Source organism: Paraburkholderia caffeinitolerans (assembly GCF_902859945.1).
Lineage (GTDB): Bacteria > Pseudomonadota > Gammaproteobacteria > Burkholderiales > Burkholderiaceae > Paraburkholderia > Paraburkholderia caffeinitolerans.
Genome location: NZ_CADIKL010000035.1, coordinates 1 through 57,377, shown reverse-complemented (window position 1 = coordinate 57,377; position 57,377 = coordinate 1). Strand labels below are relative to the sequence as shown.

Below are 57,377 nucleotides of genomic sequence, written 5' to 3'. Positions count from 1 at the left end.
GAATGCGCGCGGCATCGACCCACAGGAGCCGGGCCGCTGGCACGATATCGCGTGGTTTCGCCCGCCTCCCGGGCTGGGCTTTGCTCCGGAGCTCGTGCTGGGTGCGGCAACGGTTATCAAGGATGGCAAGCCTTATGCGCTCGTCATGACGAGCGTCGATCTGACCAAGCTATCGCAGGCCCCCAATACGTCGGGCATCGCGCCAACCCTGTTCGACGGCGACGGTACGATGCTGTCCGGCACGCTGTCCCCGCCCGTCGCGCAGTATGTCGACCGCATTGTCTCGACCTTGTCTGTCGAGCGTTTTCATCTGCTCACGCGCTTCGGCTGGGCGCTGCGAGAGCAGCCGCTCGAATACCAGTTCGGCCATTACACGCTCGCGCTGTCCTGGGGCGACGCGTTCGCGCTGATCCGCACGCCGCTCATCATCATCCTGCTGATGACGGCGGCGCTGGTCGCGCTGCTGGTGGCGCTCTCGCGCTACTGGAACCGGCACGTGCTCGAGCGCACCTATGGCGAGGCCACGCGCGCCCTCGAAGGCGAGCTGCTCAACCACCTGCTCGTGCATGCCACGCCGGTCGGCCTGTGCATCGTGCGGCAGCGCGACTTCGAAATCGTGATCGCGAACCAGATCGTGCGCAACGTGCTCGGTCTCGACGAGCACGCCACCCGGCTGCCCGCCGCGCTGTGCGTCGAGTTCGAGAAGCACATGCCGTATGCGCCATCGACGCCCCGCGACACGCCCATCTACGTCCTGCCGTTCTCGCTCGCGCGCGAAGACGGCGGCAGCGTGCATCTGGAGATCACCTACGCGCCCGCTTCCATGAACCGCGAAGAAGTCATGTTCTGCGCCTTCGCCGACATGTCGGAGCACCACGAGGCCGAGCGCCTGCTGCGCGAAGCCAAGCGCACGAGCGATGACGCTGCGCGCAGCAAGGTGAGCTTCTTCGCGGCGATGAGCCACGAAATCCGCACGCCGCTCGCCTCGCTCGTCGGCAACATCGAACTGGTGGCGCGCGGGCCGCTCGCGCCCGAGCAGGAAGCGCGCGTGCAGGCCATGCAGGTCTCCTCCTCGGAGCTGCTGCAAATCGTGAGCGATGTGCTCGACTTCTCGAAGATCGATGTCGGCGCGATGACGCTTTCTGAGGAACCCGAATCGATTGCCGCGCTGCTCGTGCGCATCGCGCTCACCCATGCGCCGCTCGCCGTGCACTCGCAGCTACCGTTCTACCTCGTGGTGGACCGCGCGATTCCCGCGCGGCTGTATTTCGACTCCGTGCGGCTCGCGCAGATCGTCAATAACCTCTTGAGCAATGCGTTCAAGTTCACGCATTCGGGCAAGATCGTGCTGCGAGCGAACTGGCTCGGCGACGCGCTCGAACTCAGCGTGGCCGACTCGGGCGTGGGCATGCCCGACTCCCTCAAGGCCCGCCTGTTCCAGCCGTTCACGCAAGGCGACGAGCACCGCCTCACCGAGGCGCGCGGCACCGGCCTCGGCCTGTCGATTTGCGGACGCCTCGCGAAGCTCATGCGCGGGCGCTGCGAAGTGGAAAGCACGCTCGGCGTGGGCACGCGCGTCATCGTCACGTTGCCGTTGCGCGTGAGCGGCGAGACTACCGCGGGCGAGGAATGGACCTTGCCTGAAGTGCATCCGGCCATGCTGTGCCGTGCGCCCGAGAACCACGAATGGCTCACGAATCTGTTCGACCCCAAGGTCAGCGCGCCGACCTGGCTGAGCACGAACGAGCCGCCGCCGCGCGAAGGCGCATGGGACTATCTGCTGGTGACGAGCGAGTATTCGGCCGACGATGTGAAACGCCTGTGGGGCAGCATGGCCAACGTCATTTGGCTGAGCCAGGACGGGCCGCTCGTGCCGCTTGCCCGTGAAGACGGCGGGGTGGAAGTGAGCCTGTACAGTCTCGCGGGCATTCGCACCGCCACGCAAATGCTGCGCGTGCGGCCCGAGGCGGCGGCGCATGGAGGGACTCAGGCGGCGCCCGCTGCCGGATCCGCTGGAACTGCCGTGGCACGGGTGCCGCAAGCACCGCAAGCGCCACAAAACAGCGAATTCCGGCGGCTGAACGTGCTGATCGCGGAAGACAACCTGCTCAACCGCAGTCTCCTGCGCGATCAGTTGCGCACGCTGGGGGCGAACGTGACCGAAGCCAAGGACGGCGAAGAAGCACTCGCGCGGCTCGATGACGTGCGCGTCGACGTCATGCTCACCGATCTCAACATGCCGAAGATGAACGGCTATGAACTGCTGCAGGCCGCGCGTGCGAAGCACGCGGCGCTGCCCATCTACGCGGTGAGCGGCAACGCGCTGCCCGAACAGATCGCCCAAGGCCGCTTGTCCGGCTTCAGCGATTACCTGAGCAAGCCGGTGCCGCTCGCGGCGCTCGCGCGCGTGCTCGCCGACGTGGCGGAGCATCGGCCGGACACAGCGCAAGACGCCATCGCTCAGCCGGCACCGGCACAGCCCGAGAACAACAACCCGAACGCCGTAAGCGACATGAGCGACATGAGCCATCTGAGTGACGAGATCGACGATGACGCCGACTTGCCGCGCTTTCCCGCCTTGTCGCCCGCGCTTGCGCCGCTCTTCGTCGAGCAGGCCGACCACGATATTGCCGACTATGCGCGGATTGCGTCCACGCACGATTTCCAGCGTCTGCGCGACTGGGCGCATCGCGTCTCGGGCGGCCTTGCCGTGCTAGGGCCATCGATGCTGAACGAAGCCTGCCTGGAGTTGCGCGCAACGCTGCGCGAAGCCGGCCAGTGGACCGACGAGGTGAGCGCTTTCTCTGAAGAGGTGGTGGCCGAACTGGAGGTGCTGCGCGAGCAGGCCGCGATGCGCGATTCAGCGTGAACCCGCGTGCATCCGCGCAAATTGGCCTGAATTGGGTCAGGCGCGCCGGGCGGCGGACTCAAACATGCTTCTGAAGATACGCGGGGGGCGTGGGCTGCGCCTGCTCGGGGCAATCGCCTTGCAGATTGAGCACGCACCACTGGCGCAGCACGCTTGCCTCCAGCGGGCAGCCGGCGTGGCTGTGCGGCGTCGCATGGGTACGCGCTTCGAGCCGCAGCGCGTAGCCGTCCGGCAAGTCGATGCCGCAACGCGGCGCACGCAAGCCAATCTCGCGTGGGTGCTGTGCGGGGTTCAGCGCCGCGGCGTCCTCGGGGCGCGGGGCGCGCGCACCGCAAGGCTCGGCGGTGCGGGCCATCCATCTCAGACTGGGCGCCTGGCGCATTGAAAAGACGGGCATGATCGTTCGCCGCGCAAAAGGCGGCACCATAAGCGTTGCAGACAGGACCCATGGTCGCTCACCGCACCGATGCGAACCATAGAACGCCTTCGAAAACGTCGCAGCCGCTCTAGTCCCACGCGCTGCTTCGCGTCCCGGTTCGCGTCCCGGTTCGCGTCCCGATTCGCATCCTGCCTCACCCCCTCATTTCGCACTCGATACACCACGGCTTATGACCGTCTTTAGCATGCCGACAGGCTCTCGCAAGACACGCGCATCATGGTAGACTCCGTCGCGCAATTCTTTCACTCCGTTATGAATCCACGCAAGCACAGACTATTGACCACATGGCTTGGCCTCGTCGCCATGTGGCTCGTCGTGCTCGCGCCGCTCGTGAGTCAACTGGTTGCCGCGCACTACGCGCACGTGCCCGACGCCGCGCTCTGCTCGGCGATCCAGCCGGCTTCCAGCGAGCCGCATCTTTCGCATGCCGATGCATTCGGCGCGTGCGGATACTGCGATCTGCTCGAACACCATGTCGCGATGCCGGGCGTTCCCGTGCCCGAACCCTCGCGCGCACTCGTGGCCACGCTCGATCGCGTCGCGCCGCTCTCTACCCGCCACACGCCATTCGGCGCCTTCCCTTCGGGCAGGCCGCGCGATCCTCCGTTCGTTTCCTGAGCCTAGCCGTCACCGGCCACCGGTTCGCGTTTTCCCCGCATTCACGCCCGCGCTTCGCGGCCGCCCGCGTCTATCCATGATCGGGCGCCCGCGCCTGCGTTGCCGCTCGCAACGGCCACGCCTGCCGCCGTGTGTGCGTTGAAACGCGCGCTTTGATACGCGCCGCACGTGCAATCCCGCTAACGAGGATTGCGCAGCGCGCTCGTGGCCGCACGTTCATCGCTTTCGGGAAACTTCGTTATGTTCACGCCCGCTGCGCGCGGCGCGCGCATTCGCACGCACCTGCATGCGTGCCCTGGCACGCCCCTAAAACCCTGCTTCAAGCTTTATTTCAAGCCTTATTTCAAGCCGTATTTCGGCTTCGTGCCGCTCTCCCTGCTCGCGCCGCTTGCATCGATCGCATCGCTCACCCCCGCTGCATCGTTCGCGGCCACGGCCGAAGCCACGCTGCCCACCGTCACCGTGAGCGCCGCGAGCAGCGGCACGAGCGCTGCCGCCACGCCCGCCGTCGATCCGAACCTGCCGGCCACCGTGGAGACCGTCACGCCGCAGCAGTTCGACAACTGGAACGTCGTCAACACCGAGGACGTGCTCAAGTACATGCCGAACCTCGCGGTGCGCAAGCGCTTTATCGGCGACCTCAATTCGATCATCGCCGTGCGCGGCACGAGCAACACGCAAAGCGCGCGCGGCCTCGTCTATGCCGATGGCCTGCTGGTCTCGAACCTGCTCGGCAACAGCTACGCATTTCCGCCGCGCTGGTCGATGGTGTTTCCCGACCAGATCCAGCAGGTGGATGTGATCTACGGGCCGTACTCGGCGCTCTATGCAGGCAATTCGCTCGGCGCCACGGTGCTGATCACGACGCGCATGCCCAAAAAATTCGAAGCCACCGCCGACGTCAAGGCGTTCACGCAGCACTTCAGCCTCTACGGCGTGAACCAGAATTTCAACGGCAGCGAGATGAGCGCCTCGGTGGGCGACTCGATCGGCAAGTTCTCGTACCTGCTCGGCGTCAATCACCTCGAGAACACGAGCCAGCCGCTGCAATTCGCCACGCTCGCGCAGTCGAAAACGCCCGCGAAGCCCGGCGACATTCCCGTGCACGGCGCCTACTTCTACAACAACCAGACCAACGCGCCCACGGCCGTGCTGGGCGTGAACGGAGAAGGCATCGAGCACACGGTGCAGGACCAGTTCAAGCTGCGCATGCAATACGACTTCACGCCCACCGTGCAAGGCGGCGTGACGCTCGGCTACTGGCATCGCACTTACGATAGCCAGACCTCGACCTTCCTCTACGACGCCAACGGCAACCCGGTGTACAGCGGCAAAGTGTCGATTGACGGCTACGAGTACAACATCCCGGCGGCAGCGCTCGCGCCCAGCCGCGGCTCGAGCGAAAACTGGCTCTATGGCGTCTCGCTGCGCACGCATCAGGCGAGCGGCTGGAACGCCGAGGCCATTGCTTCGTACTACGACGTGAGTAACAGCGTGGCGCGCAACGCCAATGCCGGCGGCCCCGGCAACGGCCCCGGCACGATGACGCTCGGCGACGGCACGGGCTGGAAGACCCTGGACCTCAAGGCGACGTGGACACCCGAACGGCCCGATGCGGGGCTCGCCGCGCACTGGCTCAGCTTCGGCTACCACTACGACAACTATTTCACCAACAACCAGACCTGGAACACGCTCGCCTGGCGCGATGGCGGCGCGGACAGCTTCGCCAACGCGTTCGCGGGCAAGACCGAAACGCAGGCGTTCTACGCGCAGGACGCGTGGCGTTTCCTGCCGCGCTGGAAGCTCGTCTACGGCGTGCGCTACGAAGACTGGCGCGCCTACGACGGCTATCAGGCGCTCGGCGCAGCGCGCGTGCCCTATGCGGATGCGGGCGACCATCACTTCTCGCCGAAGGCCTCGCTCTCGTTCGACGTCACCGACGACCTCACGCTGCGCGCCTCGGTCGCGCGCGCGTATCGCTTTCCCACCGTGAGCGAATTGTTCCAGGGGCAGGTGAACGGCTCGTCCATTGTCAATAACAACCCGAACCTGCGCCCCGAAGACGATCTATCGAAGGAACTCAGCGTCGAATGGGCGCACTGGAACGGACTGTGGCGCTTCACGCTGTTTCAGGACGACGTAAAGAACACGATCTTCAGCCAGACCGACACCACGGTGATTCCGAACGTGACGAGCTTCCAGAACATCGGCAAGGTGCGCTCGCGCGGCGTGGAAACGAGCTACCAGGGACAGGACGTGATCTGGCACGGCCTCGATCTCGCGGCGAACGTGGCTTACACGCAGTCGAAGATCCTCGAGAACGCACAGAACCCGGCGAGCGTGGGCAAGTACTTCTACCGGATTCCGCTGTGGCGCGCGAATCTCGTCGCGACTTACCGCTTCGATGCACGCAGCGCGATCACGCTCGCGGCCCGCTATTCGGGGCGCCAGTACAACACGCTCACCAACGTCGACACCAACCCGAATGTGTTCGGCGGCACCAGCACGTACACGGTCGCCGACATCAAATACACGTTCCGGCCCACGAAGACGAGCGAGATCGGCGTGGGCATCGACAACCTGTTCGACACGCGCTACTTCGTCTATCACCCGTATCCGGGCCGCACGTACTACGTCGAAGCGAAGCTCGGCTTGTGAGCGAACGCCTGCCTGTAATCGTCATTAACCGCCTTTAATCGCCGCTGCCGTTATCGCGGCCTCAACCAATATCACTGCTGGTTCGGTGCGCCCCCATAGGGACGCGCCGGGCCACGAGGAGCATCCGATGTCCGCCACGCTGCCCGCCTCCGCCACGCGCGCCGCCCGCGCTGCCGGCGCCGTTCATCCAGGCTATCGCACGCTATGGCGCTGGCACTTCTATGCCGGCCTGTTCGTCATGCCGTTTCTGATCGTGCTCGCGATCACCGGCACGATCTATTGCTTCCAGCCACAGATCGAGCCGCTGCTGTATCCGCACCGACTCGTGGTCGCGCCCGTCGCGATGCCGCGCTTGCCCGCCGACGCCCTGCTCACGCGTGCGCGCGAAGCGCTGCCGCCGGGTGCGCGCCTGTTGCGGGCCCACGTCGAAGCGAATCCCGCGCGCAGCGCGGAGTTTGTTTTCGCACTCGATGGCGGCGCCAAGGAGAGTGTCTATGTGAACCCGTACAGCGGCGAAGTGCTCGGCACGCTCGACGTGGAGAGCCGCTTCATGCAGGTGGACCGCATGCTGCACCGCAAACTGCTGCTCGGCAAAACCGGCGAGTTGCTGATGGAGCTGGCCGCTTGCTGGACGCTCGTGATGATCGTCACCGGCGTTGCATTATGGTGGCCGCGGCAGTCGGGTGCGCGAGGTTCCGCTGGCGGCGCGGCCAAGGGCGCGTCTGGGTTGGCCGCCGGTTTGGCGACAATACGCGCCGCGCTGTGGCCGCGCTTCGGCGCAACCGGCCGACCTTTCTGGAAGAGCCTGCACAGCGCCATCGGCATCTGGCTTGCGGTGGGCGCGCTCTTATTCGTCGTGAGCGGCCTGCCGTGGACGGGTTCGTGGGGCAAACAGTTCAAGGCGCTTGCCACGCGCGTGAGTCTCGGCGCGCCGCGCGGCGCATGGGGCGGCGGCCTGCCGTTGCAATCGACGCTGCCGAGTGGACAAAATGCGGCGCAAAACACGGCGCATGCGGCGCCCGGAAACCATGCCGATCACGCGGAACATACGGAACATACGGAACATACGGAACATGCAGAACACGCGGGCCACGACATGGCGTCGATGCCCGGCATGGTAATGGACGACCTGCCGCTGCCCAACGTGCCCTGGGCCGTGGGCGCGGTGCCGGTCCCGCAATCTCCCGAGGCGCGCACTTCGCCCGGTTCGCGCTGGACGCTCGAGCAGGTGATCGCCCAAATGCGCACGCTCGGCGTGCAAAGCGGCTACGACATTGCGCTGCCCGCCACGGCAACGGGCGTCTACGTCGTTTCGTACTTTCCCGCCGACCCGAAAGAGGAGCGCACCGTCTATATCGACCAGTACAGCGGCAAGGTGCTCAAAGACATTCGCTATGGCGATTACGGCGCGGTCTCGCAGGCTATTGCGTATGGCACGTCGCTGCATATGGGCCGCTACTTCGGCCTCGCGAACCAGTTGATATGCGCGGCGATCTCGCTCGGGCTCGCGGCGCTTGCTGTCACCGGCTTCGTCATGTGGTGGCTGCGCCGCCCCGCCCGCTCGTCACGCACTACAGGCGGACTCGGCGCGCCCTCGCGCGAGCGTGCCGCGCCGCCCATGCGTGCCTGGAAGGCGGGGCTCGCCGTGCTCGGCGTGATCTTCCCGCTGATGGGCGCGACCATCGTGGCCGTGTGGCTGCTCGACCGGCTCGCATTCGGCCGCACGAACAATCTTTCGTCTTCCTGACGATATGACGATATGACGATAGGGTGACCACGCCATCGACTGGCGGTCAAAATCCCGCTTGAGCGGTCTCAAGCGCGCTGCGGTAATCTGAAGACACAATTGCTTTTGATCCCCACCCGCAATCCGGTGTCAAAGCAATATCGAGGCCTTAAATGGACTCAGGGCGAAGAGCCTTGCTCCCGCCCCGGTCGTCAGGAGACCACTGTGTTCCGGCTCATTTGCGCATTGGCGATGGCGGCGGCGCTTGCAGGCTGCATCGCTTACCCCGGGTATCCCGGCTACTACGACCCCGCGTATGGCTACGGCTACCCTTATCCCTACGCTTACGGTTACCCGTATGGGGGCTACCCCGCTTACTACTACGGGCCGAGCTTCGGCTTCGCCTACTGGGGCGGCGGCGGATGCTGCTACCACGGGCACGGGGGCTGGCATGGCGGCGGTTGGCACGGGGGCGGCTGGCATGGTGGCGGTGGTGGCGGCTGGCACGGTGGTGGCGGAGGCGGCGGCACCTGGGAAGGCGGCGGTGGTGCACACGGCGGCCGGCACTAGCCCTGCGTCGCCCGCGGCTACGCCTCACACCCGCCCATTCACTGCAATCTCCGCGCCCGTCACCGCGCTGGCGCCCGAGGAAATCAGAAACGCAATCACCGCCGCAATTTCATCGGGCTGCACCCAGCGCGTGAAATCGGCGTCCGGCATATCGGCGCGGTTTTGTGGCGTGTCGATGATGCTCGGCAAAATCGCGTTGACGGTCACGCGCTGGTCCTTGAGTTCCTCGGCCAGCGCCTCGGTAAGCCGCGCCACCCCCGCCTTCGAAGCCGCATAGGCGCCCATGCCGAGCCCGGCCTTGCGCCCCGCTCCGGCGCCGATGTTCACGATGCGCCCAGCGCCCCGCGCAAGCAGATGCGGCAGCGCCGCCTTCGACGCATTGAGCGCCGTCTTCACGTTCAGGTCGAACATCAGGTCCCACGTGTGCGCATCGCCGTCGGCGATCGTTTCCCAGCGGAACGCGCCCGCGATGTTGACGAGCGCATCGAGGCCGCGGAGCGCCTGGCTTGCCGTCTCCAGCGCCTGGTTCGCCGCGCCCGCATCGACGAGGTCGATGCCGCCGATGCGCACCGCCTGGGCCAACGCTGCGGGCCAGGCGTCGTCGCCGGGCGCCGCGCCCCGGCCGATCAACGCCACGCGCGCGCCGCGCGCCGCGAGATACTGCGCGCTCGCCATGCCGAGGCTGCCGAATCCGCCGGTGATCGCCACCGCCTTGCCATTCACTGAATCATCCATCTTGAGTTCCTGCGAGTCGTGGGTTCGGCTCCTGCCGAACCCTGGGTTGGAAATTCCTGCGGCAGCGCATCAGACTCGCGACTCGGGCTGCGCTGCTGCCAGGCTGCGCTCGCGCAGCGCCTCCGTGGTTTCGCCCGCGCCGTCCGCGCGCCAGCCCGGCGGCAGGATAACGTGGCGCACGGCGGTCCACCAGTCGGGCGCGGCGGCGATGTCACGCGCAAGGCTCGTCCAGTGCTCGAACTCGACCACGAACGGATTGCGCGAACGCGTGGGCGTGACGAGCCCGTAGCGGCACGGCTCGGCCTCGCGCTCCGGCACATAGGTGCCGAACAGGCGGTCGAACACGATCAGCACGCCGCCGTAGTTCGCGTCGAGGTAATCGACGTTGGACGCATGATGCACGCGATGCGCCGAAGGCGTATTGAACACGTATTCGAGCCAGCCGAGCTTCGGCATCCAGGTGTTGTGCAGCCAGAACTGATAGAGCAGATTGAACGAGAGCATCGCAACCGCAATTTCGGGGCGCACGCCGAGCCAGACGAGCGGCGCGAAGAACACAACCGGACCGGCGAGCTTGCTGGTCCACCCGAGGCGATACGCGGAAGACAGCGTGAGCTGATTGGGCGAATGATGCACCGCGTGCGACGCCCAGAAAACGCGCATCCGGTGCGAGGCGCGGTGATAGCAGTAGTAGCAGAATTCCTGGCCGACGAAGATGAGCAGCACGAGCAGGACGTTATCGATCGTGAGCGTGAAAAGCCGGTGCGTCCATGCGAAATGAAACACCGGCGTGGCGAGCGAAACGGGCAAAAGCGCGAACAATTTTCGTCCGGCGAGATCAGCCAGCGAGAGCCAGACTTCGGACCAGTCGAATGGGACCTGGCCGTTACAGCGTTTGCGGAACGTAAGCACGACAGCCTCGATCAACGAGGCCGCGACGATGAAGAGCGTTACGTACGACGAAAGTTTTCCAGTGGAGAGCATGGTAAGCAGTGTGCGAATTGAAGCGCCTGGCGCGGTGTTGAAAAGGACGCGTCGTTCGCTGCTGCCTTGTTTGTCGCGTCGGATGAACCGCACTTTAAAAGCGCCCGACGCGGAGAACCACTCACAAAGTATGTCGCCGCATGTCGTGCGCGCACGGTGTAACACCGCGACATGGTTTTGCACGAGACTCGCAGCAGGGACCGCCCTATAGTTCGTTCCGCTGACACGCCGATGCGTGCACTGAACCGAACCGCAAGGATCCCAAATGAAATTGCTGACCCGCTCCCTCCTCGCCGCCACCGTCTTCACCCTCGCCAGCGCGCCGGCCTTCGCGGGCTGGGCGGGTCACGGCACCGCCTACACGCCGCGCGGCACCTATAACGGCGCACACTATGCCTCGTGCGGCGGCGGCAGCTGCTCGCATGCGGGCGGCGTGGCCGGCCCATGGGGCGGCGTCGCCACCAACACCGGCACCGTCACGCGTACCGCGCCCGGGCAGTTCTCGAACAGCGGCACGGCAGTCGGCCCGAACGGTCGTTCGGTCGAGCATGCGGGCGACACGAGCTGCGCGGGCGGCACCTGCTCGCACACCGGCACGATGACGGGCGAGGATGGCCGCAGCGCATCGACTTCGGGCAGCGTGACGCGCACGGCGCCCGGCCAGTATTCGTCGAATGGCACGGTCACGGCTGCGAACGGTAATAGCGTGAGCCACAGCGCTTCGACGAATTGCGCAGGCTCGACCTGCTATCGCTCGGGTACGGACACCGGCGCGGCGGGCGGGACGGTTACGCATTCGGGCAGCGCCACGCGTGTCGCGCCGGGTGTGGTGACGACGTCGGGCGGGTCAACCGTCGTTCGCGAAGGTACGGTCAGCACGGGCGGCACGACGGTCGTCCAGGGCGGTGCCACGGTTGCAGTGGCGCCGGCTCCGGTGGTCGTCGCTCCCGCGCCCGCAACCAGCACGGTCTACGTGGCCCCGCCGCCCGCACCGAACACTGTCGTCGTCGCTCAGGCGCCCAAGACCGTGTATGTTGCGCCCCCGCCGCCGAAGCCCGTTTATGTCGCGCCGCCCGCGCCGAAGGTCGTGTACGTCGCGCCGCCTGCACCGAAGGTCGTGTACGTCGCGCCGCCCGCGCCCAAGGTCGTCTACGCAGCCCGCCCGCTGCCGCGCGCCGTCTACGTCGCGCCCGCGCCGCGCGCCGCGGTCTGGGTCCCGGCTCACTGGGTAGGCCGCGTATGGGTGCCGGCGCACTGGGCGTGACTAATGGACTGAACGCCCGCCGCGCCTCGCGCTAGCGCGCAACGCCCGTTTGCGCCGACGTGCGCGGTGCGGCCCGCCGCGGCTTGAGCGCAAGCCCCGCGAATCCGAGCGCCACAGCCACGAGCGCGCTGCCCGCCCACGGCGTCGCGAGCAGCGCGCCGCGCTCGACGAGCATGCCGCCGAACCCGGAGCCAAGCGCCACGCCCACATGCATCGCGGACACATTGAAGCCCACGCTCGTATCCGCAAGTTCCGGCGCGGTTCGAATCAGGTAGTTCTGCACGATCGGCGAAATCGACCAGCTGATGCTGGCCCACAACATCATCGCGGGCACGAACAGCAACGCGGCTGTGCCGGGCGTCGATCCGCCTGCCATGGGCAGCACCGCCATCGAGACCAGAAAAGCCGCCGGGCAGCACCACAGCGCGCGCGCCGCGCCCAGCCGGTCCGATGCCATCCCGCCGAGCCACGCGCCGGCCACGCCCGCCACCCCGAAGGCCACGAACAAGGCGGCGAGCGTCGCGGCGTCAGGCGCGCGCAACGCTTGCAGATACGGAGCCAAGTAGGCAAACAGCGTGAAATGCCCGCCGATCATCGCAATCGACACGCACTGTGCGGCCATCAATGGGCGCTGGCCGAGCACCGCACGCCAGGCGCGCCTTGCCTCGGGATCTGCGCTTTCGGACGCGTCCTCGCGCGGTACCTGCCGGCCCAGCCAGAGCGCCAGCGGCAGAACCGGCACGGCAATCGCGACGAACACCGCGCGCCAGCCCCACGCATGCGCGATTTGCATGCCGATCGGCACGCCGAGCACGAGCGAAGCGCTGATCCCCATGAAGACGATGCCGATCGCACGGCCGCGCCGTTCGGGCACGGTGAGCGCGGCCGCGAGCCGCGTCGCCACCAGCACGAGCGTTGCGCAGCTTGCCGCCATCAACATGCGCGCGCCAAAGAGGCTCGCGTAATTGGGGCTCGCAGCGGCGATCAGGTTCGCGGCTGCGAATGTCGCGAGCGAAGCGGACAGCGCGAAGCGCCGTCCGGCGCGCGCCACGAGCGGCACCGCCACCAGCGCGGCAAGTGCAAAAACAGCGGAAAAAATAGTGGTGAGCTGACCTGCGGCGGCCGTGGAAACGCGCAGCCCCACGGCAATTTCGGGCAGGATGCCCACGCAGATGTTTTCAGCGATGCCGGCCAGAAAAACGGTGGCGGCGAGAAGATAGACACGCAAGTCCACGAAGCACCCTCCTGTGCGTACGAAGCGCCCGCAGGCACGCACAACAGGGGCCAGGGCGCATCGAGTTCGACGGATGGGTTTCGAGGCGGAGCTTCGGTTATCCCGGCAGGATGTGAAGGTACAGGAACGCCGCACTGCGCGCAAGCGCGTGGACCACGCTTGAACGTTCGCGAAGCGACGTTCGAGCCACGCCAACTCGCCTAATATCGTAGAAGCCGGCGCAATCCAGTAGCACCCCTGACCAATGCCATTCGAGTTCGGCCGCGCGCCGGATGCTTCGAAACATCGACACACTGCAACCACCGCGGGAGGCGGCCCATGGAGCAGGCAAACCGGATTCTCGTACTCGACGACGAAGCCGAGCTGCGCAACATGCTGCAGCGCTTCCTGAGCGGGCACGGCTTCGAAGTGCGCGCCGTCGCCGACGGCAAGCGCCTCGACCGCATGCTGCAGCGCGAGCCCTACGACCTGCTGGTGCTCGATCTCATGATGGAGCCCGAAGACGGCCTGAGCGTCTGCCGCCGCCTGCGCGCGGAAGGCCACACGCTGCCGATCCTGATGCTCACGGCCAAGGGCGATGCCGCCGACAAGGTGATCGGTCTCGAAACCGGCGCCGACGACTACCTTGCCAAGCCCTTCTTGCCCGACGAACTCGTCGCGCGCGTGAAGGCGCTGCTGCGCCGCCAGAAGATGGCCGCGGGCGACCCCACCGTGACGTCGCAGCGGCTGCGCTTCGGCAACTTCGTCTTCGATGTCGGCCAGCAAACGCTGCTGCGCGATGGCGTGCCCATCGAGATTCACTCGGCGCAGATGCTGCTGCTGCACGCGCTCGGCTCTTCGCCGAACCGCGCCGTGAGCCGCGAGAACCTGCTCGCGCGCGCCCGCGGGCGCGACCACGCCGCGCTCGACCGCAGCGTCGACGTGCAGATCCTGCGGCTGCGCCAGATCGTCGAGGAAGATCCCGCCAAGCCGCGCTTCATCAAGACCGTCTGGGGCCTCGGCTACATGCTGGTGGCCGGCGTCGAGTCCTGAGCCTTGCGACGCCCATCGCTCATGCGCACGCTCTCGCGCTGGCTGCCGCGCTCGCTCCTCTCGCGCAACATCGCGCTGCTGGTGGCGCTCGTCGCCCTCACCCAGCTGTGCTCGTTCGGCGCGCTGCTGCATTTCGTGCAGCGCCCGCGCATCGAGCGCGCCTCGATCATCTTCGCCGACTACGTGAAGCTGCTCGACAGCACGCTCGCCGCATTGCCCCCCGCCGAAAGCCGCGCGAGCGCCGCGCGCTTGAACGACAATCGCACGGCCCCTGCCGCGCACGTGGCGAACATCGATCCACCGGGCGCGAATCCGCTCCATGTTTTCCAGACCTGGCAGCGCGACGTCTTCATCGCGGCGCTCCAGCGCCATCTGCCCGCCGACATGCCGGTGCGCTGGGAATCATCAGACGAAGAGCGCCTCTGGATCCGCATGCACGCGGCGGGCGAACCCATCTGGGTGGCCCTGCCGATGAGCGCCGACGCGCGCGCAAGCGGCATCGCCACGGCCATCGTGCTGTCGATCGGTCTCGCACTGCTCGCGGCGTTCACGGGCTGGCTGATCCAGTTGCATCTGAACCGCCCGCTCGGCGAGCTTGCGCACGCGGCGCGCCGCGTGAGTGCCGGTGAAGCGCCCGCGCCACTGCCAACCGACGGCCCGACCGAGATCGCTCAGGTAAGCCAGGCCTTCAATCAGATGACCGCTGCGCTGCAACAAGCCGAAGCGACGCGTGCGCTGATGCTCGCGGGCGTGTCCCACGACATCCGCACGCCGCTCACGAAACTGCGCCTCGCCCTTGCAATGGCGCTGCCGCGTGGCACCAACGACAAGCTCGTCGATTCGGCGGAGGGCTATCTCGACCGCATCGACACGATCCTCCAGCAGTTCATGGACTACGCGGGCAGCGGCGAGCGCGAAGCCCCGCAGCCTGGCGACCTCAACGCGCTCGCGGGCCAGCTCGTGGCCGACTTCGCGGGGCTCGGTCACGAATTCGACTTCGAGGAAGGCGCACTGCCCCCCTTCGCGTTCCGGCCCGTGGCCGTCATGCGTCTCTTGATGAACCTGATGCAGAACGCCGTCGTCTACGGGCGCACGGGCCTGTGCGTGCGCACCTGGCAGGTGGACGGCCACGCTTGCGTGGCCATTTGCGACCGAGGCAGCGGCATCCGCGCCGAGGAACTGGAGCGGCTCAAAGCGCCCTTCAGCCGGGGCACCAACGCGCGCACCCATGCGGGCGGCACGGGCCTCGGACTCGCAATCGTCGAACGAATCGCGAGGCAGCACGGCGGCTCGCTCACCTTCTCCGACCGCGCGGGCGGCGGACTCGAAGCCGTAGTGAGACTGCCGATTCAAGACGCCGCCGCGCGCCGGTGACATCGAGCGACATAATTCGCGCGTGGCGCAGCCACGCGCTCCCCCGCATACTTGCACCTGTGCCGAGTGACACACGCCGGAACCTGAAACAACAGGTAAATGCAGGCAAGCCGCTCAGCCAGCTCTCATGAACCCATCACGGTATTTCGGCATCCTGATTAAATGTCGATATCGAGATCAGCTTCCAGGCGACCCGACATGAATACGTTTCTCCGCTCCCTCCTCAACAAAACCCGCCGCTTCGCTGGCGCTGCGCTGTTCGCGGGCTCACTCTTCGCGTCGGGCTGCGCCTCGGCTGCGAGCCCATTGCAGGCCGCCGGGCCGCTGCCGCAAGTGCACGCCGAAGTCATCTACGTCTCCGCGTTCGAGATCTCGCCCGAACTCGTGAAACTCGACAGCGGCATGGCGCAGCGGCTCAAGACGATGGCGAGCGGCGAGACGTCGGCGCAACAACAGCAGCAAGTGGCGCTCGCGGCGCGCGAGAAGCTGGCCGACAACATCGTCGCGCAGTTGCAGAAGATGGGTCTGCCCGCAGTGCGCGTGGACGGCCCCGTGCCGGCGGGACGCGACGCCATCGTGGTCGAAGGCCGCATCGATACCGTCGATGCGGGCAGCCGCCGACGCCGCGTCCTGATCGGGCTCGGTGCGGGCAAGAGCGAAGTTGAGGCCACCATCGCCGTGTCCTACCTGCCGGCCCATGGCGCGCCCCAATCGCTCGCCACCTTCGAGACCAGCGCGAACAGCGGCTATATGCCCGGCATGGCGGAAACGGCGGGTGCGGGCGCGGCGGCGGGCCATGTCGCGGCATCGGCGGCAGCGGGCGCGGGACTGCACGGCGCATCCGAATCGAAGCGCGACACGATTGCCGCCGACGCCGGCAAGCTCGCGAACTCGATCGCCAAGCAGATCGCTCAGGCGGCCGCGCAATACGGCTGGGTGCCGGTCAACAAGGCGGCTTGATTCAGCCCAGCCCCATGCGGGTCTCGTCGACGAACTTCTCGGTAGCGTCGTCGATCTTGCGGCCGCGCCGCCCAATTGGCCCGTGAATGTAGACCGTCTTCATGTCGACCCCGCGCTCGCCCGTTGTGGCAGGCGGCGGGGTCATCTCGTAGTGCACCTCGCGCGCATGATCGGCAAGTTGCAGGCGCGGATCGAACACCGAGTTGAACTTCCACAGCATGCGCACGAAATTGGTCTGGCCGCGCAGCAGCAGATGCATCGCCTGCCCCGCCGCGCCGCGAAACGCGGTCCAGCCCATGTGCTTGCGATTCAATACTTGTTGCGTGCGCACCAATTCTGCATAGAACTCGGGCAGCGGCAGCTTTGTCGGCACCACGGCGTGCTGGATGTCGTAAAGCCGGTAGTCGAGACTCGTCAAACGCCGCGTCTCGTGCTGCCAGTTCTCGGTGCCCGGATACGGCGTATTCACGCTGATGTTCACGATCTCCGGTATCTCCATGCACCACTGGCGGATGGTCTCGAAGCGCGCATGATCCCAGTCCGGGTCGGCAATCAGATTGATCGCGACCGTGATGCCGAGCGAACGCGCGAACTCCAGCGCCTCGAAATTGCGGTCCAGACTAATGCGCTTGCGAAACGCCTTGAGGCCTTCGTCGTCGATCGCTTCGAGCCCGAGGAACATGTATTTCAGGCCGATCGTCTGCCACGCGCGGAACACCTCCTTGTTGCGCAAGAGCACATCGCCACGCGTCTCCAGGTAGTAGCGTTTCCGGATGCCGCGTCGGCGGATCGCGTCGGCAATTGCCATGCCGTGCTCGGCGTGCACGAAGGCCACATCGTCGACGATAAAGACGCCCGGCTCGCGCAGCGCCGCCAGTTCCTCCACCACGACCTCGGGGCTGCGCGTGCGGTAGCTGCGCCCGTAGAAGGTCCACGCGCTGCAGAACGTGCAGTCCCACGGGCAGCCGCGCGCGAACTCGATCGAGGCGCACGGATCGAGCGTGCCGATGAAATATTTGCGCCGGTGCCGCAACAGATCGCGCGCGGGTCGCACGGGGTCGAGGTGCTCGACGAAAAGCGGCGGCGGCCCCGACCCTTCGCGCGTCACGACACCCGGCACCGCGTGCAGATCGCCGCCTTGCGCAACCGCTTCGAGCAGCACGTTGATCGACGCTTCGCCCTCGCCGCGCAGGATGCAGTCGATCGCGCCCGCGCCGTGACGCAGCAAGTCGGGCGCCGTGAACGACACGCTATGGCCGCCCACGAACACGAAGCACGTGGGCAGCGCGGCCTTCACGGCCTTGGAAAGATCGATGATCTCGGGAATGTTCGCCAGATAGTTGCCCGAGAAACAGAGCGCCTCGGGCCGCCAGTCGCGCACCATGCGCATCAGGTCGCGATGAGTTTCCACCTGCAGGTCGATGAGGCGCACCTCGTGCCCCGCGTCGCGCGCCGTGCCGGCAACCGATTCGAGACCCAGCGGCTCGAGCCGCAGAAACACGCGCGTGTACATCAGCCCGCTCGGGTGGACGGCCAGCAATCTCATGAAGCCTCCTTGCGAGGCGCGTGCCCGAAGCGATGCACGGATCGTGCGATTCGTTTGACTCGTGCGATTCGTGCAAACCGGCGGCGGGGCGCTCGCGGTGTCGTTCACGGTTGTCGTCGCGCCGGTGCGGCTCAAAAGGCCAGCGCGCGTCTGACACTGCTGCTCCGTGCGAGTCTACGCGCCTTCGCGCAGCGGCGCTCGCGCTATGCGCCGCCATCGCCCGTCATACCCGTCGGGTCGCCCATTCTGACCGGCACGAGGTGACCACGATAAGCAGCGGCTCTTTGATAGACTCGGATTCCCGCACACTCATTCGCCGAAGCGCCGTCCCGTCGTGTCGACTACCCGCTCGCTCCCCCGCCTGCTGACCGAAATCCGCGCTTGCCGCGTCTGCGCCGACACGCTGCCGCTCGGCCCGCGTCCGGTGCTGCAGGCGAGCGCGAGCGCGCGGATCCTGATCGTGGGCCAGGCGCCCGGCGCGAAGGTTCATGCCTCGGGTATCCCATGGGACGACGCAAGCGGCGAGCGCCTGCGTGAATGGATGGGCATCGACGCCCACACGTTCTACGACGCCGCGCGCATCGCCATCGTGCCGATGGGCTTTTGCTATCCGGGGCGCTCATCTGGCAAAGGCGGCGGCGATAACCCGCCGCGCCCCGAATGCGCGCCGCTCTGGCACTCGCGCCTGCTCGCGCTGATGCCCGACGTGCGCCTCACGCTGCTGGTCGGCCAGTATGCGCAGCGTTATTTTCTCGGCAATCGCCGCAAGGGCTCGCTCACAGAAACCGTGGAAGCCTGGCGCGACTACGCACCCGGCTACGTGCCGCTGCCGCACCCCTCCCCGCGCAATACGCCATGGTTCCAGCGGCATCCGTGGTTCGCGCGCGACGTGCTGCCCGCGCTGCGCGAGCGCGTCGCGGATGCGCTCGCGTTGCCGCCCGATGCCGATGTGCCTCACAAGGAGAAGCGCAACATGACCCTACCGGCAATCACCCTCCAGCGTGTCTACGAACCGCTGCCCGAGGACAGACAAGCGTGCTTTCTGGTCGACCGGCTATGGCCGCGCGGCATGAGCAAGGAAAAGCTCGCGGGCGTGATCTGGGCGAAGGACGTTGCGCCGAGCACGGAATTGCGCGAGTGGTTCCATAAAGACCCGGAGCAGTGGGACGAATTCACGCGCCGCTACGTCGCCGAACTCGACGCGAACCGTACCGCATGGGAACCGCTTGTGGAGGCGAGCAAGGCGCACCCGTTGGTGCTGCTCTACAGTTCGCACAACACCGAAAACAATAACGCCACCGTGCTGCGCGACTATTTGATGAAGAAGCGGCGCAAATAACAGCGCGCGCAATCGGGATTCCAGAAAGCGAGCCGGTTAGCGTGCGTCGAAATCGAAATAATGCCCGCTGCCTTGCATCAGCCGCTGCAACAATTCCTTGCCACGCATCGTGAGGCGTGGCGCGCAGCCGTCCCCGCTTTCATTGATTTCCACGAGATGGTAGCGCTCGAGCGCCAGAAAATCGGAATCGAACCTTTGAAGCGGCGCATTAGCGTCGCGAATCAGTAGCAGCGCCGCCAATTCGTGATGACTGAGCATTGACTTTCTCCTGTTTGGAATTCCCCCGTGGAAACCAGCATAGCGAGCAAAACATACAGTTTCGCTACGGCCTTGTTTCTTTTTGTTACCCACGCAATCGACGTGCCGAAGCGGGAAGTCCTCTGCGCCTTGCATGAAGTTTACAGTGAGTTATATGTTCGCCGAACAATTAAATCGGATTACTGATTACATGCTGAATTTGAATTTCAGCGCATATGGATGAATCAGGTAATTACGCAGCCGATTTCAAATGATAAAAGGATGCTCGGCGCCGCGTGACTTACACGCGTGCAAGATTTGATCGAAGTCGTATTTCAAAATATTTGCACCTCAGGTGAACACATTGAACCCCAGGTGCGTGTCATTTTTTTGATGCGAATGCGATAACGGGCACGCGGGCGTCGCTGCACCCGCGTGCCGCCGGCGAAGGCCGGTATCAAGCCGGTATCAGGCCGCCTTCGGTTCTTCGTCGCGCACTAGCATGACCGGGCGATCGGCCATGCGCAGGAACGACTCCGCCACGCTGCCAAGCAGCAGGCGCTTCACACCCGACAAACCCCGCGTGCCCATCACGACGAGGTCTGCATCCTCTTCCGCTGCGATGCGGTAGATCACTACCGCAATGTCCTCGCCCATCGCGTCGGCGGCGCGCGCCGTGCCCGGCACGCCGGCCTGCGCGAACACCGTTTTCGCCTCTTCGAGCGCGGCAGTGGCGACATCGGCTTCGGCCGACTGGCGCTTGGGCTCCTCGGCGAATCCCGCGCCGACATCGACGAGGCGCGCCGGATGCTGGACCACGCAAAGCGCCTGCACCGTGGCGCCCGTGGCCTTGGCGATTTTCACGGCCTCGTCGAGCGCGCGGCGTCCGCTGCGGCTGCCGTCGACGGCCACCAGAATTTGTTTGTACATCATTACCTCCAGGATAAGGCACATGGTGCGGCATCCGGCAGGCGCGGCGGGGACCGCGCGCGATGCACGGGGGACGCATCATCCATGTTACGCGGTCGGCGCACGCGCCGCGACCCGCGCGTGCAGACACGTGGAGGAAGCGTTCCCAGAGATCGTGGCACCATGATCGCGGCACCGTAACTTCCTGGGTTCGACAGGAGCATCGAATGAGTGCAATCAGCCCTTCCTCCCGTCCGCCGGTTTCCGACGAACTGTTGCAGCGCATGGACGCCTGGTGGCGCGCCGCCAACTATCTCTCGGTAGGCCAGATCTATCTGCTCGCCAATCCGCTGCTGCGCGAGCCGCTGCAACTCGCTCACGTGAAGCCGCGCCTGCTCGGCCACTGGGGCACCACGCCCGGCCTCAATTTTCTCTACACGCATCTGAACCGCATCATCAACGAGCGCGATCTCGATCTGCTCTTCATCGCGGGACCGGGGCACGGTGGGCCGGCCGTGGTCGCGAACACCTGGCTCGAAGGCACCTATAGCGAGACCTGGCCGAACGTGCCGCAGGACGAAGAAGGTATGGCCGCGCTCTTCAAGCAGTTCAGCTTTCCAGGCGGCATTCCGAGCCACGTTGCACCGCAAACTCCGGGCTCGATTCACGAAGGCGGCGAGCTCGGTTACGCGCTGTCGCATGCCTATGGCGCGGTGTTCGACAATCCCGATCTAATCGCCGCGTGCGTGGTCGGCGACGGCGAAGCCGAAACGGGGCCGCTCGCCACCTCATGGCATTCCAACAAGTTCCTCAATCCGGTGACAGATGGCGCGGTGCTGCCGATCCTGCATCTGAACGGCTTCAAGATTGCCGGGCCGACCGTGCTCGCGCGCATCGGCGACGAAGAGCTCGCCGCGCTCATGAACGGCTACGGCTACGCGCCGATCTTCGTGGAAGCCGAAGACCCCGGCATCGCGCACCGTCTGATGGCTACGGCCTTCGACACCGCGTTCGACGCAATCGCGCGCCTCCAGCAGCACGCGCGCGAGGCGGTTGCAGCCGATCCGCAAGCGCACCTCGAGCGCCCCCGCTGGCCGATGATCGTGCTACGCACGCCCAAGGGCTGGACCGGCCCGAAGAGCGTCGATGGCCTGAAAACCGAAGGCTCATGGCGCTCGCACCAGGTGCCGCTGTCGAACATCGCGAAGCCGGGCCATCTCGCGCTGCTCGAAAACTGGATGCGCAGCTACAAGCCCGAGGAACTATTCGACGCACAGGGCCGGCTCGCACCCGCGATTGCGGCGCTCGCGCCGCACGGCGAGCGCCGCATGAGCGCGAACCCGCGCACCAACGGCGGCGGCCGGGTGCGCGAACTGCGCGTACCCGCGTTCGAGCGCCATGCGGTGGAGGTGCCCGCGCCGGGCCAGGTGGACGCCGAAGCCACCCGCGTAATGGGCGCGTTCCTGCGCGAGGTGATGCGCGTGAATCTGCCCACGCGCAACTTCCGCATTTTCGGCCCCGACGAGACGGCCTCGAACCGCTGGGCCGATGTCTTCGACGTGACGGCGCGGACCTGGCTTGCCGACACCACGCCCGACGACGTCCAGCTCGCGCCGGACGGCCGCGTCATGGAGATCCTGAGCGAACACACCTGCCAGGGCTGGCTCGAAGGCTATCTGCTCACGGGGCGCCACGGCTTCATGTCATGCTACGAGGCGTTCATCCACATCGTCGATTCGATGTTCAATCAGCACGCGAAGTGGCTGAAGGTGATCCGCGAGATTCCGTGGCGGCGGCCCCTGCCCTCGCTCAATTACCTGCTGACCTCGCATGTGTGGCGCCAGGACCATAACGGCTTCAGCCACCAGGACCCGGGCTTCATCGACTACGCGGTCAACAAGAAAGCCGACACCGTGCGCGTGTACCTGCCGCCCGACGCCAACACGCTGCTCGCCGTGACCGATCACGTGCTGCGCACGTGGAACCGCATCAACATCATCGTGGCGGGCAAGCAGCCGCAAGCGCAGTGGCTCGACATGGACGCCGCGATCCGCCATTGCGCGGACGGCATCGGCATCTGGCCATGGGCAAGCAACGACGAAGGCGGCGAGCCCGACGTGGTGATGGCCTGCGCGGGCGACGTGCCCACGCTCGAGACGCTCGCGGCGGTCGACCTGCTGCGCGGCTGGCTGCCCGATCTGAAGATGCGCGTGGTGAACGTGGTGGACCTGATGACGCTCGAGCCGGCGGATCGCCACCCGCACGGTCTCTCCGACGCCGACTTCAATGCGCTCTTTACCACGAGTCGGCCCGTGATCTTTGCGCATCACAGTTACCCGTCGCTGATCCATCGCCTGACTTACCGGCGCGCCAATCACGCGAACATCCACGTGCACGGCTTTATCGAGGAAGGCACGACGACCACGCCGTTCGACATGACGGTGGTGAACAAGCTCGACCGCTACCACCTGTGCGAAGCCGTGATCGACCATGTGGATGGGCTCGCGCAGCGCGCCGCGCATGTGCGGCAGACGCTGCACGACAAGCTCGCAGCGCACCGCCGCTACGTGGACGAGCACGGCGACGACATGCCCGAGATCCGCAACTGGCGCTGGTCGCGCGCGAGCGCGCCAGCGCAGGATGGCGGCGACTGAGGGCGCGCCCTGCGCCCGGAGCGCGGATCAGCGCAGAGACGAACGCCCGAACACGCGCACGAACCCTGTGACGAACAGGTCTAGCCGCGCCGCATCGAGGCTGTCGATACCGGCCGCGCCCACCCGGCCGTTGCCGCCCGGGAACGCACGGCACAACTCGTCTGCGCCGCTGGGACGCACGAGCGGCGCGCGCACGCTCACGGCGTAATTGCCGTCGGGATTGACGCTCAGCACAGCGTGCGCGCAGGTCGGCTCCTCTTGCGCGAGGGCATTGGCGAACACCCCGCGTACGCGGCGCGCCCAAGGCTCGTCGGGGAGCACGCACACGGTGCCGTACTGGACCATGAACAGCGGCGTGACCTGCTGCGCGCGTTCGAGATCTTCCTGACGGCACGCCGAAAGACGCGCCACAACCGGCTCCGCCGCAATGAACTCGAACGGATCGGCGTAGGGTTTGAGCATCCCGTAGAGCGCGGCCGGCGCGATGAACAGATCGTCGGCACTGTCGCCGTAGGCGTTGTAGTTGATCGACTCGCCCAGTTCGCACAACTGCGCGACTTGCGCCTCGTCGAGCCCGGCTTCGCGCGCGAGTTCGTGCGCGGTGGCCTGCAAGTTGTCGCCGAAGGCCGCTGTAATCGCCCACCTGCGGTGCTGCCCGCGCAGGTGACGGTCGACCAGCACGCTCGTGCAAACCTGCGCCGTGGTGTCGATGTGCGCGGCGAGATTGACCTTCATCGGCAATTCGCCCGCGTGGTGATGGTCGAAATACTCGATGTGGACGCCCTGGTCGAGCAGCGCGCAAAGCGCTGCGCGGTTAGCGTCGAACGAGATGTCGAGCACCGTAAGCGAGTCGCCGGGCTGCGCCGGCACGCGCTTGATGAGCGCGATGTCACGCTTCGCTCCGGTGACGAGCGTGGCCTCGCGCGGCCGGGAAAGGCGAAGCTGGTGCAACGCGCAGATGCCGTCCGCGTCGCCGTTGAATACGTCGAAATGCGCCATGTCCTGTGGATTCCGTTGCGTTAAGTCTCACAGTATCGCGCACCAAACGCGGATCCCACAAAGGGCGGATTTGACCGATCACAGTGAAGAACGATTCGTTCACCGCATTACGCGATTTCGCGCCCTTTCATTCACGCGGACGCATACGCAAGCGAGCAGCGGACTCATAATCCGCTGCTCGCTTGCGTAACTGGACCCGCACGCTGGCGCTCAGGTGCGCGCCACCGGCCAGCGCAGCGTGAATGCCACCGGGAAACGCGGCGCCTTGCGCCCCGCCGGTGCGCGCCACGGCTGCATGCGCGCGCTCATGGCCGCGCACATGGATACACCTTCTTCGCCGTAGAGCTGCTCCATGGCCTGTTGCACGAGGCCGGCGTCGAACCACATCTTGAAGCGCCGATGGCAGGTGCGGAAATCGGGGTAGCGCTCGGGCAGCTTCGACCAGACGGAGCCCGTTGACAGCACCCACAGGATGGCTTCGAATACGGCGCGCGAGCAATGCGCCGGACGACCGCGGCGCGGGCCGCTGGTGCGGATTTCACGGAAAAGGGGTTCGACGCTGCGCCACTGCGCGTCGTTCAGTTCCATTGAGGGACGAGGCTGCATCTGATATTCCAAGTGAGGTTGTCTGACACACAGCTAAATTAGCCTCACGCTTCATAGGAAAATATCGGACTATGCCTAAAACGATCTAATAATCACCAATGTGCTACAGGTAGTGCCGCATTGCACATTTATACCGGTGCTTTCGAAACCTTGCTATTGCAACTGCGGCAACTGCGGCAACCGCGCTACACTGCGCCATTCCCGACTCGACGGCGCAATTCCCATGGCTCGCTCCCCCGCTTTACCCGAGAAAACCGGGCGTATTCGCATCGGCATTGGCGGGTGGATTTACCCGCAGTGGCGCGGCACGTTCTATCCCGAAGGGCTCGCGCAGCGCCTCGAACTCGATTATGCGAGCCGTCACCTGAGCTCGCTGGAAATCAACAGCACTTATTACGGCTCGCAGCGCCCCGAAAGCTTCATGCGCTGGCACGACGAAACGCCCGACGACTTCGTGTTCTCGCTGAAGGGGCCGCGCTTCGCGATGAACCGCCGCGTGCTGGCCGAGGCCGGCGCATCGATCGAGCGTTTTCTCACGAGCGGCGTGCTGAATCTGCGCAACAAGCTCGGCCCGATCAACTGGCAACTCATGCCAGGCAAGCAGTTCGATCCAGAGGACTACGGACGATTTCTCGAATTGCTGCCCGCCGAGGTTGACGGGCAACCGCTAAGGCACGCGCTGGAGGTGCGGCACGAGAGTTTCCGCACGCCGGAGTTCGTCGCGCTCGCGCGGCGGCACGGGGCCGCCATCGTGGTGTCCGGCGACTCGGATTACCCACAGATCGCCGACGCATCCGCGCCCTTCGTCTACGCGCGCATCATGGGGACGACCGCTGGCGAGCCGCTCGGCTACTCGCCAGCGGATCTCGACGGCTGGGCCGCGCGCGCGCTCGCATGGGCGCGCGGCGAGAGCCCCGGCGACCTCGCCACCTTCGCCAAGCCGCTCGCGGCCAAAGCGGGGCGCGACGTGTATCTCTACGTGATCAGCGGCTTTAAGGAGCGCAATCCCGTCGCCGCGATGGCGCTGATCGAGCGCCTGCGCGAACGCGGCGCGTAAAGCGTCCGCGTTGCACGAGCGCTATAACTGGCGGCGCATGTCCGCCGCGGGCAACTTCATCATCTGGCGATACTTCGTGACCGTGCGGCGCGCCACGCGCACGCCCTGCCGTTCCAGTTCCTGCGTGAGCACGACATCCGAAAGCGGATCGCGCGGATTCTCCGCATCGATCATCTCCTTGATGAGCGCGCGCACGGCCGCAGCCGAACAGGTGCCGCCCGTGCGCGTCTCCAGTTCGCGCGGGAAAAAACGCTTGAACTCGAAAATACCGCGCGGCGTGGCCATGTACTTGTTGCCGGTCGCGCGCGACACGGTCGATTCGTGCAGGCCGAGTTCGTCGGCGACATCGCGCAGCAGCATCGGACGCAGCGCGATCTCGCCGTACTGGAAAAAGGCCTTCTGCCGCGCGACGATGCATTCGCCCACGCGCAGGATGGTCTCGCAGCGCTTGTGCGCGTTGCGGATCAGCCAGCGCGCTTCCTGCAACTGCTGCGCGAGCGGCGAGCGGCTCGTCTGGTCCGAGCGCGCGAACAATTCCGCGTAGAGCTTGTGGATGCGCGCACGCGGTTCGATGGCCGGATTCACGCTCACCACCCAGCGGCCGCGCACCTGGCGCACGATCACGTCCGGCACCACATAGCCGCCGTCCGCGCGGCCATAGTGATTGCCCGGCTTCGGGTCGAGGCGGCGCACCAGCGCGCTCGCCGCTTGCAGCGACTGTGCGTCGCAGCCTAGCTGGCGTTGCAGTTCGCCATGCTCGCGGCGCGCGAGACGCTCCAGATGTCCGGTCACGATCCGCAGCGCCAGCTCGCGGTGCGGCGTGTCCTCTGGCATCGCTTCGAGCTGCAGCGCGAGGCATTCGGCGAGCGAGCGGGCGCCGATGCCGGGCCTATCGAGCGTCTGCACGACGCGTAGCGCGATGCGCAGGCGGTCTTCGTCGAGCTCGCCTTCCACGCCATCGACGTCGGCGAGTTCAGCCAGTTCCTGACGCAGATAGCCGTCGTCGTCGAGCGCCTCGATCACAACCTGGACCGCCGCGCGATCGAGGTCTTCGAGCGGCGACAGCCGCAGCGCGCCATGCAACTGCTCGCGCAGCGAGATCGGCACGCGCACCCAGTCGGCTGCATCGGATTCGCCGTCTTCCGAGCCGCGATAGCCCGACGATGCACGCATCGCGCCCGGCAACGGCAGATCGGCGGCATACGCCGAGCCTTCGTCGCTGTAGCCGGACGTTTCCTCGCCATAGCCGGAGGCCGGTTCGCCATAACCGGCGGCTTCGTCGCCGTACGTGGCACCGCCATGGCTCGCGGGATCGAGCGCCATGCCGCCGTCCGCGGCGCTTTCCATGCCGCCATCGAGATCGCCCTCGGGCACATCGGCGGCCACCACGGGTGCAGCAGGCGCGGCCTCGCCTATCCCGGCCGCGCCTTCGGCGGCCTCAGCGGCTTCGCCGGTTTCCTGGGCGGGCGGCACATATTCGAGGAACGGATTGGTATCGAGCGCTTCGCGCAGTTCCTGCTGGAATTCGAGCGACGATAGCTGCAACAGGCGCACGGCCTGCTGCAGACGCGGCGTCAGCGCGAGATGCTGGCGCGCGTGTAACGCAATGGAAGCCATGGCTAGGATGTTCTCTTTAAATTGACGTGAATGGACTGACTCACGCAACACCCATGCCAGTTTTTACAAGCACTTGTTTTATAACGGGATCGCGCCTTGCGGCGCGCCATTCCGGCACCCGCCCAAGGCCGCCCGGCGGACGTTTTTACAATCGCAGGAGAAAAATTGCGTGCCGGGTCGAGGTCGGATCGGTGCACGATCGAGCGCTCTCCGGTTACTCGAGCGCCCGATCCTCCGCCCGCCCTCAGCGTTCCTCGCGCTGCGTCTGGCGCAATTGCTCCTGCCGCGCCTCCCCTTGGCGCGCGAGCATCCAGCCAGGATATTCGGCGGGCAAGCGGCTCACATCGTCGAGAATCGCGAGTTCTTGCGCGGAGAGCTTCACCTTGGTGGCCGCGACGTTGTCGTCGAGTTGATCGGTGCGCTTCGCGCCGACGATCACCGTCGTCACCGCGCGCTGATGCAAGAGCCACGCGAGCGCGATCTGCGCCACCGAGACGCCCTTGCTCTCGGCGATGGGGCGCATCGCGTCGATGCAATCCCAGGCGCGCTCGCGCTCCACGGGCGGAAAATCGAAGGTCGTGCGGCGGCTGCCCGCCTCGCCCTGGCGGTCGCGCCCATACTTGCCGCTCAAGAGGCCGCCCGCGAGCGGGCTCCACACCATCAGCCCGAGCCCTTCGCTCGCGAGCATCGGCACGATCTCGCGTTCGAGGTCGCGGCCCGCGATCGTGTAATACGCCTGCAGCGTCTCGAAGCGCGCGAGCCCGTGATGATGCGCGATGCCGAGCGCCTTCACGATCTGCCACGCGGCCCAGTTCGAAACGCCCACATAGCGCACGTAGCCCTGCTGCACGAGCGTGTCGAACGCGCGCACGGTCTCCTCGATGGGGGTGGCCGGGTCGAAGCCGTGGATCTGGTACAGGTCGATGTGATCGAGCTGCAGTCGGCGCAGGCTCGCCTTCACGCCCTCCATGATGTGATAGCGCGTCGCGCCGCGCTGATTCGGCGACGCGCCCATCTCGCCGAGCACCTTGGTCGCCACCACGACCTGGTCGCGCACCACCTTGAGGTTCTTCAGCGCCTGGCCCGTGATCTGCTCGGAAATACCCTGCGAATAGACGTCGGCGGTATCGATGAAGTTGATGCCCGCATCGAGCGCACGGCCGATCAGGCGCTCGGCTTCGGTCTGCTGCAAATCGCCGATCTGGTTCCAGATGCCGGCGCCGCCGCCGAAAGTCATGGTGCCGAGGCAAAGTTCGGAAACAAACAGGCCGGTGCGGCCAAGAGGTTGCATTCGCATAGGAAAACTCCGACGTGAGCCGAGGGAACATCCAACGGGCCAGAGGATACTGCGAAACGCTTGAGGCGTGCCCGCGCTGCGCCGCATGCCCAAAAACGACCGCCGAACTTCACGCCAGCAGCCGCGCGAGAAACCTGCCAGACTGCTTTTTTGCCCCCCGCGCCCATGAGCCTGCTTACGTCCGTCACCGCCCCGCCCGAGTCTGCCCAGTTGCAATCCGCTGCCGGCATCTCCCGCCCCGACGATCCGCTCGCCCTCTTCCATCCGGCTGTGGCCGCGTGGTTCCGGAGCAGCTTCGCCGCGCCCACCCCCGCGCAGCGCGCCGCCTGGCCGTTCATCGCGAGCGGCCGAGCTACGCTGGTGGCCGCGCCCACCGGCTCAGGCAAGACGCTCACCGGCTTTCTCACCGCACTGGACTCGCTCGTGCGCGAAGGCCTCGCGAACGGCGGCGCGCTGCCCGACGCGACGCTGGTGGTCTATGTCTCGCCGCTCAAGGCGCTCTCGAACGACATCCACCTGAACCTCGAACGGCCGCTCGAAGGCATCCGTGCGGAGCTGGCGCGCCGGGACCTGCCGCCCGTCGAGATCCGCACCGCCGTGCGCACCGGCGACACGCCGCAGCCCGAGCGCGCCGCGTTGCGCAAGCGCGCGCCGCATATCCTCGTGACCACGCCCGAATCGCTCTATGTGCTGCTCGGCTCGGAGTCCGGCCGCCGCATGCTCGCGGGCGCGCGCAGCGTGATCGTCGACGAAATTCACGCGCTCGCGGGCAACAAGCGCGGCGTGCATCTCGCGCTGAGTCTCGAGCGCCTCGACGCGCTGTGCGGCCAGCGTCTACTGCGCATCGGCCTCTCGGCGACGCAAAAGCCGATCGAAACGGTGGCGCGCTTTCTGGTCGGCATGGGAGAAAACGCCGACGCACCGCCGCCCTGCGCCATCGTCGATGCGGGCCACGTGCGCGCGCGCGACCTCGCGCTCGAAGTGCCGCCCGTGCCGCTCGAAGCCGTCATGGCCAACGATGTGTGGGAGCGCGTGTACGACCGCATGGCCGAGTTGGTCGCGCAACACCGCACGACGCTCGTGTTCGTGAACACGCGGCGCATGGCCGAGCGCGTGGCGCGCCATCTCACCGACCGCCTTGGCGCGCAAGCGGTGGCCGCGCATCACGGCAGCCTCGCGCGCGAGCAGCGCTTCGACGCCGAGCAGCGCCTGAAGCGCGGCGAACTGCGCGTGCTGGTGGCCACCGCCTCGCTCGAACTCGGCATCGATATCGGCGATGTCGATCTGGTCTGCCAGATCGGCTCGCCGCGCTCGATCGCAGGCTTCCTGCAGCGCGTCGGGCGCTCCGGGCACCAAGTTGGCGGGATGCCGAAGGGGCGGCTTTTTCCGACCTCGCGCGACGACCTCATCGAATGCGCGGCGCTGCTCGATTGCGTGCAACGCGGCGAGCTCGATCGCCTCGCGCTGCCGAGCGCGCCGCTCGACGTGCTGGCGCAGCAGATCGTCGCTGAAGTGGCCTGCGCCGAATGGAACGAAGATGCACTGTTCGCGCTCGTGCGTCGCAGCACGCCGTTCGCGCAGCTGGAGCGCGCACGTTTCGACGCGGTGCTGCGCATGCTCGCCGAGGGCTACACGAGCCGCCACGGCCCGCGCGCCGCCTGGCTGCACCGCGACGTGGTGAACCACGCGCTGCGCGCGCGGCGCGGCGCACGCCTCGTCGCGCTGACCTCGGGCGGCACGATCCCCGACAACGCCGACTATGCCGTGCTGCTCGAACCGCAAGGCGTGCAGATCGGCACCGTGAACGAGGACTTCGCAGTCGAAAGCCTCGCGGGCGACGTGTTCCAGCTCGGCAACGCCTCGTACCGGATCCTGCGCATCGAGGCGGGACGCGTGCGCGTGGAAGACGCGCAAGGCCAGCCGCCCAACATCCCGTTCTGGCTCGGCGAGGCGCCGGGCCGCAGCGATGAACTGTCGTTCGCGATCTCGCGCTTGCGTAGCCAGATCGACGCGGCACTCGGCGCGCATGCCGTTGACGACGCAACTAATTCCGCCGCCATCGAGCGCGCGACGGCATGGCTCGCCGACACGCTGATCCTCGGCGATGCTCCCGCGCGGCAGATCGTCGAATACCTCGCGCGCGCCCGCGCCGCGCTCACCGTCCTGCCGACCCAGGACACGCTCGTGATGGAGCGCTTCTTCGACGAAGCGGGCGGCACGCAACTGGTGATCCACGCGCCGTTCGGCAGCCGCGTGAACCGCGCGTGGGGCCTCACGCTGCGCAAGCGCTTTTGCCGCCAGTTCAACTTCGAATTGCAAGCGGCCGCCACCGAGGACGCCATCATCCTCTCGCTCACGCACGCGCACAGCTTCGCGCTCGACGAGGTGTGGCGCTACCTGCATTCGAACAGCGCCGAGCATTTGCTGGTGCAGGCGCTGCTCGACGCGCCCCTCTTCGGCGTGCGCTGGCGCTGGAACGCCACCACCGCGCTCGCGCTGCCGCGCCAGACCGGCGGACGCAAGACGCCGCCGCAAATCCAGCGCATGCGCAGCGAAGACCTGCTCGCGGCGGTGTTCCCCGACCAGGTCGCATGCGTCGAGAACCTCGCGGGCGAGCGCGAGATTCCGCGCCATCCGCTCGTCGATCAAACGCTCGACGACTGCCTTCACGATGCGATGGACACCGAAGCATGGCTCGCGCTGCTGCACCGCATCGAGTCGCGCGAGGTGCGGCTCGTGACGCGCGAATTGCCCGCGCCCTCGCCGCTCGCAGCGGAGATTCTGAGCGCGCGCCCCTATGCGTTCCTCGACGACGCGCCGCTCGAAGAGCGTCGCACCCAGGCGGTGCTGTCACGCCGCTTCCGCGACCCCGAGTCCGTGGACGACATGGGCGCGCTCGATCCCGAGGCGATCGCGAGCGTGCGCGAGGAGGCCTGGCCCCAGGTGCGCGACGCCGATGAACTGCACGACGCGCTCAACACGCTCGGCGTGCTGGCCGACAGCGAGGCGCACGCGCACGGCTGGAGCGCATGGCTCGCCGGGCTGGCCGGCGCCGGACGCGCGACGCGCATGCCGGTCGCGGACATGCCGGTAGCGGAGCACGACGCGCTGTGGGTGAGCATCGAGCGGCTCGCCTGCGTGCGCGCGATCTATCCGCAGGCGCAGTGCGAACCGCCGCTCGCCCCGCTCGCCAGCGTTGACGCACCGCGCGGCGAACCGTGGAGCGAGGACACCGCGCTCGTCGAGATCGTACGTGCGCGGCTGTCCGGATTCGGCCCCCTGACAGTTGCGCAAATCGCGCGGCCGCTCGCGCTGGAGGCGAGCGTGGCCGCGCTTGCGCTCACGCGGCTCGAAGCCGAAGGCACGGTCATGCGCGGCCGCTTCACGCCGGGCGCACACGAAGAGGAATGGTGCGAACGCCACCTGCTCGCGCGCATCCACCGCTACACGGTGCGCAAGCTGCGACGCGAGATCGAGCCGGTCGAGCGGAGCGATTTCATGCGCTTCCTGTTCGAGTGGCAGCACGTGGCCACGAGTGCGCACGGCTCGGATCGCGACGCGCTCGCGGCCATGCTCGGGCAACTGGAAGGCTGGGAGGCTTCGGCGCTCGCGTGGGAGGACGAGATCCTGCCCGTGCGCATCGACGATTACACGCCGATGCTGCTCGACGAGCTATGCCGCTCGGGACAGCTCGCCTGGGCGAGGCTGCCGGCGCGCGCGGCGACGTCGACGGTGCGCAGCACGCCCGTCGTGCTGCTGCCGCGCCGCGAGTTGGCGCGTTGGACGGCGCTTATCGAAACGCCTGAAGCAACAGAGCTTTCGGCACGTGCGCGGCGCGTCCACGAGGCGCTGCTGCGCCACGGCGCGATGTTCTTCGACGAACTGGCCGCCGATGCACACTTGCTTGGCGTGGAACTGGAAAACGCGCTCGGCGAACTGGTGGCCGCCGGACTCGTGAATGCCGACAGCTTCGCGGGGCTGCGCGCGCTGGTGCGCCCGGCGGCGAAGCGCCATGCGCACGGACATTACGGACGACGGCGCCCGCGCGGTTTCGGGCCGCTCGTGGGCGGCATGGGCGACGCCGGGCGCTGGGCGGTGCTGCGACGGATGGCGCTGCCGGAAGCCGGGGAGCCCTTGGCGGCGCGCGCAACGAGCCCAACGCCATTGCGCCGCCCTCCCGCCGATGCCGATCTGCTGGAGCACGTCGTGAACGTGCTGCTGCGCCGCTACGGCGTGGTGTGCTGGCAATTGCTGGCGCGCGAAGCGCCGTGGCTGCCGCCGTGGCGAGACCTGCTGCGCGTGATGCACCGCCTGGAGGCGCGCGGCGACTTGCGCGGCGGCCGATTCGTCACGGGCCTCTCGGGCGAACAATTCGCCCTGCCCGAGGCCGTCGCGCTGCTGCGCGACGTGCGTCGGCGCGGCGGTGCGGGCAACTTCGCGAGCGAGGCGCGAAGCGAAGAGGCTGCGCTGGTCTGCATCGCCGCATCGGATCCGCTCAACCTGGTCGGCACCGTGCTGCCCGGGGAGAAAGTGCCGGCGGTCGCGGGCAACCGCATCGTGTTTCGTGACGGCGTGCCTGTTGCGACGCTGGTTGCAGGCCGCTGCGAATTTCTCGGCGATTTCGACGAGGCGATGCGAAGCGTGCTGCGCACCGCCCTTGCTCGCTTTGGGGGCGGCTCGTCGAGCTTGTGACGCGCGTGAGTGCTCCGGCTGCTTTCGGTGCCACCGTGAAGTGGATTGGCTGCGAGCGCGCGGGGTAGGCTGTTAGTTGCATATGTGGCTTGCCAGCCGGATATTGGCTGGCCGGTGCCGGCGCCTTACTTTCCTGATCTATTGCCAAACAGCAGTCCCGTGTACTTCCCGGACACGGCGCCACTGCGCCTGCCGTCTGCGCCGTAGTAACGATCCTGACGGCACAACCGCTCTTTCACGTCACAGAAGATGCCGTTGGCAAAAGTGAACTCGGTGAGGTCGAAATCGCCCTGGGAAAACACCTTCCTGGCGGCGCGCTGGCCAAGGTACTTCTCGGTCAGCGCGCGTGAAATGCCTTGATCGTCGGCACAGAAGTAGCGGTCGCACAGCACGCCGCGCTCTGGCGAGCGAAGTGTTTTCTGCCCGGCATGCGCGGGAATGGTCGCGCCGACATACAGCATGACGAAGAGTAGTCCGAAAGATGCCTTGTTCATACGCCGGCACCCCACTACGCACGCCCTGCGAAATGCCGCCGCACCCGCAGCCCGTTGGCGACGACCAGCAGGCTCGCGCCCACGTCCGCGAACACGGCCATCCACAGGGTCGCCTCGCCCGCCAGCGCCAACACGAGAAACACCGCCTTGATCACCAGCGCGAGCGCGATGTTCTGCGTAAGCACGCCCGCCACCTTGCGGCTCAGCCCAATGAACGCCGCGATCTTGCGCGGGTCGTCGTCCATGATCGCGACATCGGCGGTTTCGAGCGCCGTCGCGGTGCCGGCCGCGCCCATCGCAAAACCGATGTCGGCGCGCGCGAGCGCGGGCGCGTCGTTCACGCCGTCGCCGACCATCGCCGTCATGCCGTGCTGCGCCGAGAGCGCCGCGACCGCATCCTGCTTGTCCTGCGGCAGTAGATTGCCGCGCGCGTCGTCGATGCCGAGTTGCGCCGCGATCGAGCGCGCCGTCGTCGGGTTGTCGCCGGTCAGCATCACCGGCGTCACGCCCAGTTGCTTGAGCGCACGCACGGCGGGCACGCTCTCGGGCCGCACCGCGTCGGCCACCGCGAACAGCGCCACCGGCTCCCGCGGCGAGCACAGCACGATGGCGGTCTTGCCCGCCGCTTCGAACTGCGCAAGCTGCGCTTCGAGTTCCGGCGAGCACAGCCCCAGCGACTCGACCAGCCGATGATTGCCCAGATGCCAAGCCTCGCCGCCGATGCGCCCCGTCACGCCGAGACCGTTGAGCACCGCGAAGTTGTCGATAGGGGCCAGCACCGCCTGCTCAGTCTGCGTGGCGCGCTCGCGCCAGCCCGCAACGACCGCGCGCGCGACCGGATGGGTGCTCGCATCGTCGAGGCTCGCGGCAAGGCGCAAGGCCTCGTCCACGGGCAGCGCCGCCAGCGCGAGCGTGTCGGTGAGCACCGGCGCGCCGCGCGTAAGCGTGCCGGTCTTGTCGAGCGCGACGGCCTTGAGCAGACGCCCGCGTTCGAGCCACACGCCGCCCTTCACGAGCATGCCGTTGCGCGCGGCGGCCGCTAGGCCGCTCACGACCGTCACCGGCGTCGAGACCACGAGCGCGCACGGGCACGCGATCACGAGCAGCACGAGCGCCTTGTAAATCCACGCGCTCCAAGCGCCGCCGAACACGAGCGGCACCGCGATTGCGATCAGCGCGGCAAGCACGACCACGGCGGGCGTGTAGTAGCGCGCGAACTGATCGACGAAGCGCTGGGTCGGCGCGCGCTGCGCCTGGGCTTCCTGAACCGCCGCCGCAATGCGTGCGAGCGTGCTGTCGCGCGCGGCGGCGGTGACGACCGCCTCCACGACGCCGTCGACGACGATGCTGCCCGCGTAGAGCGCATCGCCCTCGGCCTTGTCGACGGGCAGGCTCTCGCCGGTGATGGGCGCCTGATCGAGCGCCGCGCGGCCCGTGGCCACGCGCGCATCGACCGGCACGCGCTCGCCCGTGCGCACGCGGATGCGCTCGCCCACGGCCACTTCGGCCACCGCGCGGGTGCGCCATTCGCCGGGCTGCTGTGCCTGCTGTTCAGGCGCCTGTTGCATCCACACCTCGGCGGTTTCGGGCGCGAGCGCGGTAAGCGAGCGGATCGCCTGACGCGCGCGTTCGAGCGACAGCGCCTCGATTTCCTCGGCGAGCGCAAACAGGAACACAACCATGGCCGCCTCGGGCCACTTGCCGATGATGACGGCGCCCGCGACCGCGAGCGACATCAGGAAATAGATGTTGATCGTGAAATTCTTGAGCGCGACCCAGCCTTTGCGCAGCGTCGGCAAGCCTGCGCACAACAGCGAGACCACCGTGCAGACGAGCACCGGCACGCCGGTCTCGTGGCCCGTGCTCCACGCGAGCACCTCGGCGGCGGCCGCCGCGACGCCGCTCGCGGCGAGCAGCAGCTTCTGGCGCAGCGCGAGGCTGGGGCCGCGCGCCGGTTCTTGCGCGCTCGCGCCGGCTGGCGCGGCATCGTCTAGCAGGCGCGGCGCCATGTCGAGCGAGCGCAGCGCGGCTTCGAACGGCTTCGCGTCGGGCAGCCGGTGGTAGAGCGTCAGCTCGCGCGCGAGCAGATCGAAGTCGAGACGCACGACGCCCGGCATCGGCTCGAGGCGCTTGCGGATGAGCCGCTCCTCGGTCGGGCAATCCATGTTCTCGATGCGGTAGCGTGCGCGCTGCGCGCCTTCCGGCGCGCTCGCCGGCGCGGCGCGCGTGGATTGCAGCGCGGCAGCGCCGGCGCAGCAGGAGGCGGATTCGTGGCCGTGGTCATGTGAATGATCATGGCCATGATCGTGATCGTGATCGTGGCCGGCAGCGTGGTCGTGACTGCAGGCCTGGCCGTGGCTATGGTCGTGGTCGTGCGCATGGTCATCGCCGTGATCATGGCTGCACGCCTGCCCGTGCTCATGATCATGCGCGTGGTCATGGCCGTGACCGCTCGCCTCGCGCGCATCCGCATGCGCGTGATCGCAGCCGCCCGCGTGCTTCTTGTTCACCGCTTCATCAAGCAGCACCGCCGATTCCGTCGAGCCCGACGCCGCTACGCCCCGCTCGTCTTCGCGCGCCCGCAGGCGTTGCGCGGGCACAAACCGCGACCAGAAAGCCTGGACCATGGCCGAATTCTCCCAAAAGTGACAGAATCATTAGACAGCCTGTAGTCGCTACAGGGTCAAGCCATTTTTGGAGAACTGCGACCATGAGAATCGGCGAACTGGCACGCCAGGCGCATTGCGACGTCGAAACGGTGCGCTTTTACGAACGCGAAGGTCTGCTGGACGAACCGGAGCGCGAAACCAACGGATACCGCAGCTACACGGGCGCGCACGCCGCGCAGCTGAACTTCATCCGCCATTGCCGCTCGCTCGGCATCGGTCTGGTCGATATCCGCATGCTGCGGCGCTACCAGGCCGACCCGAGCCAGCCCTGCGACGAAGTCAATCAGCTAATCGATTGCCAGATCGCGCGCATTCACGAGCAGGTCGAGTCGATGCGCATGCTCGAACAGCAATTGCGGACGCTGCGCGAGAGCTGCCATGCCCACCACAGCAGCAGCGCCGAGTGCGGCATCATGAAGAACCTCGAACAGCCGATCGACGAGGAAAACTGCTCGTGTCACGCGGAAGCCGCGCACGACGAGGCGGCAACCAAGAAGTAAGGCACGAGAACACGCCGAAACCCGGATCCTGCCCCGGATTTCGGCCACTGGGCCTGTTCAGGCCCGCATTTACCCCCGCATTTACCTCCTCACTTGCCACTCAAGGCGCCGAAGCGATCACCTCGGCCACCGTAGCGGTGAGCTTCTTCGCATACGGCACGTGCAGGAACTCGTTCGGCCCGTGCGCGTTCGACTTCGGGCCGAGCACGCCGCAGACCATGAACTGCGACTTCGGGAAGCCCGCCTGCAGGACGTTCATCAGCGGAATCGTGCCGCCCTGCCCGAGATACGCGCAGTCGGCGCCGAAATGCGTGCGCGATGCCGCGTTGAGCGCCTGCGTGAGCCACGGCGCGAGTTCCGGCGCGCTCCAGCCGTTGGCCGAGCCCGTGTCCGGCTTGAACGTGACCTTCGCGTTATAAGGCGGATCGAATTCGAGCAGCGCCTTCAGTTCGGCGACGGCTTGAGAGGCCTCCACCAGCGGCGGAAGCCGCAGCGAAAGCTTGAACGCCGTGCGCGGACGCAGCACGTTGCCGGCGTCGGCGAGCGCGGGCAATCCGGCCGCGCCGGTCACCGAAAGCGAGGGCCGCCACGTCGAATCGAGCAGCGTCTGCGTCGGGTCGGTGGTCTTGGGCAGCACGGGACGGCCGTCCTGACCGCACGTCCAGGGCAGGCCCTTCCAGACGCTGTCGCCCAGAATCTTTGCCGTGGCCTCGGCCTCGGCCAGACGCGTGGACGGAATCGCGCAATGAAAGCCCTTGGGCAGAAGCGTCCCGCTCGCCGCGTCTTCCAGGCGTTCGAACAACTGGCGCATCACGCGGAAGCTCGACGGCGCAATGCCTCCATACGATCCAGAGTGGATGCCCTCTTCGAGCACCTCGACTTCCAGATCGCCCGACACGAGACCGCGCAGCGAGGTGGTCAGCCAGAGCTGGTCGTAATTGCCCGCCCCCGAGTCGAGGCAGACCACGAGCCCGACCGTGCCGAGTCGCTCGCGCAGCGCGTCGACATACGGCAGCAGGTCGTAGCTGCCCGACTCCTCGCAAGTCTCGATGAGGCCCACACAGCGCGGACGCTCGATGCCCTGGGCGTCGAGCGCGGCCAGCGCCGTGACGCTCGCGTAGATGGCGTAACCGTCGTCGGCACCGCCGCGCCCATAGAGGCGGCCGTCTTCGAGCTTGGGCGACCAGGGCCCGAGGTCGTTGCGCCAGCCGGCGAATTCGGGCTGCTTGTCGAGGTGGCCGTACAGCACGACGGTCTCGCTGCTGCCCGAGCGCGTGGCCGGCACCTCGAAGAAGATCACCGGCGTGCGGCCCGGCAGCCGGACGATTTCGAGCTTCAGGCCGCGCACGGGCTGCGTTTCGGCCCACTTCGCGGCGTCCTGCACGACGCGCTCGAGATAGCCGTGCTTCGCCCAGTCGGCATCGAAGGCCGGGCTCTTCGCAGGCACCGCGATGTAGTCGGTCAGCGCCGGGACGATTTCGTCGTTCCACTTGCGCTCCACGAACGCGCGCAAGGCGTCGTGATCCAGTTGCCGGATGTCCTCTGTGGTGTCTGAGCTCATGGTGCGAATACCGTGCGGGGAAAGCTTGAATCATAGACCCGAACACCTTGTGCCGGCAGGCCTTTGGCGCAAACGCGCCATGTGCTGGCCATTCGGCCAGGGGTGGGCCAGGCGCATCGTGCGCGCGAGGCCGATCCGCGCGACAATGAACCCTCGGGCGATGGATGCCCTGTTGGGGGAAACCGGCCATGGTGAGCCATTCCGTCTTCGAGATCATTGTTCTGCTGGCGGCCGTCGCGCTCTATTTCCTGCCCGCGATGATCGCGGAGCGGCGCCTGCGCGACGATCTGCTGACGATTGCCCTCTTCAACGCGGTGCTCGGCTGGACGGTGTTCGGCTGGCTGCTCGCGCTCTACTGGTCGCTGCAACCGAATTCGCCGAAGAATATCGGCGGCAGCGTGAAGGAAAGACAGCGGCGTCTGGGCATGCTGCTGTTCTCCCGCCAACTCCACGACCGCGCCCACGCACGCGAGGCCCGCGAAGCCGAGCGCAGGCGTTCATCGCATTGAGCCCCGCGCATTGAGCCCCGCGCATTAGGCCCCGCATCGGAATCCACGTCGGGATCCGCATCGAGCGCGGCTTGGCCGAACGGCTAATCCTCACGCCGAGCCGGACGCGCGCGCCGTTTGCATGAAATAATCACGTCCATAGCCTTAATGCACGCAGGTCCCTCCCTTCGTGCCCCGCCTTTTCCAGCCGCCTTACTCTCAGGACCACGGAGCCCGCCATGCATGTCGCCCCGCTGCTCGCCTTTGCCGCCGTTGCGCTCGGCATGGCGCTCACGCCCGGACCCAACATGATCTATCTGATCTCGCGCTCGATCTGCCAGGGCCGCAAGGCGGGCCTCATTTCGCTCGGCGGGGTCGCGCTCGGCTTCGTTTTCTACATGCTGTGCGCCGCGTTCGGCATCACGGCCCTGCTGATGGCCGTGCCGTTTGCGTACGACGCACTGCGTCTCGGCGGCGCGCTCTATCTGGCCTGGCTCGCGTGGCAGACGCTCAAGCCGGGCGGGCGCTCGCCGTTCCAGGTCCGGGAGCTGACACCCGACCCGCCGCGCAAGCTTTTTCTCATGGGCTTCGTCACGAATTTGCTGAACCCGAAGGTGGCGATTCTGTATCTCTCGCTGCTGCCGCAATTCATCGACCCGGCCGAGGGCAGCGTGCTCACGCAATCCATCGCACTGGGCGCGGTGCAGATCGCGCTTTCGGTCAGCGTGAACGCCACCGCGGCCATCACGGCGGGCACGATTGCGTCGTTTCTGTCCGGCCGCCCGAAATGGCTGGCGATTCAGCGCTATCTGATGGGAACCGTATTGGCCGGACTGGCCGTGCGGATCGCAGCGGAAGGACAGCGCTAGCCCGCTGCACCCGATGAATTGCCGAATCAGAACGAAAAGACGCCAAGAAACACACATGCCACGGTCATGACGACCGATGCACCGAAAAGAAACGGGATGGCGAACTTCTGATGCTCGGACAACTCCAGCCCTGCCAGGCCGACCAAAAGAAATGTCGCGGGGGTCAACGGGCTCACCGGAAATCCCGTCGTCATTTGTCCGAGAATGGCAGCCTGCGCAACCTGAATGGACGGCACCCCGAGCTGATGAGCCGCGTTCGCCACGACGGGCAGAATGCCGAAGTAGAACGAATCGGGATCGAAAACCAGGCTCAGCGGCATTGAAATCAGTCCCATGATGAACGGGATATGCGTGGCATGGTCGGCGGGAATGAAGTGGACGGCGGCATTCGCCATGGCGTTGAGCATGCCGGTGCCGGACATGACGCCGGTAAAGGCGCCGGCCGCGAGCAACACCCCGGCCATCATCAACGCGGCGCGGGCATGCGCGTCAACGCGTGCGCGTTGTTCATCGGCATTCGGATAGTTGAGAAATAGCGCGATTACCGTGCCGATCATGAACATCACGACAGGCTCGACCTTGCCGCTGATCATCGTTCCCATGACCAATACGGTCAGGCAGAGGTTGGGCCAGAACATCTTTGGCCGGCGCAGCGCCAGTTCCTGTTCGGACAACTCACGCGTCGGCACGACAAACACGGCGCCATCGTGCACCAGCCCCAGGCGGCGCTCTTCCCGCTTGCCCAAAACGTATGCGGTCAAGAGCATAAAGACCACACCGACTATCTGGGCGCCAATGAGCGGAGTGAAGATCTCGATGGCCGGAAGATGCAGAGCGACAGAGGCACGGATCATGACGCCGCTCCAGGGCAGGAAATTGATGCCCGCGCCCAGCGCGGCCATGCAAGTCAACAAGCGCTTGTCCATGTTGAGCCGTTCATAGACCGGCAGCATGGCCGGCACCGTAACGAGGAAGCACACCGCGCCTGATCCATCCAGATGAATGAGCAGTGCGAGTAACGCGGTTCCCATCAGGATGCGCGTAGGGCGGCCGCCTACTGCCCGGAGAATCCGGTTGATGATGGGATCCAGCATGCCGGCGTCGCTCACAATGCCAAAATACAAAATCGCGAAGATAAACATGCCCACCACGGGCGCGACACTGCCGATGCCCTTGACAACGAACGTCGCCGTTTTCAACCCGGCGCCACTGATCAGGGCCGCGGTAATCGGTACGGCTATTAGCGCCACCAGGGGCGACATTTTTTTCGTCAGGATGAGGATGAGTAACGCCAGTACCGATACGAGTCCTGTTATGGCGAGCATGTTGTCTCCATGCGCCGTTTGAGAACGGCGAATATTTTTGGTGAAAGCGGCTGCTGTCAACCGCATGACCTGCTACGGCCCCCCCGTACCACGCCGGTATTTTCTTGACGCCGCATCGATATCGTTCGCGGCTGTTTTCATTTTTTTCATCGGCGCTTCGCCACCGGGCCCCGGCGTTTTGCGAGCATGCTCAGTAGGACTTCGGCAGCCCCAGCACCTTTTCGGCGATGAAGCACAGGATCAGTTGCGGGCTGACGGGCGCGAGACGAGGAATCCAGCTCTCGCGCATGTAGCGCTCCACATGAAACTCTTTCGCGTAACCCATGCCCCCGTGCGTGAAGATCGCCGTCTCGCACGCGCTAAAACCGGCTTCGGCGCCGAAGAACTTGGCCGCATTCGCCTCCGCGCCGCAGGGCTTGTGCTGGTCGTACAGCCATGCGGCCTTCATCGCCAGCAAAAAGGCCGCCTCCAGTTCGATCCAGCGCTCGGCGAGCGGGTGCTGAATACCCTGGTTCATGCCGATCGGCCGGTTGAACACCTCGCGCTCGCCGGCATAGTGGGCCGCGCGCGCGAGCGCCGCGCGGCCAAGGCCGATCGCCTCGCTGGCGATCAGGATGCGCTCCGGGTTCATGCCGTGGAGGATGTATTCGAAGCCCCGGCCCTCCTCGCCGATGCGGTCCTCCACGGGAATGCGCAGGCCGTCGATGAACAACTGGTTGGTGTCCACACACTTGCGGCCCATCTTTGGAATCTCGTGCACCTCGATCTTGCTGCGGTCGAAGTCGGTGTAGAACAGCGACAGGCCTTCGGTGCCCTTGCACTCCTCCACCGGCTTGGTGCGCGCGAGCAGCAACATCTTCGTAGCCTCCCGCGCCGTGGAGATGAACACCTTCTGGCCATGCACCACATAGTGGTCGCCTTCGCGCACGGCGCGCGTCTTGAGCTTGAGGGTGTTGAGCCCCGCATTGGGCTCGGTCACGCCGAAGCAAGCCTTGTCCTTACCGGCAATCAAAGGCGGCAGCATGCGCTGTTGTTGCTCCTGCGTGCCAAACCTCACCACCGGATGCAGGCCGAAGATGTTCATGTGCACCGCCGATGCGCCCGACAATCCCGCGCCGGTCCTCGCGATGGCGTGCATCATCAGAGCGGCTTCGGTAATGCCGAGCCCGGCGCCGCCAAACTCTTCGGGCATGGCAATGCCCAGCCAGCCGGCGTCGGCCAGAGCGCGGTAAAACGCCTCCGGAAACTCGCCATCGTTGTCCCGCGCATACCAGTAGTCGGCGTCGAACGGGGTGCAGACTTTCTCGATGGCAGCAACGATCTGCTGCTGCGCTTCTGTCAGTGCGAAATCCATGGTGTCTTTCGTCTTTCGTGAGGGTCTTGAGGAGAGCTGAATCAACGCATGCTCAGGTGGGCATGGCGGTGCCGCGCGATTGCACAAGGGCATCGATGTCGGCCACCGACCAACCCAGTTCGCGCAGGATTTCGGCGGAGTGCTCGCCCAGGCGCGGGGCGGGCGACGGCTCGGCGCAAGCGCTACGCGACCAGGACGTCGGGTTGCCCAGCGTGCGCAAAGGTCCCTCGGTCGGATGAACCTGGCGGCCGATAAAGCCCACCGCGGCCAGATGCGGGTCGTCCACCAGCTCGTGTGGCGAGTTCATCGGCATGTTCGGAATATCCGCCTCCTGAAGCAGCGTCTGCCACTGCGCCGTGGTACGCGTGCGCATCAGGTCGGCGACCCAACCATAAACCTCGTCGATGTGCGCGGCGCGATTGGTATGCGTAGAGAAACGATGGTCGCTGTCAAACCGCTCGGCTTGACCGATGGCGGTAAAGAATGCGCGCCAATGCTTGTCGTTGTAGATCAGCACGCACAGGTGTCCGTCGCGCGTTTCGTACGGTCGGCGATGCGCCGTCAGCAAGCGCGCATAGCCGGGTTCGCCATTGCCCGGCTCGAAGCTCAGGCCGGCGAGGTGGTCGCCCAGTACGAACTGCGCCATGGACTCGAACATCGGCACGACGACGGCCTGGCCCGTGCCGGACTTCTCGCGCTCGTAGAGCGCTGTCGTCACGGCATACACCGTATGCAGCCCGGTGACGCGGTCGGCCAGGGTGAGCGGCGCATAGCAGGGCTTGTCGGCGCCGTACTCGCTCATTAACCAGGGCAGCCCGGAAGCGCCCTGGATCAGGTCGTCGTAGGCCGGCTTCGCCGCATACGGGCCGTTCTGGCCAAAGCCGCAACAAGACACGTGGATGATGCGCGAATTGACCGCCCGCACTGCGTCGTAGTCGAGGCCCAGGCGCGCCATCGCCTGTGGCCGCACATTCGAAATCAACACGTCGCTGCGTTCGGCGAGTTGCAGCGCGGCCCTGCGAGCCTCGGGCTGCTTGAGGTCCAGCACGAGGCTACGCTTGCCGCGGTTGGCATGCAGATAGATATGCCCCATGCCCGGGTGCTGCATCGGCCCCACGTGGCGCATATTGTCGCCATCGGGTGACTCGACCTTGATCACTTCAGCGCCGAGCGCGGCGAGTATCTGCGTCGCGAAGGGGCCCATCACGACGGAAGTCAGGTCAAGGATCCGCACGCCGGCCAGCGGGCCGCCACGCGCTTGCGTATCGGCATCGCCCCCAGTGCCCGTATTTTTGTCGGGTTTAATCATGTCTCCTCCGTGCTGGAGATCCGCCGATCAGATATCGACGGTGCGCGGGAGACTGTAGGCCGGGCAATGATTGCCGTCCAATTGCGTTTTTGGTTTGAACGATCTTTTTTGCAAATCGTCGGTGCGGCCTAGAATGCAAAGAAACCGCTATCAACAACCGCTATCGACGCAGGATGAAGACTCACTATCTCCGTTACTTTGCGGTGCTGGCCGAAGAGTTGCATTTCGGACGCGCAGCCGAGCGCTTGTCGATCACCCAGCCGCCGCTTAGCTCGGCCATCAGGGCGTTGGAGGAGGAAATCGACGCGCGGCTCTTCGATCGCAACAGCAAGCAGGTCCAGCTCACGCCAGCCGGCGCGGCCTTCCTGGTGGAAGTCCAGATCATTCTGGAGCGCATTGCGCGCGCCAAGGACACCGCGAGAGCAGTGGCCAGCGGCAAACGCGGGCGCCTCGATGCCGGGGTAACGGGGTCCTTCTTCTACCGCGAGCTGCCAAAGATTCTCGCGGCATTCGACGAGCGCATGCCCAATACCGAGGTCATCCTGCATGAGACGGGCTCGGCGGAACAAGTCGAAGCGCTTTTGCACGGTGAATTGCATGTCGGCTTCATCAATGCCGCCACCGTGCCGCCCCAGTTGAAGTCGATTCCGCTACGCGCGGACAAGTTCGCTGTCTGCCTGCCGGAATCCCATGCGCTGGGGCGACGAAAATCGCTGCGCATCGCGGATCTGGAGAACGAGCACTTCGTCATGTTCGACCGCGAAGTCGCGCCCGCCAACTACGACAACGTCATCGCAACGTTCAGCCGTGCCGGGGTCCACCCGCGCACACGCCATGCAGCCCGGACGTGGCTGAGCATCGTCGCGATGGTCGCCAACGGCTTCCATATCGGGCTGGTGCCGGAAAGCATCGCCCGCTGCGGCATGCGCGGGGTTCGCTTCGTTCCGCTGGTGGATGCGGGCGCGATCTCGCCCGCACTGATCGCCTGGAACCCCAGCTATGGCTCACCGGGTCTGGACACCTTTGTCGAATGCGCGAGGCGGCATACCGATCCTGACTCGTGAATCCCCACCGCCTCGTCACCGGAAACTCGCGCGCCGCCGATCTTATTCCGGAAACGGCAGCGAAGTCTGACCTTCGGCGCGCATGCCGAACACATTGAGCGTCATCGCCACCAGTGCGTAATAGCCGAGCAACCCGACGAGGTTGATCGTGGTCTCATGCCCGAAGCGCTCCACCGCGCGCGCGTAGGTCGCGTCGGAAACGCGTTTCGTGTCGTAAAGCTCGGTCACGAATGCGTGGATGAGCGCGTCGTCGGGTTCGTCGAAGCGCGGCTGCGCGCCAGTGCGGATCTGCTCGGCCAGCGCCTCGGGCACGCCCGCCTTCAGCGCGATCGGATAGTGGATATACCACTCCGCCTGCGCTTGCCAGCGCACCGCCGTCACGAGAATCGCCAGTTCCGAAAGACGCAGCGAGAGGCCCGTGTTGTAGCGGCAGAACGCGCCCAGACGCTGCGCGTGCTGGGCAAGCTCCGGGCTGTGGATCCAGCCGAGAAACGGTCCATTGAGGTTGCCGCGCGGGCCGGAAAGAATTTCGTCGAGCACGGCTTTCTGTTCGGGTTTCGCGCTCGCCGCGTCGAAGGCCGGCAGGCGCGGGTTCGTGGGCGGGTTCGTGGATTGAGTCATCGGTAACGCTCCGGAAAAGGATGATCACGCGGCGCGATTCACGCCGGCCGCGCCCGTCGCGTGCAGCGCGGCGCCAATCGCATCGGCGAGGCGCGCCTCGATCGTATCGATATCCTCGGCCGAGCAGATGAACGGCGGCGCGAGCAGCACATGATCGCCATTCTTGCCGTCGACGGTGCCGCCCATCGGGTAGACCATCAGGCCGCGCGCGAACGCCTCGCGCTTGATGGCCGCGTGCAGTTTGAGCGCCGGGTCGAAGGTCGCTTTGGTCTCGCGGTCCTTCACGAGTTCCACGCCCACGAACAGGCCGCGCCCGCGCACATCGCCCACATACGGATGCTCGGCGTAGCGCTCGCGCAGGCGCGCACGCAGTTGCTCGCCGCGCGCGAGCACGTTGTCGAGCAGTTTTTCTTCGGCGATCACGCGCTGTACTTCGAGCGCCGCCGCGCAGGCCGTGGCGTGGCCGATATAGGTGTGGCCGTGCTGGAAGTAGCCGCTGCCGCCCACGATGGTTTCGTAGATGCGCTGACTCACGAGCGTCGCGCCGATCGGCTGGTAGCCCGCGCCCAGGCCCTTCGCGATCGTCAGCAGATCGGGCGCCACGCCATCTTCGTCGCAGGCGAACAGATAACCCGTGCGGCCCATGCCCGACATGATTTCGTCGAGCAGCAGCAGCACGCCGTAGCGGTCGCACACCGCGCGGATCTTGCGGAAGTATTCGCGCACCGGCGGCACCGCGCCAGCCGTTGCGCCCACAACCGTTTCCGCGACGAATGCGGCCACGTTCTCGGCGCCGAGTTCGAGAATCTTCTGTTCGAGCTCGTCGGCGAGGCGCTGTGCGTAGGCCTCGTCGGTCTCGCCTTCATGACGCTCGCGATACGCGTAGCACGGGCTCACGTGATGCGATTCAATCAGGATCGGCAGAAACGGCTCGCGGCGCCACGCGTTGCCGCCGATTGCCAGTGCGCCGAGCGTGTTGCCGTGGTAGCTCTGGCGGCGCGCGATGAAATGGCGGCGCGTGAGCTCGCCCTTCTCCACGAAATACTGGCGCGCGAGCTTGAGCGCGGCCTCGATCGCCTCCGAGCCGCCCGAGACGAAATACACGTGGTCGAGCCCGGCGGGCGCAGCCGCGATCAGATGCTCAGCAAGCTGCTCGGAGGCCTCGGTCGTGAAGAACGAGGTATGCGCGTACGGCAGTTGCTGCGCCTGGCGCTTGATCGCCTCGATCACGCGCGCGTTGCTGTGGCCGAGGCACGAGACGGCCGCGCCGCCGCTCGCGTCGATGTAGCGCTTACCGGTGGAATCGATGATCTCGATCCCCTCGCCCGCCACCGCGACGGGCAAGGTTTGCTTCGGCATCCGATGGAAAACTTTCGTGGACATGGGCTTTCTCGCTGATTGTGCTGAATGCGGATTGATGCGTTGAAGTGGGTCCGATGAGTCTCGCGATGCTTCAGTCGCCGCGCCCGACCTGCAGGCCCAGCGTGCGCACGCCGTCCTGCCAGACATCGAGCGTCACGCGGCGCGGCTCCACGCGCATGCAGGCGGTGGCGAGCGTGTTTTCGTCGTCGGGATCGAGGGGATCGTCGCGGTAGATCGGCAGGCCCGTGCCCGCGCGGTCTTGCAGGATGCGCACGAAGTCCGCTGTGTCGGGTGTGGAACCAAGCGCCGGCAGCAACTCGGCGAGCCGCGCCTGGCGGTCGCGCGAAGATTCGGTGACGATCTGCGCTTCGTTCTCGCAGCCTGCGTGAATCAGATGGTTGGCGTGCCCCGAAGGCGCGCCTATTTCGACCATTGAGGCGCGCTGCGCCGTGGCTTCCACACTATGGATGCGCACCGCGCCAGTGGCGTCGGTGCCGCCGACCGTATGGTGAAAGCCGCTCGCGCGCGGCGTGTCGCGCAGCAACGCAAGTGCGTCGGCGAGCGTGGCGGCATCGAGCACGGCGCGCGAAAGAATCATGCGCGGCACGCCTGCGCGCGGCTCGCGGATGCGCACATTGTTGATCGCCTGGGCGATGCCCGCGTGCGACGCCGCAAAGGTGTGGCCGGGCAGCGATCCCGGGTAGTAGAAGCTCACGAAGCCGGGCTTGCCCTCGGGCTCGATCTCGACCACGGCGCAGCGCCCGCGCAGATACGGATCGCCGTCTTCGTTATGGGCGATCAGGCCGGCCTCGGGCGTGCGCACCGCCAGCGTCGTGCAGCCGTCGGGCGCGTTGTGGATCAGCTCGCCGCGGCAATTCCACAAGAACAGATCATGTGCGGGCCAGCCGAGCGCCGCGGCCATCGCGTCGATTTCGGCGACATGGGCCGGGAAATGCCGCTCAGCCGCCGCGCGCAGTTCCTGCGCAAAGGCGCTGCCGCGCCAGCGGCTCACCGCCGCCCATGCGCGGCTCTGCGCCATATAGGCATCGAAGACGGGCAACGCCAGCTCGCCGAGCCGCCGCCCGATGGCCTCGGGCGAGCCGCCCATCCGGACGGCCGGCCCCCGATAGGTTTTGAGTTCCTGCATCGAAATTCTCGTTTGAATGCCTGCAACGGGTGATGGGCGATTTATACGTCAAACAACGTATGTTGTCAAATCTCACAACGAAGACAACAAATGATATGTTTTCAAACATCAAAAAGCCGCCTCTCGGGCGGCTTCGCGAGGATCCGCGACAGTGGAAAGACGCTAGAACAGCCTTGTCAGGTGCTCGAACAGCGCCCGGTTCTCGGCCTTCGCGGAGCGGGCCCGGCTGCGTATCACCGTGAGCAGGCAATCGACAAAGCAGGTTGCCGCGGCGTTGAGCACGACGTTGCGCCGCGTAATGATGCCAAGACGGCTGATCTCGAACCGTTCGGCAATCTCGATGGGCACGACCCAGTCGCGCACCGCCTCGGTCACCAGCAGCGGCCGGGGGCAATAGCTGAGCATGTCGGCATTGCGCACGAGTTCGAGCAGCAGCGAGGTCGAGTGCGCGCAATGCAGACGGCGCAGGTCGACATGCGCGCCATGGTTCCAGAACAGATTGCGCATCACGTCGGCGTAGCTCGTGGCCGTGTAGTTGACGGCCCAGTTCTGCTCCAGCAACTCATGCAGCGAACCGCTGTCCGCGCACGGATGGCCCTTGCGCGCAATAACGCACGACGCGTAGTCGAACAGCGGCTCGACTTCGAATTCCTGCTCGGGCATGGACGCCGTGAACGGGCTCACCGCGAAGTCGATCAGGCCGTCGCGCATACGCGGTAATGCAACGGCGGTGAAGCCTTCGAAGATCTCAAGCCGCACCTCCGGCATCGCCTCGTGAAAACGCAGCACGGTCTCGGGCAAAAAGGTGCCGATGATCCACGGCGTCAGGCTGATCGACAGATGGCCGCCGTGCTCGCCGCGCAGCTCGGCGAGCTCCTCGTGAGCGTGTTCGAGCTGGCCGACGATCAGGCGCGCGTGCTTGAGCAGCTTGCGTCCGCTCTCGGTAAAGCCCACGCCGCTCGCGCCCCGTTGCAGCAGTGCGAGTTGCTGCTCGCTCTCGAGCTCGCGCAGCGCTTTGCTGACCGCGGCCTGCGAAAGCCCGGCCAGACGCGCGGCCGCGCGGATGCTCCCGGTATCTGCAACGGCGACGAGCGCCTGGAGTTGATGGAGTTTCATCGACCGGCTTTCATGAGTAGCGCCCTGGCGGCGAACACCAGCGGTTGTCAGGAAAACGGCATTGTGCCTCCCCCTCGCGCAATTGACCACCTATGATCGGCTGAACGGCGTCACCAGACACTCGCCTCGCGCCGCCGAATCACAACAGGGCCCAAAAAGAACGAGACCCGAGGAGATCAGCATGACCATTGAAACATCCACCGAAACGTCAACCGGCACGTCACCCGCCCGGATCGAAAGCGCGGCGCACGACGCGCACGATGCGGCGCTCGCGCGGGCCTGCCGCAAGGCCGCATGGCGCATCATCCCGCTCGTGACGATCGCCTATTTCTTCGCCAATCTCGACCGGGTCAATTTGTCGTTCGCGAAGCTGCAGATGCAAGAGGCGCTGAAGTTCAGCGACGTCACCTACGGCATCGGCGCGGGCCTGTTCGCGTGGGGGGCACTGCTGTTCCAGATGCCCGCGAGCCTCGCCGTGAGCCGGCTGGGCGCGCGCCGCTATCTGTTTCTCGCGCTAGTCGCGTGGGGCACCATCTCTGCCTTGACGATGTTCACCTCGTCCATCGCCTCGTTCTATTCGCTGCGCTTCCTGCTGGGCGTGGCCGAAATCGGCTTTTTCCCCGCCATTGTCCTGTACTTCTCGCGCTGGTTTCCCGCCGAAAGACAAAGCCGCATCATGTCGATGTTCTTTCTCGCGATGCCGCTCTCCGTGGTGTTCGGCGGGCCGCTGACCGGTCTGATCATGGACCGCTTCGACGCAGTCGCGGGCCTCGGCGGCTGGCAATGGGCCTTCCTGCTCGAAGGCGTGCCGGCCGTGCTGCTCGGCTTCGCGATGCTGTCGATCAGGGAGCGCCACGCCGACGCCCCCTGGCTCACGCAAGCGGAAAAGCAGGCGCTCGATTACGCGTTGACGCAAAGCACGCCCACGCAAGCGAAGCGCAAGATCAGCCGCGCGGCCGATGCGCTGCGTCATCCGCTGCTGTGGATCTTCGTGACCATCTGCTTCTGCTTCAATCTCGGCAATTTCGGCCTGATGTTCTGGCTGCCCACGCTCGTCCACCAGGCCAGCCAGGGCTCGAACATGCACACCGCGCTGCTCGCCGCGATTCCTTATGCGCTGGGCGCGCTCGCCATGGTCGTCAACGGCTTCAGCGCGCCGCGCGAAGGCGTGCGTCTGCGCTCGGGCCTGCCCGCGCTCGTGGGCGGCGCGGCGCTCGCCGCGAGCGTGCTGGTGTCCAGCAGCGTGTGGGCCTCGCTGATCCTGACTTCGATTGCCGTTGCGGGCGGTATGGCGACGCTCTCCATGTTCTGGTCGCTGCCGGGCCGCGTCTTCTCGGACAGCGCGGTCGCCACCTGCGCGGGCATGATCAACATGGCGGCGGGCCTCGCGTTCTTTAGCGGCCCCGTCGTGATGGGCGTGCTCAAACAATGGACCGGCGGCGTGAGCACCGGCATCGTGATGCTGGCCGCCTCGCTCTCGCTTGCCGGTCTTCTGCTGCTCCTGCTGCCCCGGCGCCTGATCCAGGACGTCTGATCGAAGATGCCCATTGCAGCGTCTCAGACAATTACTTCGACTTGCTTACCAATATCCAGAGCAATCAAACCCGTGCTCCGGAAGGAGAACTCATGCGCGTAGCCATCGCTGCCTTTCAGATCGAATCGGTCAGCTTCCTGCCCCAAGTGGCCGATGTCGACGATTTCGAGCGCGTAGCGCTGCGCGGCGCATCGATGCTGGAAAAAATGCGCGGCACCAATAGCGCGGTCGGTGGGTTCATCGACGTGCTCGAACGCGAGCAGGCGCACATCGTGCCGCTCGTCGACGCCTCGCTGGGCGCATTGGGACCGGCCAGCGACCAGGCCGTCGAGCACTATTGCGACGAAATCGTCGCGGGGCTGCGCGCCCACCATGACCTGGACGGCGTGCTGCTTTTCCTGCATGGCGCCTCATGGTCGCCACGTCATGAGGATCCCGAACGATATATCATCGATCGCGTGCGTGAAGCGATCGGGCCACGGTTGCCGCTCGTCATCGCATTCGACTATCACGGCAATATCGATGCCGAGACGCTGCGCGGCGTTACGGCCGCCTTCGCGTACCAGAAGTCGCCGCACACCGACATGGCCCAGACCGGCATGCGCGCGGCGCACTGCCTCGTCGCCACCGTGCGCGGCGAGATCCAGCCCGTGTGGGCAATCCACCGCCCCAATGTCGTCGTGCCGAGCATCTTCAGCGCCACGAGCCTCGCGCCGCTCGCCGACATTCTCGCGCTTGCCCGCGCGCGCGAAACGGCCAGCGAGACCTGGCTCGACGTTTCCGTGATGGCGGGATTCGCCTACGCCGACGCCCACAACACAGGTTTCAGCGTGATCGCCGTCGCGGACGGCGACCGCGCGCTCGCAGAGCAGACCGCCGCCGACCTCTGCGCCACCCTGCACCACCACCGCGCGGCCCTGTACCGGCCACTCAAGGTCTGGTCGATCGAAGCCGCGCTCGATCACGCATGCGGCCGTCCGCATGCCGGCAAACCCTGCGTTCTGCTCGAACACGCCGACCGCATGAACGATTCGACGCACGTGCTGGCCGCGCTGCTCGCGCGCGGCGAGAAGAACGTGGCCGTGCCGTTCCTGTGGGACCCGCAAGCCGCCCGTCTCGCCTGCGAGGCAGGTGCGGGCGCAACGATTACGGTGGCGCTGGGCGGCCATAGCTCCGATAAAGCCGGGCCGCGGCTTCAGGTTGCAGCGCGCGTGCGCCAGCTCGGACCGACGCGGGCGCGCTATACCGGCCCGGTGTTTCATGGCATCGAGTTCGAGATCGGACCGACCGCATTGCTCGAGATCGACGGCATTCTCGTGAGCGTGACGAGCTTTGCCGCCTTCGGCATCGACGATGCGCCGTTTCGCATGTTCGGCCTGCGCCCCGAGGACTTTCGCATCGTGGTACTGCGCTCGAAAACGCATTTCCGCAGCTTCTACGAGCCGATCGCCGACGAAATCCTCGTGGTCGACACGCCCGATTACGGCGCAGCCGACCTGACGCAATTCGACTACCGGCGGCTGAATACCGCCAGCAACTGGCCGTTTTCGCGCGACGCGCGGCCGACCTGACCACCCGGTTCACATCAGCCATCCCCCTTAACAATCGATACAATCAGGATGACGAAATGAAATGCTACATGGCCGCGGGCGCCCTGCTTCAGGCACTGTCGATGAGTGCGCTCGCCCAATCTTCCGTTACGCTATTCGGCAGCCTGGACAACGGCGTCACCTATATCAACAATACCGGGGGTCACTCGGCCGTCAAACTGCAGGACGGCGTCAATAAATCGAATTCGTTCGGCCTGACCGGCACCGAGGACCTCGGCAACGGCACGAGCGCGCTCTTCAAGATCGAAGGCGGCTACTCCGTGAATAACGGCAAGCTGGGACAAGGCGGCCTGATGTTCGGCAAGCAGGCGTGGGTGGGGCTCGGGCAGCGCGGCATCGGTCAGGTGCTGCTGGGCCGCCAGTACGACTACACCGTGGTGCTGGAGCAGTACGCGGCCTGCAACAACTGCGGCATCTATTCCTACCAGAACGCCGATATCGACCGCGCGGCGGGCCAGCGCCTGAACAACGCCGTGAGCTTCAAGAGCAACACGTTCGGCGGGTTCACGTTCGGCGCCATGTACGCGTTCGGGCAAGACTCGGGCGCGCTCACGACCAATAGTGGCCGCGCCTATAGCGCCCAGGTGCAGTATTCGGCCGGACCGTTCTCGATGCTCGCGGTGGTGACCGATGTGAACGGCGCGCCGGTGGCCGCCGGCAGCTTCGGCGCGAGCACCGTGCTCGGGCGGCCCGTCACCGCCAGCACGGCGTTCTACGCCGACAACCTGCGCATAGCCGCGCTCGCCGCTTATTACCAGATCGGCGCATGGCGGCCTTCGATCACTTACTCGAACTCGCAAGTCAAGCTGGGCGGCGCGAGTTCCACCGATCAGATCGTGCGCGTGGGCACCACCTTCGCGCTCACGCCTGCTGCGCAGTTCGCCGCGCAGGTCGCGGTCGACCGTTTCGAAAGCTCGCGCTGGTACTCGCTTGCATTGGGCGCCGACTATCTGATCTCGAAGCGCACCGACGTCTACCTCGATTTCGAAGCCCAACACGCGACCGGCGCGGGCACAGCGGCATCGATCTTTCTCGCCGGCCCGTCCTCCACGAGCAATCAGGTCGTAGCTCGCGCCGGCATCAAGCATCTATTCTGATTCGTTATCCGAATCATCGACCAGGAAATATCCATGAGCGCGAAGATCAACGTCAGTCTCGTCCAGTTCAACCCCGCGTCGCTTCAGGCCGCCGAGAACGGGCTGCGCATGTGCGAGTTCGCGCAAGCGGAGGCGAAGCAAGGCGCCAATTTAATCGTGTTTCCCGAGCTTTCCAACACCGGCTACGTCGAGCCGCTCGTGGCCGGCCAGCCGATCAGCGATGGCGTGGGCGGCACGCTCCATCCGGGCGAGTTTGCGCAGCGTCTGCAGGCCGCCGCCGCAACCGTGGACGGCCCGTTGATCGAGCAGCTGCGCGGCATTGCAGAGCGCTACAAGACGCACATCGTCGCCGGCCTCGCCCTGCGCGATGCAACGCAACGGGGCGTGCTCTACAACTCGTCGGCGCTGATCGGCCCCGATGGACTGTTCAGCGTCTATCACAAGATCCACCTCTGGCACTGCGAAAAGCTGTATTTCACGCCGGGGCGGCGCATCGACGTGTTCGATACCGCGCTCGGCAAGCTCGGCATGCAAGTCTGCTACGACATTCGCTTTCCCGAGATCACCCGCATCATGAGCCTCAAGGGCGCCACGATCGTGACGAGCGTATGGGCCGCGCCCTTTCCGGTAGGCAAAGCGCTGGCCGATGGCGACATCTTCAGGCATCGCGCCTATACGCGCGCGACCGAGAACGGCATATTTTTCTTGAGCTGCAACCGCGTGGGCGTGCAGGCCGGCCATGAGTTTCTGGGCCGCAGCCTCGTGGCGGCGCCGAACGGCGATATCCTGGCCGCCGCCGACAACACGGAAGAGACCGTCGTACGAGCGCAACTGGACCCCGCGCTCGTGGACGAGTACCGCTGCATCGCGCCGGTCTGGCTCGACCGGCGACCCGACGTGTACGAGGAAGCGATGGCGGACCTATGAGCGCGGCGCGCGCGGGAAACCTCGTGAACCCTCAGGGCACATAAGCCCCACGCGCATTCAGCGTGCGCTCCGACTGTTCGAGCTGCGCCACGGCGCCCGCCCCCTCCAGCGCGAGCAGATGCGCGACGAGCGACTCGGCCAGCGCCGTCGCCGCCACCAGCGAGGGGAAGAACGACGGGCTTTCGTGCGTGAAGATCAACACTTTATCGGCGTTGAGCGCGATGGGCGCAACCGCGCTATCGGTAATCGCGATCAGCCGGCTGCCCTTTTCGAGCGCCGCCTCGGCCACGCGCACGGCCTCGACCGAATACGGAGCGAAGCTCACCACGATGGTCGCGCTGTCGCGCTCGATGCCGAGCAACTGCATTTCGAGCGTGCCGGCCTCGCCGCCCAGCAGCGACACCGAAGGACGAAACAGCCGGTAGCCATACACGAGGCCGAACGCCACCGCGTAGCACGAGCGAAAGCCCGCCACGTGCACGTGCTTCGCTTTCTTCAGCACACGCGCGGCCTCGACCATGGTGCGCGCGTTGTGCGCGGCGCTGGCATCGAGATTGTGCTGCTGGGCCACCAGCAGATCGTGCGCGAGCGCGTCCTTCGCGCTGCCCGCCACCAGCGAGCGGGCGCGGCTCGAAAGCGGCTCGGGGCGTGTACGCACGCGTGCGACGAACAGATCGCGCAACTCGTTCCAGCCCGGAAAGCCGAGCTGCTGCGAGAGCCGCACGAGCGACGCGGGCTGCACCTGGGCGCGCTCGGCGACCTTGCGCATCGACGAAACCGCGACTTCGTCGGGGTGATCGAGCAGGAAGGCGGCGCCCGTCTGGAATTGCGGGCTCAGATCGGAGAAGCGCGCGCGAATGAGCGCGGCAAGCTGGTCGAAGCTTTCTGGCATGCGGATGGCGAGTGGCTAACGGGCAGTGAACGACAACAAATGTTATCACTGGTGTTGCGGAATGTTGCCAAAACTCGCTCACCTGGTGATTGGCAAACGACTGCTGGCCCGTCGCAAATAATGCCGGTCTGCTTCGCTTCCTCGCAAACGAAACTGATTAAAACTGATTAATTAAGCAGCCGTATAAATGCGAAGCTCCTTCTCAGTTCGAGCTGAGTCTGGGTCCTCGAGAGAGACAACAGCATTGATGGCCCGCACGTAGTCTTCTGGCAAGTTCGCTTCCCGTGCGCCCACCAGCACATGCTGCTTGTACCAATGGTACGGGCGCAGTCCGGTTTGCTTTTTCGTGGCGACGTAGGTCAGCGCGTATAATCCGCCAGCGGCAGTCTCAACGCGCACCATGAGAGGCTCGTAGCCCGTTCCCACACCTTCGAATCTGTCGAGCGCCGCTCGTTCTCCACCCGCCACCACGAAAATGACGCCATAGACCCGATCGCCGGCAACTCCCGTGTGCTCGCAATCGCATTTGCCCGAACCGTCTTTGCTGACCTTGTCGAACGCGAGTTTGTAGCCGGTCACAACCCCCGTGGCGACAACCCGCGCGGATGGCAGCCGCGCGACGAGCCGTCGTACCGACATGTTGGAGCCGTACGCGAAATAGGAAAATTCGTATTCCGAGCCCATGGTCGCCGTTCCTCTGGTAACAAACTACAAGCGTCACTCCATCGCTCAGCACTGACTCTACTTATGACACAGCCCGATACTCCACTACAATCTGCCGGGCACCGAATGCGATGGTGCCATGTATCGCTCGGGCGCGACCGTGCGGGATGCTGTGTTATCCTGGCGACAGACGACTTCAATCCATCTGCTCAAGAATTGTACTGAGAGCGGAGCACATACAAATGGACGAACGAAAAAGAGACAGCATCGTCGCCTACCTGCGGCGCAGGATGGCGGAACTGGGCATCGAGCCAGACGATATCGCCGCATCCATCGCAGCTGACCAGGAACGTTTGCGAGCAGCGCGATACCGCGATGCCCTTGGTCACACCTGGGATGGGAAAGGTGATGCCCCGCAATGGGTCGTCCAGGCAACCAGTGCCGGGCAGTCACTCGAGCATTTTGCAATCACCGGGACGCCGGAGCCCGCGTCAGGCAAGTCCACCGGAGTGGACTGGCGGCAGGACCCGTTTGCGGGCAGTCGTTTGGCGAAAGTCAAACCGGAACAAGTCGCAATTTCCTGAGCGTTCAGCTCAGAGATCCATCACCATTTCGTGCCAGGCCATGCCCCCATGGTCCGATGCGGACGGTTGACATACTGATAGCCAAGCCGCCGGTAGAGCTCGACGTGCCGGTCTTTGCACATGAGATGAATAGTCTGCTTGCCGCATTTTCCGCAGGACCCTCTCATTGAAGCAGTGCCTGGCGGAGAGACATGTCGTCGTCTTGCCGTGGCAAGGCAGCGAAAGCGTGATTGACGTCGCATTGGCAAACGACGGGCATCGGCGGCCGCCCACCATTGGATGCGTGAGCAGATAGCCTCCGCCATCGAGACGGCAAGTTTCCATCCGACCCACTGCGAGGCAAGCCATGGACCAGGCAACGTATGAAGGTGCAATCAATCGGTTGATTGCGGCGGCAGAGTTGGTGGCGTCTGGTGCATCGCAAGAGCAGAGACTGAATGCTCTCCAGATGGTGGCATTCTTCAGGCTTCGACAAGCATCTTTCGGCACGCAAGGCGTTCCGCGGATTTCGAACGAAGAACTGTTCAACGAAACCGCGACCGCGGCGCTCACGATGGCGGGGCGCAAGGAATTCCTCGCGGCAGCGGCGCTTCTCGACCAGGCGCGGACGCTGGTCGGGGGCTAGCGCTACTGCCGTCCGGGACGCCCGGCAAGCGAATTCGTGACTTACTGACGTGTGCACCAAATAGTGCGTGGTGCGTTATATGGGCATGAAGACAAAACCTGATGCCCGAAAACTGGATGGAGCCACCCAAGCCCACCTGAGAAAGCTCGT

46 protein-coding genes and 2 pseudogenes (1 of these 48 running past the window's edge) are annotated in these 57,377 nt (G+C 66.0%); 24 read left to right on the top strand and 24 right to left on the bottom strand.

The features are described 5' to 3' along the window. Positions 1 to 2,869 carry the 3' portion of an ATP-binding protein gene (locus HV773_RS27145; RefSeq protein WP_175197313.1) on the top strand. 554 nt of this gene lie to the left of the window's left edge, so 2,869 of the gene's 3,423 nt are visible here — the last part of the coding sequence; its start codon lies off the left edge, out of view; the stop codon is at positions 2,867 to 2,869. A 58-nt stretch (positions 2,870 to 2,927) separates the two neighbouring features. Here the strand turns inward: HV773_RS27145 and HV773_RS27140 are convergent, their stop codons facing one another. Then, entirely contained in the window at positions 2,928 to 3,224 is a 297-nt protein-coding gene (locus HV773_RS27140) for a hypothetical protein (RefSeq protein ID WP_217481946.1), read from the bottom strand. Between the two features lie 336 nt (positions 3,225 to 3,560). Here HV773_RS27140 and HV773_RS27135 point away from each other — a divergent pair, with 336 nt between their 5' ends. From HV773_RS27135 to HV773_RS27120, 4 genes are all read left to right on the top strand, one after another. Then, positions 3,561 to 3,926 carry a DUF2946 domain-containing protein gene (locus HV773_RS27135; RefSeq protein ID WP_175197343.1) on the top strand — a complete coding sequence of 122 codons (366 nt, stop codon included), beginning with the start codon at positions 3,561 to 3,563 and terminating at the stop codon, positions 3,924 to 3,926. Between the two features lie 240 nt (positions 3,927 to 4,166). Further along, a complete protein-coding gene (locus HV773_RS27130; RefSeq protein WP_246282414.1) occupies positions 4,167 to 6,584 on the top strand; it encodes a TonB-dependent receptor in 2,418 nt (805 codons plus the stop codon). Between the two features lie 127 nt (positions 6,585 to 6,711). Next, entirely contained in the window at positions 6,712 to 8,331 is a 1,620-nt protein-coding gene (locus HV773_RS27125) for a PepSY-associated TM helix domain-containing protein (RefSeq protein WP_175197311.1), read from the top strand. 204 nt (positions 8,332 to 8,535) lie between these two features. Beyond that, the gene (locus tag HV773_RS27120) at positions 8,536 to 8,880 is read left to right on the top strand and encodes a hypothetical protein (protein WP_175197310.1); all 345 of its coding nucleotides are present in this window, start codon (positions 8,536 to 8,538) and stop codon (positions 8,878 to 8,880) included. 24 nt (positions 8,881 to 8,904) lie between these two features. Here HV773_RS27120 and HV773_RS27115 read toward each other — a convergent pair whose 3' ends face one another. Then, positions 8,905 to 9,615, bottom strand: a complete 711-nt coding sequence (locus HV773_RS27115; protein ID WP_175197309.1) for an SDR family NAD(P)-dependent oxidoreductase — start codon at positions 9,613 to 9,615, stop codon at positions 8,905 to 8,907. A gap of 69 nt (positions 9,616 to 9,684) precedes the next feature. Then, the gene (locus tag HV773_RS27110) at positions 9,685 to 10,599 is read right to left on the bottom strand and encodes a sterol desaturase family protein (RefSeq protein WP_175197308.1); all 915 of its coding nucleotides are present in this window, start codon (positions 10,597 to 10,599) and stop codon (positions 9,685 to 9,687) included. A gap of 265 nt (positions 10,600 to 10,864) precedes the next feature. On the opposite strand from HV773_RS27110, the gene HV773_RS27105 reads away from it, so the two are divergent. Continuing rightward, positions 10,865 to 11,863 carry a hypothetical protein gene (locus tag HV773_RS27105; protein ID WP_175197307.1) on the top strand — a complete coding sequence of 333 codons (999 nt, stop codon included), beginning with the start codon at positions 10,865 to 10,867 and terminating at the stop codon, positions 11,861 to 11,863. 31 nt (positions 11,864 to 11,894) lie between these two features. Here the strand turns inward: HV773_RS27105 and HV773_RS27100 are convergent, their stop codons facing one another. Next, complete coding sequence (locus tag HV773_RS27100; protein ID WP_175197306.1) at positions 11,895 to 13,097, bottom strand: MFS transporter; 1,203 nt, start codon at positions 13,095 to 13,097, stop codon at positions 11,895 to 11,897. Between the two features lie 318 nt (positions 13,098 to 13,415). On the opposite strand from HV773_RS27100, the gene HV773_RS27095 reads away from it, so the two are divergent. From HV773_RS27095 to HV773_RS27085, 3 genes are all read left to right on the top strand, one after another. Further along, positions 13,416 to 14,129, top strand: a complete 714-nt coding sequence (locus HV773_RS27095; RefSeq protein WP_175197305.1) for a response regulator — start codon at positions 13,416 to 13,418, stop codon at positions 14,127 to 14,129. Between the two features lie 21 nt (positions 14,130 to 14,150). Next, positions 14,151 to 15,503: an ATP-binding protein gene (locus HV773_RS27090; protein ID WP_175197341.1), complete on the top strand. Its 1,353-nt coding sequence runs from the start codon at positions 14,151 to 14,153 to the stop codon at positions 15,501 to 15,503. A gap of 198 nt (positions 15,504 to 15,701) precedes the next feature. Then, entirely contained in the window at positions 15,702 to 16,463 is a 762-nt protein-coding gene (locus tag HV773_RS27085) for a DUF4410 domain-containing protein (protein ID WP_175197304.1), read from the top strand. A gap of 1 nt (position 16,464) precedes the next feature. Here the strand turns inward: HV773_RS27085 and hpnR are convergent, their stop codons facing one another. Further along, the gene (gene hpnR / locus HV773_RS27080; RefSeq protein ID WP_175197303.1) at positions 16,465 to 18,009 is read right to left on the bottom strand and encodes a hopanoid C-3 methylase HpnR; all 1,545 of its coding nucleotides are present in this window, start codon (positions 18,007 to 18,009) and stop codon (positions 16,465 to 16,467) included. Between the two features lie 334 nt (positions 18,010 to 18,343). Between hpnR and HV773_RS37000 the strand changes: the two are divergent. Continuing rightward, positions 18,344 to 18,940 (top strand): annotated as a pseudogene (locus tag HV773_RS37000) (uracil-DNA glycosylase family protein); the annotation flags it as partial. A 42-nt stretch (positions 18,941 to 18,982) separates the two neighbouring features. Next, positions 18,983 to 19,348 (top strand): DUF488 domain-containing protein, encoded by a 366-nt coding sequence (locus HV773_RS36995; protein WP_175197340.1) that lies wholly within the window; start codon positions 18,983 to 18,985, stop codon positions 19,346 to 19,348. 36 nt (positions 19,349 to 19,384) lie between these two features. Here the strand turns inward: HV773_RS36995 and HV773_RS27065 are convergent, their stop codons facing one another. Both HV773_RS27065 and HV773_RS27060 read right to left on the bottom strand, forming a co-directional pair. Beyond that, a complete protein-coding gene (locus HV773_RS27065; protein WP_175197302.1) occupies positions 19,385 to 19,741 on the bottom strand; it encodes a hypothetical protein in 357 nt (118 codons plus the stop codon). Between the two features lie 312 nt (positions 19,742 to 20,053). Beyond that, complete coding sequence (locus HV773_RS27060) at positions 20,054 to 20,515, bottom strand: universal stress protein (RefSeq protein WP_175197301.1); 462 nt, start codon at positions 20,513 to 20,515, stop codon at positions 20,054 to 20,056. Positions 20,516 to 20,721: 206 nt separating this feature from the next. Between HV773_RS27060 and HV773_RS27055 the strand changes: the two genes are divergently transcribed. Then, complete coding sequence (locus HV773_RS27055; protein ID WP_175197300.1) at positions 20,722 to 23,148, top strand: phosphoketolase family protein; 2,427 nt, start codon at positions 20,722 to 20,724, stop codon at positions 23,146 to 23,148. Between the two features lie 27 nt (positions 23,149 to 23,175). Here the strand turns inward: HV773_RS27055 and HV773_RS27050 are convergent, their stop codons facing one another. Both HV773_RS27050 and HV773_RS27045 read right to left on the bottom strand, forming a co-directional pair. Next, the gene (locus tag HV773_RS27050) at positions 23,176 to 24,147 is read right to left on the bottom strand and encodes an acetyltransferase (RefSeq protein WP_175197299.1); all 972 of its coding nucleotides are present in this window, start codon (positions 24,145 to 24,147) and stop codon (positions 23,176 to 23,178) included. Between the two features lie 210 nt (positions 24,148 to 24,357). Continuing rightward, a complete protein-coding gene (locus HV773_RS27045) occupies positions 24,358 to 24,753 on the bottom strand; it encodes a transposase (RefSeq protein ID WP_175197298.1) in 396 nt (131 codons plus the stop codon). Positions 24,754 to 24,976: 223 nt separating this feature from the next. Between HV773_RS27045 and HV773_RS27040 the strand changes: the two genes are divergently transcribed. Beyond that, the gene (locus HV773_RS27040; RefSeq protein ID WP_175197297.1) at positions 24,977 to 25,810 is read left to right on the top strand and encodes a DUF72 domain-containing protein; all 834 of its coding nucleotides are present in this window, start codon (positions 24,977 to 24,979) and stop codon (positions 25,808 to 25,810) included. Between the two features lie 21 nt (positions 25,811 to 25,831). Here the strand turns inward: HV773_RS27040 and HV773_RS27035 are convergent, their stop codons facing one another. Next, a complete protein-coding gene (locus HV773_RS27035; protein WP_175197296.1) occupies positions 25,832 to 27,427 on the bottom strand; it encodes an RNA polymerase factor sigma-54 in 1,596 nt (531 codons plus the stop codon). 244 nt (positions 27,428 to 27,671) lie between these two features. Further along, positions 27,672 to 28,724 (bottom strand): aldo/keto reductase, encoded by a 1,053-nt coding sequence (locus tag HV773_RS27030; protein WP_175197295.1) that lies wholly within the window; start codon positions 28,722 to 28,724, stop codon positions 27,672 to 27,674. 165 nt (positions 28,725 to 28,889) lie between these two features. Between HV773_RS27030 and HV773_RS27025 the strand changes: the two genes are divergently transcribed. Further along, positions 28,890 to 33,416, top strand: coding sequence for a DEAD/DEAH box helicase (locus HV773_RS27025; protein WP_175197294.1), 4,527 nt, complete (start codon positions 28,890 to 28,892; stop codon positions 33,414 to 33,416). Positions 33,417 to 33,541: 125 nt separating this feature from the next. Here HV773_RS27025 and HV773_RS27020 read toward each other — a convergent pair whose 3' ends face one another. Both HV773_RS27020 and HV773_RS27015 read right to left on the bottom strand, forming a co-directional pair. Continuing rightward, on the bottom strand, positions 33,542 to 33,877 hold the full coding sequence (locus HV773_RS27020) for a YcgJ family protein (RefSeq protein ID WP_175197339.1): 336 nt from the start codon (positions 33,875 to 33,877) through the stop codon (positions 33,542 to 33,544). A 47-nt stretch (positions 33,878 to 33,924) separates the two neighbouring features. Then, a complete protein-coding gene (locus tag HV773_RS27015; RefSeq protein WP_175197293.1) occupies positions 33,925 to 36,537 on the bottom strand; it encodes a heavy metal translocating P-type ATPase in 2,613 nt (870 codons plus the stop codon). Between the two features lie 83 nt (positions 36,538 to 36,620). On the opposite strand from HV773_RS27015, the gene HV773_RS27010 reads away from it, so the two are divergent. Then, positions 36,621 to 37,079, top strand: a complete 459-nt coding sequence (locus tag HV773_RS27010; RefSeq protein WP_175197292.1) for a Cd(II)/Pb(II)-responsive transcriptional regulator — start codon at positions 36,621 to 36,623, stop codon at positions 37,077 to 37,079. Between the two features lie 100 nt (positions 37,080 to 37,179). On the opposite strand, the gene HV773_RS27005 is transcribed toward HV773_RS27010, so the two are convergent. After that, a complete protein-coding gene (locus tag HV773_RS27005) occupies positions 37,180 to 38,640 on the bottom strand; it encodes a M20 family metallopeptidase (protein ID WP_175197291.1) in 1,461 nt (486 codons plus the stop codon). A gap of 188 nt (positions 38,641 to 38,828) precedes the next feature. Between HV773_RS27005 and HV773_RS27000 the strand changes: the two genes are divergently transcribed. Both HV773_RS27000 and HV773_RS26995 read left to right on the top strand, forming a co-directional pair. Then, positions 38,829 to 39,149 (top strand): superinfection immunity protein, encoded by a 321-nt coding sequence (locus tag HV773_RS27000; protein ID WP_175197290.1) that lies wholly within the window; start codon positions 38,829 to 38,831, stop codon positions 39,147 to 39,149. A 218-nt stretch (positions 39,150 to 39,367) separates the two neighbouring features. Beyond that, a complete protein-coding gene (locus HV773_RS26995) occupies positions 39,368 to 39,997 on the top strand; it encodes a LysE family translocator (protein ID WP_175197289.1) in 630 nt (209 codons plus the stop codon). Positions 39,998 to 40,023: 26 nt separating this feature from the next. Here HV773_RS26995 and HV773_RS26990 read toward each other — a convergent pair whose 3' ends face one another. The 3 genes from HV773_RS26990 to HV773_RS26980 form a co-directional block, all read right to left on the bottom strand. Continuing rightward, complete coding sequence (locus tag HV773_RS26990; protein WP_175197288.1) at positions 40,024 to 41,322, bottom strand: CitMHS family transporter; 1,299 nt, start codon at positions 41,320 to 41,322, stop codon at positions 40,024 to 40,026. Between the two features lie 190 nt (positions 41,323 to 41,512). Then, positions 41,513 to 42,676 carry an acyl-CoA dehydrogenase family protein gene (locus tag HV773_RS26985; protein WP_175197287.1) on the bottom strand — a complete coding sequence of 388 codons (1,164 nt, stop codon included), beginning with the start codon at positions 42,674 to 42,676 and terminating at the stop codon, positions 41,513 to 41,515. Between the two features lie 52 nt (positions 42,677 to 42,728). Beyond that, the gene (locus HV773_RS26980; RefSeq protein WP_175197286.1) at positions 42,729 to 43,985 is read right to left on the bottom strand and encodes a CaiB/BaiF CoA transferase family protein; all 1,257 of its coding nucleotides are present in this window, start codon (positions 43,983 to 43,985) and stop codon (positions 42,729 to 42,731) included. A gap of 173 nt (positions 43,986 to 44,158) precedes the next feature. Between HV773_RS26980 and HV773_RS26975 the strand changes: the two genes are divergently transcribed. After that, entirely contained in the window at positions 44,159 to 45,049 is an 891-nt protein-coding gene (locus HV773_RS26975) for a LysR family transcriptional regulator (RefSeq protein ID WP_175197285.1), read from the top strand. 42 nt (positions 45,050 to 45,091) lie between these two features. Here the strand turns inward: HV773_RS26975 and HV773_RS26970 are convergent, their stop codons facing one another. The 4 genes from HV773_RS26970 to HV773_RS26955 form a co-directional block, all read right to left on the bottom strand. Continuing rightward, the gene (locus HV773_RS26970; protein ID WP_175197284.1) at positions 45,092 to 45,670 is read right to left on the bottom strand and encodes a carboxymuconolactone decarboxylase family protein; all 579 of its coding nucleotides are present in this window, start codon (positions 45,668 to 45,670) and stop codon (positions 45,092 to 45,094) included. A 24-nt stretch (positions 45,671 to 45,694) separates the two neighbouring features. Further along, positions 45,695 to 47,053 carry an aspartate aminotransferase family protein gene (locus HV773_RS26965; RefSeq protein WP_175197283.1) on the bottom strand — a complete coding sequence of 453 codons (1,359 nt, stop codon included), beginning with the start codon at positions 47,051 to 47,053 and terminating at the stop codon, positions 45,695 to 45,697. Between the two features lie 70 nt (positions 47,054 to 47,123). Next, the gene (locus HV773_RS26960) at positions 47,124 to 48,179 is read right to left on the bottom strand and encodes a C45 family autoproteolytic acyltransferase/hydrolase (protein ID WP_175197282.1); all 1,056 of its coding nucleotides are present in this window, start codon (positions 48,177 to 48,179) and stop codon (positions 47,124 to 47,126) included. A 162-nt stretch (positions 48,180 to 48,341) separates the two neighbouring features. Then, complete coding sequence (locus HV773_RS26955) at positions 48,342 to 49,295, bottom strand: LysR family transcriptional regulator (RefSeq protein WP_175197281.1); 954 nt, start codon at positions 49,293 to 49,295, stop codon at positions 48,342 to 48,344. A 181-nt stretch (positions 49,296 to 49,476) separates the two neighbouring features. On the opposite strand from HV773_RS26955, the gene HV773_RS26950 reads away from it, so the two are divergent. The 4 genes from HV773_RS26950 to HV773_RS26935 all read left to right on the top strand — a co-directional run bounded on the left by HV773_RS26950 (position 49,477) and on the right by HV773_RS26935 (position 54,463). Next, complete coding sequence (locus HV773_RS26950; RefSeq protein WP_175197280.1) at positions 49,477 to 50,829, top strand: MFS transporter; 1,353 nt, start codon at positions 49,477 to 49,479, stop codon at positions 50,827 to 50,829. Positions 50,830 to 50,921: 92 nt separating this feature from the next. Next, complete coding sequence (locus tag HV773_RS26945) at positions 50,922 to 52,400, top strand: M81 family metallopeptidase (RefSeq protein ID WP_175197279.1); 1,479 nt, start codon at positions 50,922 to 50,924, stop codon at positions 52,398 to 52,400. 56 nt (positions 52,401 to 52,456) lie between these two features. Then, complete coding sequence (locus HV773_RS26940) at positions 52,457 to 53,536, top strand: porin (RefSeq protein ID WP_175197278.1); 1,080 nt, start codon at positions 52,457 to 52,459, stop codon at positions 53,534 to 53,536. A 33-nt stretch (positions 53,537 to 53,569) separates the two neighbouring features. Further along, positions 53,570 to 54,463 (top strand): carbon-nitrogen hydrolase family protein, encoded by an 894-nt coding sequence (locus HV773_RS26935; protein WP_175197277.1) that lies wholly within the window; start codon positions 53,570 to 53,572, stop codon positions 54,461 to 54,463. Between the two features lie 31 nt (positions 54,464 to 54,494). Here the strand turns inward: HV773_RS26935 and HV773_RS26930 are convergent, their stop codons facing one another. After that, entirely contained in the window at positions 54,495 to 55,355 is an 861-nt protein-coding gene (locus HV773_RS26930; protein ID WP_175197276.1) for a MurR/RpiR family transcriptional regulator, read from the bottom strand. A 171-nt stretch (positions 55,356 to 55,526) separates the two neighbouring features. Beyond that, complete coding sequence (locus HV773_RS26925) at positions 55,527 to 56,039, bottom strand: gamma-glutamylcyclotransferase family protein (protein WP_175197275.1); 513 nt, start codon at positions 56,037 to 56,039, stop codon at positions 55,527 to 55,529. A gap of 221 nt (positions 56,040 to 56,260) precedes the next feature. Between HV773_RS26925 and HV773_RS26920 the strand changes: the two genes are divergently transcribed. Beyond that, on the top strand, positions 56,261 to 56,602 hold the full coding sequence (locus tag HV773_RS26920; RefSeq protein ID WP_246282412.1) for an H-NS family nucleoid-associated regulatory protein: 342 nt from the start codon (positions 56,261 to 56,263) through the stop codon (positions 56,600 to 56,602). Positions 56,603 to 56,611: 9 nt separating this feature from the next. On the opposite strand, the pseudogene HV773_RS36990 reads toward HV773_RS26920, so the two are convergent. Beyond that, a pseudogene (locus HV773_RS36990) lies at positions 56,612 to 56,745 on the bottom strand (GNAT family N-acetyltransferase); the annotation flags it as partial. Positions 56,746 to 56,948: 203 nt separating this feature from the next. Here HV773_RS36990 and HV773_RS26915 point away from each other — a divergent pair. Next, positions 56,949 to 57,227 (top strand): hypothetical protein, encoded by a 279-nt coding sequence (locus HV773_RS26915; protein ID WP_175197273.1) that lies wholly within the window; start codon positions 56,949 to 56,951, stop codon positions 57,225 to 57,227. Positions 57,228 to 57,377 lie beyond the last annotated feature (150 nt).

Excerpts from the sequence above, each read along its gene's own strand:
- HV773_RS27115 (WP_175197309.1), bottom strand. The coding sequence starts at position 9,615 with ATGGATGATTCAGTGAATGGCAAGGCGGTGGCGATCACCGGCGGATTC.
- HV773_RS26915 (WP_175197273.1), top strand. The coding sequence starts at position 56,949 with ATGGACCAGGCAACGTATGAAGGTGCAATCAATCGGTTGATTGCGGCG.
- HV773_RS26925 (WP_175197275.1), bottom strand. The coding sequence starts at position 56,039 with ATGGGCTCGGAATACGAATTTTCCTATTTCGCGTACGGCTCCAACATG.
- HV773_RS27065 (WP_175197302.1), bottom strand. The coding sequence starts at position 19,741 with ATGCAAGGCGCAGAGGACTTCCCGCTTCGGCACGTCGATTGCGTGGGT.
- HV773_RS26945 (WP_175197279.1), top strand. The coding sequence starts at position 50,922 with ATGCGCGTAGCCATCGCTGCCTTTCAGATCGAATCGGTCAGCTTCCTG.
- HV773_RS26940 (WP_175197278.1), top strand. The coding sequence starts at position 52,457 with ATGAAATGCTACATGGCCGCGGGCGCCCTGCTTCAGGCACTGTCGATG.
- HV773_RS27110 (WP_175197308.1), bottom strand. The coding sequence starts at position 10,599 with ATGCTCTCCACTGGAAAACTTTCGTCGTACGTAACGCTCTTCATCGTC.
- HV773_RS26990 (WP_175197288.1), bottom strand. The coding sequence starts at position 41,322 with ATGCTCGCCATAACAGGACTCGTATCGGTACTGGCGTTACTCATCCTC.
- HV773_RS26980 (WP_175197286.1), bottom strand. The coding sequence starts at position 43,985 with ATGATTAAACCCGACAAAAATACGGGCACTGGGGGCGATGCCGATACG.
- HV773_RS27135 (WP_175197343.1), top strand. The coding sequence starts at position 3,561 with ATGAATCCACGCAAGCACAGACTATTGACCACATGGCTTGGCCTCGTC.
- HV773_RS27085 (WP_175197304.1), top strand. The coding sequence starts at position 15,702 with ATGAATACGTTTCTCCGCTCCCTCCTCAACAAAACCCGCCGCTTCGCT.
- HV773_RS27095 (WP_175197305.1), top strand. The coding sequence starts at position 13,416 with ATGGAGCAGGCAAACCGGATTCTCGTACTCGACGACGAAGCCGAGCTG.
- HV773_RS27005 (WP_175197291.1), bottom strand. The coding sequence starts at position 38,640 with ATGAGCTCAGACACCACAGAGGACATCCGGCAACTGGATCACGACGCC.
- HV773_RS27045 (WP_175197298.1), bottom strand. The coding sequence starts at position 24,753 with ATGCAGCCTCGTCCCTCAATGGAACTGAACGACGCGCAGTGGCGCAGC.
- HV773_RS26950 (WP_175197280.1), top strand. The coding sequence starts at position 49,477 with ATGACCATTGAAACATCCACCGAAACGTCAACCGGCACGTCACCCGCC.
- HV773_RS27025 (WP_175197294.1), top strand. The coding sequence starts at position 28,890 with ATGAGCCTGCTTACGTCCGTCACCGCCCCGCCCGAGTCTGCCCAGTTG.
- HV773_RS26930 (WP_175197276.1), bottom strand. The coding sequence starts at position 55,355 with ATGCCAGAAAGCTTCGACCAGCTTGCCGCGCTCATTCGCGCGCGCTTC.
- hpnR (WP_175197303.1), bottom strand. The coding sequence starts at position 18,009 with ATGAGATTGCTGGCCGTCCACCCGAGCGGGCTGATGTACACGCGCGTG.
- HV773_RS27050 (WP_175197299.1), bottom strand. The coding sequence starts at position 24,147 with ATGGCGCATTTCGACGTATTCAACGGCGACGCGGACGGCATCTGCGCG.
- HV773_RS26965 (WP_175197283.1), bottom strand. The coding sequence starts at position 47,053 with ATGTCCACGAAAGTTTTCCATCGGATGCCGAAGCAAACCTTGCCCGTC.
- HV773_RS26955 (WP_175197281.1), bottom strand. The coding sequence starts at position 49,295 with ATGAAACTCCATCAACTCCAGGCGCTCGTCGCCGTTGCAGATACCGGG.
- HV773_RS27060 (WP_175197301.1), bottom strand. The coding sequence starts at position 20,515 with ATGTACAAACAAATTCTGGTGGCCGTCGACGGCAGCCGCAGCGGACGC.
- HV773_RS27040 (WP_175197297.1), top strand. The coding sequence starts at position 24,977 with ATGGCTCGCTCCCCCGCTTTACCCGAGAAAACCGGGCGTATTCGCATC.
- HV773_RS36995 (WP_175197340.1), top strand. The coding sequence starts at position 18,983 with ATGACCCTACCGGCAATCACCCTCCAGCGTGTCTACGAACCGCTGCCC.
- HV773_RS27020 (WP_175197339.1), bottom strand. The coding sequence starts at position 33,877 with ATGCTGTATGTCGGCGCGACCATTCCCGCGCATGCCGGGCAGAAAACA.
- HV773_RS27105 (WP_175197307.1), top strand. The coding sequence starts at position 10,865 with ATGAAATTGCTGACCCGCTCCCTCCTCGCCGCCACCGTCTTCACCCTC.
- HV773_RS26920 (WP_246282412.1), top strand. The coding sequence starts at position 56,261 with ATGGACGAACGAAAAAGAGACAGCATCGTCGCCTACCTGCGGCGCAGG.
- HV773_RS27125 (WP_175197311.1), top strand. The coding sequence starts at position 6,712 with ATGTCCGCCACGCTGCCCGCCTCCGCCACGCGCGCCGCCCGCGCTGCC.
- HV773_RS27140 (WP_217481946.1), bottom strand. The coding sequence starts at position 3,224 with ATGGCCCGCACCGCCGAGCCTTGCGGTGCGCGCGCCCCGCGCCCCGAG.
- HV773_RS27010 (WP_175197292.1), top strand. The coding sequence starts at position 36,621 with ATGAGAATCGGCGAACTGGCACGCCAGGCGCATTGCGACGTCGAAACG.
- HV773_RS27015 (WP_175197293.1), bottom strand. The coding sequence starts at position 36,537 with ATGGTCCAGGCTTTCTGGTCGCGGTTTGTGCCCGCGCAACGCCTGCGG.
- HV773_RS26985 (WP_175197287.1), bottom strand. The coding sequence starts at position 42,676 with ATGGATTTCGCACTGACAGAAGCGCAGCAGCAGATCGTTGCTGCCATC.
- HV773_RS26970 (WP_175197284.1), bottom strand. The coding sequence starts at position 45,670 with ATGACTCAATCCACGAACCCGCCCACGAACCCGCGCCTGCCGGCCTTC.
- HV773_RS26975 (WP_175197285.1), top strand. The coding sequence starts at position 44,159 with ATGAAGACTCACTATCTCCGTTACTTTGCGGTGCTGGCCGAAGAGTTG.
- HV773_RS27055 (WP_175197300.1), top strand. The coding sequence starts at position 20,722 with ATGAGTGCAATCAGCCCTTCCTCCCGTCCGCCGGTTTCCGACGAACTG.
- HV773_RS27035 (WP_175197296.1), bottom strand. The coding sequence starts at position 27,427 with ATGGCTTCCATTGCGTTACACGCGCGCCAGCATCTCGCGCTGACGCCG.
- HV773_RS27130 (WP_246282414.1), top strand. The coding sequence starts at position 4,167 with ATGTTCACGCCCGCTGCGCGCGGCGCGCGCATTCGCACGCACCTGCAT.
- HV773_RS27000 (WP_175197290.1), top strand. The coding sequence starts at position 38,829 with ATGGTGAGCCATTCCGTCTTCGAGATCATTGTTCTGCTGGCGGCCGTC.
- HV773_RS26995 (WP_175197289.1), top strand. The coding sequence starts at position 39,368 with ATGCATGTCGCCCCGCTGCTCGCCTTTGCCGCCGTTGCGCTCGGCATG.
- HV773_RS26960 (WP_175197282.1), bottom strand. The coding sequence starts at position 48,179 with ATGCAGGAACTCAAAACCTATCGGGGGCCGGCCGTCCGGATGGGCGGC.
- HV773_RS26935 (WP_175197277.1), top strand. The coding sequence starts at position 53,570 with ATGAGCGCGAAGATCAACGTCAGTCTCGTCCAGTTCAACCCCGCGTCG.
- HV773_RS27030 (WP_175197295.1), bottom strand. The coding sequence starts at position 28,724 with ATGCGAATGCAACCTCTTGGCCGCACCGGCCTGTTTGTTTCCGAACTT.
- HV773_RS27090 (WP_175197341.1), top strand. The coding sequence starts at position 14,151 with ATGCGCACGCTCTCGCGCTGGCTGCCGCGCTCGCTCCTCTCGCGCAAC.